Source organism: Calothrix sp. CBUCES-K 9914 (genome assembly GCF_059640475.1).
The window spans coordinates 1-50,017 of sequence record NZ_JBXXZH010000038.1 but is presented as its reverse complement, the minus strand read 5'-3'; the positions used below and the strand labels follow the sequence as shown (position 1 = coordinate 50,017).

General features: G+C 39.4%; 43 protein-coding genes, 1 tRNA gene and 2 pseudogenes. 23 read left to right on the top strand and 23 right to left on the bottom strand.

All coding sequences use genetic code 11. The annotated features are described in order from the left end of the window. Positions 1–367: 367 nt before the first annotated feature. A pseudogene (locus tag AC2JBO_RS11555) lies at positions 368–562 on the bottom strand (DUF4277 domain-containing protein); the annotation flags it as partial. 781 nt (positions 563–1,343) lie between these two features. Here AC2JBO_RS11555 and AC2JBO_RS11550 point away from each other — a divergent pair. Then, positions 1,344–2,279 (top strand): GGDEF domain-containing protein, encoded by a 936-nt coding sequence (locus AC2JBO_RS11550; protein WP_496953795.1) that lies wholly within the window; start codon positions 1,344–1,346, stop codon positions 2,277–2,279. 203 nt (positions 2,280–2,482) lie between these two features. On the opposite strand, the gene AC2JBO_RS11545 is transcribed toward AC2JBO_RS11550, so the two are convergent. Next, positions 2,483–3,550: an Mrp/NBP35 family ATP-binding protein gene (locus AC2JBO_RS11545; RefSeq protein ID WP_496953794.1), complete on the bottom strand. Its 1,068-nt coding sequence runs from the start codon at positions 3,548–3,550 to the stop codon at positions 2,483–2,485. Positions 3,551–3,615: 65 nt separating this feature from the next. On the opposite strand from AC2JBO_RS11545, the gene AC2JBO_RS11540 reads away from it, so the two are divergent. Continuing rightward, positions 3,616–4,038, top strand: a complete 423-nt coding sequence (locus AC2JBO_RS11540) for a GNAT family N-acetyltransferase (protein WP_496953793.1) — start codon at positions 3,616–3,618, stop codon at positions 4,036–4,038. Positions 4,039–4,047: 9 nt separating this feature from the next. Here AC2JBO_RS11540 and AC2JBO_RS11535 read toward each other — a convergent pair whose 3' ends face one another. From AC2JBO_RS11535 to AC2JBO_RS11500, 8 genes are all read right to left on the bottom strand, one after another. Next, a complete protein-coding gene (locus tag AC2JBO_RS11535) occupies positions 4,048–5,013 on the bottom strand; it encodes a HEAT repeat domain-containing protein (RefSeq protein ID WP_496953792.1) in 966 nt (321 codons plus the stop codon). 9 nt (positions 5,014–5,022) lie between these two features. Next, complete coding sequence (locus tag AC2JBO_RS11530) at positions 5,023–5,532, bottom strand: GNAT family N-acetyltransferase (protein ID WP_496953791.1); 510 nt, start codon at positions 5,530–5,532, stop codon at positions 5,023–5,025. Between the two features lie 40 nt (positions 5,533–5,572). Next, on the bottom strand, positions 5,573–5,800 hold the full coding sequence (locus AC2JBO_RS11525) for a 4Fe-4S dicluster domain-containing protein (RefSeq protein ID WP_496953790.1): 228 nt from the start codon (positions 5,798–5,800) through the stop codon (positions 5,573–5,575). Positions 5,801–6,169: 369 nt separating this feature from the next. Continuing rightward, complete coding sequence (locus AC2JBO_RS11520; protein ID WP_496953789.1) at positions 6,170–6,511, bottom strand: GNAT family N-acetyltransferase; 342 nt, start codon at positions 6,509–6,511, stop codon at positions 6,170–6,172. Between the two features lie 135 nt (positions 6,512–6,646). Continuing rightward, positions 6,647–8,350, bottom strand: a complete 1,704-nt coding sequence (locus tag AC2JBO_RS11515) for a fumarate reductase/succinate dehydrogenase flavoprotein subunit (protein ID WP_496953788.1) — start codon at positions 8,348–8,350, stop codon at positions 6,647–6,649. A gap of 54 nt (positions 8,351–8,404) precedes the next feature. After that, the gene (locus tag AC2JBO_RS11510) at positions 8,405–9,838 is read right to left on the bottom strand and encodes an MFS transporter (protein ID WP_496953787.1); all 1,434 of its coding nucleotides are present in this window, start codon (positions 9,836–9,838) and stop codon (positions 8,405–8,407) included. Positions 9,839–10,025: 187 nt separating this feature from the next. Continuing rightward, positions 10,026–10,928, bottom strand: a complete 903-nt coding sequence (locus tag AC2JBO_RS11505) for a DUF4437 domain-containing protein (protein ID WP_496953786.1) — start codon at positions 10,926–10,928, stop codon at positions 10,026–10,028. A 95-nt stretch (positions 10,929–11,023) separates the two neighbouring features. Continuing rightward, a complete protein-coding gene (locus tag AC2JBO_RS11500) occupies positions 11,024–11,470 on the bottom strand; it encodes an RpiB/LacA/LacB family sugar-phosphate isomerase (RefSeq protein WP_496953785.1) in 447 nt (148 codons plus the stop codon). A gap of 802 nt (positions 11,471–12,272) precedes the next feature. On the opposite strand from AC2JBO_RS11500, the gene AC2JBO_RS11495 reads away from it, so the two are divergent. Then, the gene (locus AC2JBO_RS11495; protein WP_496953784.1) at positions 12,273–14,378 is read left to right on the top strand and encodes an alpha-amylase family glycosyl hydrolase; all 2,106 of its coding nucleotides are present in this window, start codon (positions 12,273–12,275) and stop codon (positions 14,376–14,378) included. Positions 14,379–14,470: 92 nt separating this feature from the next. Here AC2JBO_RS11495 and AC2JBO_RS11490 read toward each other — a convergent pair whose 3' ends face one another. After that, entirely contained in the window at positions 14,471–14,710 is a 240-nt protein-coding gene (locus AC2JBO_RS11490) for a hypothetical protein (protein WP_496953783.1), read from the bottom strand. Between the two features lie 91 nt (positions 14,711–14,801). On the opposite strand from AC2JBO_RS11490, the gene AC2JBO_RS11485 reads away from it, so the two are divergent. Continuing rightward, complete coding sequence (locus tag AC2JBO_RS11485) at positions 14,802–15,731, top strand: RNA polymerase sigma factor, RpoD/SigA family (RefSeq protein ID WP_496953782.1); 930 nt, start codon at positions 14,802–14,804, stop codon at positions 15,729–15,731. A gap of 4 nt (positions 15,732–15,735) precedes the next feature. Here the strand turns inward: AC2JBO_RS11485 and AC2JBO_RS11480 are convergent, their stop codons facing one another. Beyond that, entirely contained in the window at positions 15,736–17,967 is a 2,232-nt protein-coding gene (locus AC2JBO_RS11480; RefSeq protein ID WP_496953781.1) for an nSTAND1 domain-containing NTPase, read from the bottom strand. A 13-nt stretch (positions 17,968–17,980) separates the two neighbouring features. Between AC2JBO_RS11480 and AC2JBO_RS11475 the strand changes: the two genes are divergently transcribed. The 11 genes from AC2JBO_RS11475 to AC2JBO_RS11425 all read left to right on the top strand — a co-directional run bounded on the left by AC2JBO_RS11475 (position 17,981) and on the right by AC2JBO_RS11425 (position 29,866). After that, positions 17,981–19,174, top strand: a complete 1,194-nt coding sequence (locus AC2JBO_RS11475; RefSeq protein WP_496953797.1) for a protein kinase domain-containing protein — start codon at positions 17,981–17,983, stop codon at positions 19,172–19,174. 398 nt (positions 19,175–19,572) lie between these two features. Continuing rightward, entirely contained in the window at positions 19,573–20,145 is a 573-nt protein-coding gene (locus AC2JBO_RS11470) for a hypothetical protein (RefSeq protein ID WP_496953780.1), read from the top strand. A gap of 981 nt (positions 20,146–21,126) precedes the next feature. Then, positions 21,127–21,360, top strand: a complete 234-nt coding sequence (locus AC2JBO_RS11465) for a hypothetical protein (protein WP_496953779.1) — start codon at positions 21,127–21,129, stop codon at positions 21,358–21,360. Positions 21,361–22,568: 1,208 nt separating this feature from the next. Next, positions 22,569–22,841: a hypothetical protein gene (locus AC2JBO_RS11460; RefSeq protein ID WP_496953778.1), complete on the top strand. Its 273-nt coding sequence runs from the start codon at positions 22,569–22,571 to the stop codon at positions 22,839–22,841. 144 nt (positions 22,842–22,985) lie between these two features. Further along, positions 22,986–23,204: a hypothetical protein gene (locus AC2JBO_RS11455; protein ID WP_496953777.1), complete on the top strand. Its 219-nt coding sequence runs from the start codon at positions 22,986–22,988 to the stop codon at positions 23,202–23,204. Between the two features lie 67 nt (positions 23,205–23,271). Next, on the top strand, positions 23,272–23,832 hold the full coding sequence (locus tag AC2JBO_RS11450) for a hypothetical protein (protein WP_496953776.1): 561 nt from the start codon (positions 23,272–23,274) through the stop codon (positions 23,830–23,832). Positions 23,833–24,017: 185 nt separating this feature from the next. Further along, positions 24,018–25,469, top strand: a complete 1,452-nt coding sequence (locus tag AC2JBO_RS11445) for an APC family permease (protein ID WP_496953775.1) — start codon at positions 24,018–24,020, stop codon at positions 25,467–25,469. A 476-nt stretch (positions 25,470–25,945) separates the two neighbouring features. After that, positions 25,946–27,676 carry a fatty acyl-AMP ligase gene (locus tag AC2JBO_RS11440; protein WP_496953796.1) on the top strand — a complete coding sequence of 577 codons (1,731 nt, stop codon included), beginning with the start codon at positions 25,946–25,948 and terminating at the stop codon, positions 27,674–27,676. Then, positions 27,661–28,650: an acyl-CoA desaturase gene (locus AC2JBO_RS11435; protein ID WP_496953774.1), complete on the top strand. Its 990-nt coding sequence runs from the start codon at positions 27,661–27,663 to the stop codon at positions 28,648–28,650. The genes AC2JBO_RS11440 and AC2JBO_RS11435 overlap by 16 nt, the downstream gene beginning before the upstream one ends. A 90-nt stretch (positions 28,651–28,740) precedes the next feature. Then, a complete protein-coding gene (locus AC2JBO_RS11430) occupies positions 28,741–29,097 on the top strand; it encodes an acyl carrier protein (protein WP_496953773.1) in 357 nt (118 codons plus the stop codon). Continuing rightward, entirely contained in the window at positions 29,069–29,866 is a 798-nt protein-coding gene (locus tag AC2JBO_RS11425) for an alpha/beta fold hydrolase (protein ID WP_496953772.1), read from the top strand. Before AC2JBO_RS11430 ends, AC2JBO_RS11425 begins: the two co-directional genes overlap by 29 nt. A gap of 161 nt (positions 29,867–30,027) precedes the next feature. Here the strand turns inward: AC2JBO_RS11425 and AC2JBO_RS11420 are convergent, their stop codons facing one another. Then, positions 30,028–33,657 (bottom strand): NB-ARC domain-containing protein, encoded by a 3,630-nt coding sequence (locus tag AC2JBO_RS11420; protein WP_496953771.1) that lies wholly within the window; start codon positions 33,655–33,657, stop codon positions 30,028–30,030. A 378-nt stretch (positions 33,658–34,035) separates the two neighbouring features. Further along, complete coding sequence (locus AC2JBO_RS11415) at positions 34,036–34,419, bottom strand: hypothetical protein (protein ID WP_496953770.1); 384 nt, start codon at positions 34,417–34,419, stop codon at positions 34,036–34,038. Positions 34,420–34,760: 341 nt separating this feature from the next. On the opposite strand from AC2JBO_RS11415, the gene AC2JBO_RS11410 reads away from it, so the two are divergent. Continuing rightward, positions 34,761–36,194: a right-handed parallel beta-helix repeat-containing protein gene (locus tag AC2JBO_RS11410; RefSeq protein WP_496953769.1), complete on the top strand. Its 1,434-nt coding sequence runs from the start codon at positions 34,761–34,763 to the stop codon at positions 36,192–36,194. Positions 36,195–36,690: 496 nt separating this feature from the next. On the opposite strand, the gene AC2JBO_RS11405 is transcribed toward AC2JBO_RS11410, so the two are convergent. Further along, a complete protein-coding gene (locus AC2JBO_RS11405) occupies positions 36,691–37,137 on the bottom strand; it encodes an AbrB family transcriptional regulator (protein ID WP_496953768.1) in 447 nt (148 codons plus the stop codon). Between the two features lie 314 nt (positions 37,138–37,451). Beyond that, positions 37,452–38,036, bottom strand: a complete 585-nt coding sequence (locus AC2JBO_RS11400) for a DUF411 domain-containing protein (RefSeq protein ID WP_496953767.1) — start codon at positions 38,034–38,036, stop codon at positions 37,452–37,454. A 931-nt stretch (positions 38,037–38,967) separates the two neighbouring features. Between AC2JBO_RS11400 and AC2JBO_RS11395 the strand changes: the two genes are divergently transcribed. The 4 genes from AC2JBO_RS11395 to cas6 all read left to right on the top strand — a co-directional run bounded on the left by AC2JBO_RS11395 (position 38,968) and on the right by cas6 (position 44,200). Continuing rightward, positions 38,968–40,221, top strand: coding sequence for a serine hydrolase (locus AC2JBO_RS11395; RefSeq protein ID WP_496953766.1), 1,254 nt, complete (start codon positions 38,968–38,970; stop codon positions 40,219–40,221). 1 nt (position 40,222) lies between these two features. Then, positions 40,223–41,548 carry an APC family permease gene (locus AC2JBO_RS11390; RefSeq protein WP_496953765.1) on the top strand — a complete coding sequence of 442 codons (1,326 nt, stop codon included), beginning with the start codon at positions 40,223–40,225 and terminating at the stop codon, positions 41,546–41,548. Continuing rightward, positions 41,545–42,759: a hypothetical protein gene (locus AC2JBO_RS11385; protein WP_496953764.1), complete on the top strand. Its 1,215-nt coding sequence runs from the start codon at positions 41,545–41,547 to the stop codon at positions 42,757–42,759. Before AC2JBO_RS11390 ends, AC2JBO_RS11385 begins: the two co-directional genes overlap by 4 nt. A 376-nt stretch (positions 42,760–43,135) precedes the next feature. Beyond that, positions 43,136–44,200, top strand: coding sequence for a CRISPR-associated endoribonuclease Cas6 (gene cas6, locus AC2JBO_RS11380; protein ID WP_496953763.1), 1,065 nt, complete (start codon positions 43,136–43,138; stop codon positions 44,198–44,200). Positions 44,201–44,266: 66 nt separating this feature from the next. Here cas6 and lepB read toward each other — a convergent pair whose 3' ends face one another. The 3 genes from lepB to AC2JBO_RS11365 form a co-directional block, all read right to left on the bottom strand. Next, positions 44,267–45,349 carry a signal peptidase I gene (gene lepB, locus AC2JBO_RS11375; protein ID WP_496953762.1) on the bottom strand — a complete coding sequence of 361 codons (1,083 nt, stop codon included), beginning with the start codon at positions 45,347–45,349 and terminating at the stop codon, positions 44,267–44,269. 246 nt (positions 45,350–45,595) lie between these two features. Further along, entirely contained in the window at positions 45,596–45,901 is a 306-nt protein-coding gene (locus tag AC2JBO_RS11370) for a hypothetical protein (RefSeq protein ID WP_496953761.1), read from the bottom strand. After that, on the bottom strand, positions 45,898–46,071 hold the full coding sequence (locus tag AC2JBO_RS11365) for a hypothetical protein (RefSeq protein ID WP_496953760.1): 174 nt from the start codon (positions 46,069–46,071) through the stop codon (positions 45,898–45,900). Before AC2JBO_RS11365 ends, AC2JBO_RS11370 begins: the two co-directional genes overlap by 4 nt. Positions 46,072–46,780: 709 nt before the next feature. On the opposite strand from AC2JBO_RS11365, the pseudogene AC2JBO_RS11360 reads away from it, so the two are divergent. Beyond that, a pseudogene (locus tag AC2JBO_RS11360) lies at positions 46,781–47,221 on the top strand (peptidoglycan-binding domain-containing protein); the annotation flags it as partial. 77 nt (positions 47,222–47,298) lie between these two features. Here the strand turns inward: AC2JBO_RS11360 and argH are convergent. Further along, positions 47,299–48,258 (bottom strand): argininosuccinate lyase, encoded by a 960-nt coding sequence (argH, locus tag AC2JBO_RS11355; protein ID WP_496953759.1) that lies wholly within the window; start codon positions 48,256–48,258, stop codon positions 47,299–47,301. 31 nt (positions 48,259–48,289) lie between these two features. On the opposite strand from argH, the gene AC2JBO_RS11350 reads away from it, so the two are divergent. Then, the gene (locus AC2JBO_RS11350; protein ID WP_496953758.1) at positions 48,290–48,841 is read left to right on the top strand and encodes a TlpA family protein disulfide reductase; all 552 of its coding nucleotides are present in this window, start codon (positions 48,290–48,292) and stop codon (positions 48,839–48,841) included. Here the strand turns inward: AC2JBO_RS11350 and AC2JBO_RS11345 are convergent. Next, positions 48,838–49,140, bottom strand: coding sequence for a hypothetical protein (locus tag AC2JBO_RS11345; RefSeq protein WP_496953757.1), 303 nt, complete (start codon positions 49,138–49,140; stop codon positions 48,838–48,840). The genes AC2JBO_RS11350 and AC2JBO_RS11345 overlap by 4 nt on opposite strands. Positions 49,141–49,199: 59 nt before the next feature. Further along, positions 49,200–49,373, bottom strand: a complete 174-nt coding sequence (locus tag AC2JBO_RS11340) for a DUF1328 domain-containing protein (protein ID WP_496953756.1) — start codon at positions 49,371–49,373, stop codon at positions 49,200–49,202. A gap of 129 nt (positions 49,374–49,502) precedes the next feature. On the opposite strand from AC2JBO_RS11340, the gene AC2JBO_RS11335 reads away from it, so the two are divergent. Continuing rightward, complete coding sequence (locus tag AC2JBO_RS11335; RefSeq protein ID WP_496953755.1) at positions 49,503–49,886, top strand: hypothetical protein; 384 nt, start codon at positions 49,503–49,505, stop codon at positions 49,884–49,886. A 35-nt stretch (positions 49,887–49,921) separates the two neighbouring features. On the opposite strand, the gene AC2JBO_RS11330 is transcribed toward AC2JBO_RS11335, so the two are convergent. Further along, positions 49,922–49,998: transfer RNA gene (locus tag AC2JBO_RS11330), tRNA-Met, on the bottom strand. Positions 49,999–50,017 lie beyond the last annotated feature (19 nt).

Here is a 50,017-nt window from a genome sequence, read left to right as displayed (position 1 = left end):
AATTTTTGCTTTTTCCTTGATTGTAATCTTTTGTGCTTCAAATTGAAGTGCGGAATGTGGGTTATTAAGTAAAAAGTGCATAGGATAAAAGAGTGATTACTTGTTATTAAATATACTATTTATCAGGGCGACTTTTTAGAGGCACCCGTGGCTGGGGCATGGCAGCGCCATACCCTTCGCCTTTTATTTGTTTGTTATTTTTTTCTAGTATTTAAGTATTGATAAAAGTTATTGTTTAATGATGATTTAATTTGATTTTGATATAGTTAAATAGTTAATAACGAATAATAGTTGTATTTGAATAGAATCGGCGCCAATGTTTGACCGCTATTCCTTGCCCACAGCCCATTTAAGATGCGTTTGCCCTGTATAAGGGTTTGGATACAAATCCTAACCCATTTAAAATCATTGCTTTAACAACATGCCCTGCACTAACTTTTTCTCCTTGCTCTTGAGGTACAAATTTATTAATTATTTCTATTAATCCGATAGAATCTACTATTCCTGCAACAATTCCTAAGTGGTCTATATTTTGTATTGTCGCATCTTCGATATTAAACATAGTTCGAGAACCCTCATTCACGATTTATGTTTCAATTTTCGCATTTTGAGAGCCAAAATTATTTTTTATCCAAATCTACTGTCGGCTGAACATAATAGAAATAATTTTCATTAAACTTGAAAATATCGTTCCTCATTATAGTTTTTAAGTACTATTATGTTGGAATTTATTCAGCACATATGAACTAGTGACAAATGTGGGGTATATAGTGGAATTTGTTTTAGAAATTCATTTACCAATCCTTAACAGATGGCGGGTGTATCGCTATGTAGTTCAGTGATTACCGCATAAAAAAAGTTAATTCACTTGCAAGAACAAAGTTACTATAAACATTTATATGTGAAACGTGGTAATTTACTACTATTGTATAAATTAAGTTAATCTTAAATTTAGCTAAATTTGGTTCAAATCACGCTTGCCAAAACTTGCTTTTTATGTCTTGACGGCTTCTGGTTTTGACTGCAACCTTTGTTTAAGTGGGCTAGAAAGCTTGCAAGGCAAGGATATTTGGGATTTTAACTTGATAATAGGCAAAAAACGGGTAATATCAGTAATTTCTACATTTTCATTGTACTTAAGTAATATTTAATATTTATGAGTATATACACTATGCGATGTAACTAAAATGAAATATTTGAAGTGAAAGAAGATAAAAGCGTATCTTGTATCTTGGTGATCAAGACATAAATTGAGCTAAAAGCTACTTTAGCTAGTACCGCCCTCTAGCTTCCTTAATCATAAATAATCTTTCAAAACTGAATATTGACATTCAGACATAAAAATGAAGCCAACTATTCCACCTCTCAAAAGTAGTGTTGCTACTACCAAAACTGCTCCCTCAATTTCAGAATTGGAAATATTCGACCTGCAATCGGGACAACTAGGCTCCTTTCAATCCGAGATGTCCTTGAGTGCAGAGAATAGAGAGGCTGTCAGTCCTGGTTTTAACCATATATATGAAGTAGAAGTAGAGAGACTGCTTCAAAGTCACGAAAATTTATGCCAAGCCCTTGCCTTAGATACTCAGAAAGCTGTGCCTGAATTAGTTCAGTTTAGAGAACAGTTCACAGACTGCCATCGCAAGTTAAGACAACAAATGACTCAAAAAATTTTAGGTTTAGAGCAAGAAATTGAAAATTATAAACAGCAACTTGCCTTAACTGTCAAAAAAAATATAGAATTAAGCCGCATTGCTCGCTTAGATGAACTAACTCAAATTGCCAATCGCCGTCAATTCCACCAAGCCTTAGATTGGGAGTGGCAACAAATGCTGCAATTAAACCAACCTCTGTCACTGATTTTAGGTGATGTAGATTACTTCAAAGGCTATAACGACACCTATGGACACCAAATGGGGGATTTTTGTTTGAAACAAGTCGCCAAAGCTATGAGTGATACCCTCCAGCAGACTGGGGATTTAGTGGCTCGCTATGGAGGGGAAGAATTTGTGATTTTACTGCCTAATACTAGTGCAGATGCAGCGATGATTTTGGCCGAAAAGGTGCGGATCGAAATTGAGCAAATGTACCTGCCTCACCCTGCTTCAGATGTTTGTGCCTTTGTAACTATAAGTATGGGAGTATCGAGCCTGGTTCCTGACAGACAAACCTCTGCCCACAATCTATTGGCTCAAGCAGACACAGCCTTGTACAAAGCTAAAAACTCAGGACGCAACCGCGTATGTCTCTCTCCTTGGTTACAAACTATTCACTTGTGATCTTTCGGCTATTATCTTATAAGGAATATGCTGAAAACCTCCGACTTAAGGCAGCATTCCGTTCATCTAATTATTTCGGGCGCCTGCATGTTTCGTTTTATTTCAATATATGGCACCTCCTTGATAACATAGCGCCGATATAATAAATTTATGAGTGGTAATGTTGATGAACAATACCACTCATAAATTTTAGTTATTATAACTCATACAAAGCAAGAAAATGTAGCATTCAAAGCTGTTGCAATCTGCGTAAACACTTTACCAACAGTAGATAATGGTTCAATAAGTGTTAGGGGTTCTCCGGCATCACCACCAGCACATACGCGCGGGTCTATTGGCACTTGTCCCAGAAGCGGCGCCTGAAGTTCAAGAGCTAACTTTTGACCGCCACCGCTACCAAAAATTGGGGTTTGCTCGCCATTATTACCGATAAAATAACTCATATTCTCAATAATACCAAGAACTGGGACTCCAACTTGGCGAAACATATAAATACTACGGCGAACATCGGAGACAGCAACTTGTTGAGGAGTTGTAACTAATATTACTCCACAAATTGGGCTTTCCTGAATGATAGTAATTTGAGCATCACCAGTACCAGGAGGAAGGTCAATTAATAAATAATCTAATTCTCCCCAGTTTACATCATTAATAAATTGGGTAATTATTTTATGTAAAACAGGACCACGCCATGCTAAGGGATGTTCTGGGGAAGCTAATAAGCCTACGGACATAATTTTGATACCGTGGGCTAATAAAGGTAAAAATCTTTGACCGTTGGGTGTGTCAATAACTTCCACTTCAGATTTACTTAGTCCAAGCATCTGGGGAATGTTGGGACCATAAACATCAGCATCTAGTAAACCAACTTTGGCGCCACTTGCTTGTAATGCAACTGCTAAGTTAACAGAAGTTGTGGATTTACCTACGCCGCCTTTACCGCTGGAAACTGCTATAGTTGTTCTTACACCTGGAATAGTGCAGAGTTGAATGTAAGCTTTTTTGCACCAAAAGACTGGTGATAGTACGGTTTGAATTTCTGTTTCTAATTGGTGTTGATGGGCGCCGATATAAAGGCGCAAATAAACATAGTCATCAACTATACGTAGATTTCGCACCATTCCTAAATTAACGATGTCGTTTTTTAGGAATGGTTCGATGACTTGTTTGAGAAGTTGGATAACTTCTTGTTCACGTAGTGTGATAAGAGGGTCGGGAACAGAAGCTTGTACTTCTTCTGGACGGTGGAAAGGAGATTGATGGTTTGACATTCAGGTTCCAAAATAAATATAAGATTGTATGTGTTGCAGTTTAATTAGTAATTAGAGGTAAAAATATGGTTTTAATTCGGTTGGCAAGTAAGACAGATGCAGATGCTGTACTTAACCTTGCTGCCGAGCTTACTACTTCTTTTGTAGTTGAGCCAAACGCTTTTTATAATTCTTTCACAAACATAATTTATGATACAAATGCTTATTTGGCTGTTGCGGAAATAGAAAGTCTTTTAGTAGGGTATGTGCTGGGGTTTATTCATTCAGCTTTTTATGGTAATGGGTTAGTTGGGTGGGTAGAGGAAATTTTCGTAGTTCCTGCATATCGGCGCCAGGGAATCGGTAGAATGTTAATGTTGTATTTTGAGCAGTGGGCAAAAGAACATCATTGCCAACTAGTATCTTTAGCAACGCGACGAGCTTCGGATTTCTACAAAGCATTGGAATACTCAGAATCTGCTGTTTACTTCCGCAAGTTGCTGTCTTAACTATATTTATTAACCTTGATTAATTTTATCCTGAATTTTCTTAATTGCTCTTTGTGCATAAATAGAAACTTCCCTGTCGGGGTCGTCTAATGCTTGTTGTAAAGCATTAAGAGCGTCAGGACATTCTAAATTACCAAGTGCAATTGCCGCTTCTTTTCTGACATCAGAATATTTATCCGTCAAAGCTTCAATTACCGTGCGTAAGTACGTTTTATCAGGTAGTTTATGCAGCACTTGTAAGGCAAATTTTCGCACTTGCCAATGTTCATCTTTAAGCGCAGTAGCTACGCATGGAAGTGCTTTCGCGTTAGCGTGAATTGCTAGAGACTTCGCGGCATTTCGACGGACTTGCCAATCAGTATCATTAATTATAGCTTTACTCAGTAAATCTACAATATTATCATCAGCTAAATGCCCTAAAGTTAAAGCCGCAGCACGACGTACACTATGATCAGCATCAGTGATAAGAGTCAAAGCAGGAGGACATATTTTAACTTGATTTAAATAACTGAGAGTTGTAATAGCTGCTTCTCGAAGTTGTGAAGATTCAGAGTCAAAAAAGCTCATTACTCCAGGCAAGGATTGAGCATCATGGATTTTGCGTAAAAGAATCAAAACGTTAAGCTGTAAATTTAGATTATCTTGGTGCAAAGCATCTAATAATAACAGTAGATGTTCGTTAGATATTAATTCACCTAAAGCTGACAATGCTTCGCTACGAATTTCCGCATCTTCTGAAGCAAGAGATTTTAGCAAAGCAGGAACAGCAACAGGATTAGCTATTTCCCATAGTGCGCTCACTGCAATTTTTTGTACGGCTATACTTTCATCATCTAAAGCAATTATTAAACCATCAATTGCTTCTTCTTCGCCCAAATGTTGCAAAGTTTTGACGGCAACTAAGCGCTCATTTATATCAGAGGAGCGCAGCATTTCTAGCCATTGATTTAATTCAGAATCTGTATTTATAGACATAGATATAAATTATTTTGTAATACGATAAAGTACATGTGGTAGGTTGGCGTAGATAATATCTCGCTCATATTTAAATCCAACTTTCTCCATTACTCTTTGTGACGCACGGTTAGTTGTTAGGGTAAAGCAAGCCACATTTGTTAAGCCAAGTTGATTGAAACCTAATTCCAGAATTGCTTGTGCCATCTCCGTCGCTAAACCTTGACCCCAAAATTCTTCCATTAATGCATAGGCTAATTCTACCTCACAATTCTCACCTACATAAACGTTTCGTAAACCACCACGACCAACAAATTTACCTTCCGTTTTATCTCTAAATATCCAAATTCCATAACGATAACGGTTCCAATGCTCCAGGTTTATCTGGAGAAACTGTTGTGTCACATCGTTGGAACGGGCGCCACCAAGTGTAGCCATGACTTTGGAATTTTTGTGCATATAGCAAAGTTCGGTAAAATGTTTGATTTGAAGACGTTCGGCAATTAGGCGGTTAGTAGAAAAAGTTTCAATTAATTCCATGTGGTATTGGTATCTTACATTGACGTGAATTTTCATCTCCTTACCGTAATAAAAAAGGAATTTGTACAGTAATGGCATTTGTCGGACATTCCTTTTCACAAGGTAAGCAAAACCAACACTCGTCATACTTCATATAAGCCTTACCCGTTTCTGGATTTTTTGCTAACACATCTAGTGGACAAACTTCAATACAAGCTACACATTTTTCTAAACATTTTGATTCATCTACAATTACAGGAACGTCTATTCTTTGTGTTGTTAAAGCCATAATTTTGTCCTTAATTTAACTTCTAATTTAAAATAGTATACACTTATATAGCAATTTTAAAATTTTTATCAAAACTTTATTCTTCTCTTTGCGTCCTTTGCGGTTCGTTATACAAAGACTATTTTTTACGAATCATTTAAAACTTATATAACATAATATTGCATAAATGTACGAATTGGCGGAGTGATATATTGAGTATGAGTAAACTTCGATTGGGTTTGCTTTATTAATCATCGTATATCTAAGGAGTGGCTAATTTAACGCTTTGTGAAAAGCTTTTTGTTCTTTGTTGTTGGTGTAACCAATTTTTTCATAAAACAAGTGTGCTTCTTTACGTTTAACGTTTGAACGTACTTGAACACCTTCGCATCAAACTTTATAAGCCCACTCTTCTATTCGCTGCATTAAAAGCTTTCCAATTCCATTATTTCGGTAGTTTTCGTCTACAACTAAACCATGCAGTAGTGCTTGGGTTGGCATAAGTATTAATTCATAAATATGTGCTTGTGCCCAACCTATCACATATTCATTTGCTAAAGTTGCAACATAGAAGATGTAAGAATCATCGTTTATAATTTTGCTTAAGCGTTGCTTGAGTTGTTCTCGTGTGACAGAGTATCCAAGTTGTTCGCAAAGAATTGCTATTCTTTCTGCATCTTGAATCGTAGCTTGTCTGATTTGAACTTGGTTGCTAATAGCTTGATTAATCATCGGATTTATGATATTGCTATAATCAGGAATTGGTGCGTGACTATAATCAGGAATTGGTGCGTGACGCTACAAGTCTTATAATTATGTTGAGGTTTTTTATAGCGTCACGCACCCTACGTGATGACCCATAATGTTTTATCTTGTTGCCACGTTATAAATTTCTTTGACTAAATCTACTTCGATAACATATGGTTCTACTGGACGTTTAAATAGCTTCATTTGCCCTGTTTCATTTTTCTTTAAGTTTACATGACAAAACCACTCTTCATTATTCTTCTGGGGATAATCTAGATGATAATGGTATAAACCCCAACGACTTTCTCGACGATACAAGGAAGCGCGCGCTGCCATTTCTGCACAGTCGCGAATAAAATGCACTTCCATACAGCGCATTAATTCATGAGCATCACGGGCGCCCATTTGCTTTAATGTTTCATGGTAGCGAACAAAATGATTTAGCCCTATTCCCATTTTGTAACCTGATTTTGGCGGTTGCAAATAATCGTTAACTACTCGTCGTAATTTATACTCTACCTGAGTATGAGGAATACCGTTAGGTTGATTCAATGGTTCGTAAATTCTTGCTTTTTCTGCTTCTAAAAATTCTACATCAGGTTGCAAATGTTCTAAGTGTTGGATGTAGTCTACTGCATTGATCCCCGCTAAACGACCAAATACAAAGGCGCCAATCATATAGTTATGAGGGACGCTTGCCATGTCTCCCGCTGCGTACAATCCTGGTACTGTTGTTTCTGCTTTCTCGTTCACCCATACTCCAGAAGCACTATGTCCACTGCATAACCCTATTTCTGAGATGTTCATTTCTATACCGTGAGTACGGTAGTCTTCACCTCTACCCTCGTGAAAGCGTCCTCGGCTTGGTCGCTCATTTGACCATAATATAGATTCAATTTCGGAAATTGTATCTTCATCTAAGTGGGTCATTTTTAATTGAATTGGTCCCTTGCCAGAGTTTAATTCTTTCCAAATCTCTAACATCATTTGACCGCTCCAATAATCACAATTTATAAAGCGGTATCCTTCAGAGTTGGCAGTATAGGCGCCAAAGGGGCCTGCAACATATGCACAGGCAGGACCGTTGTAATCTTTTATTAGTGGGTTGATTTGGAATGATTCAATATTAGTAAGTTCGGCGCCTGCATGATACGCCATTGAGTAACCATCTCCCGCATTTGTCGGATTTTCGTATGTTCCGTAAAGATACCCAGATGCAGGTAATCCTAATCTACCGCAGGCGCCTGTACAGAGAATTACTGCTTTGGCTTGAATGACTACAAAATCTCCACCTCGCACGTCAAAACCAACTGCACCAATAGCTCTACCGTCTTTTACCATGACTCGTGTTGCCATAACACGGTTTGTCACTTGTACTTTGTGGCGTTTTACTTGTCGGGTCAGAATGGTTTTTAGGTCTTTACCTTCTGGCATGGGCAGTACGTATTTACCTACGCGATGCACTTGCTTGACATCATAATTTCCTTGAGGGTCTTTTTGGAATTTAACGCCCCAACTTTCTAGTTCTTGAATCGTTTCGTAACCTAAGAGAGCAGTTTGATAAACGGCTTTTTGATGTAAAATTCCATCGTTCGCAATGGTAACTTCACGGACGTATTGTTCTGGGGTGGAATAACCGGGAATGACGGCTGTATTTACTCCATCCATTCCCATTGCAATGGCGCCACTGCGGCGAATATTTGCTTTTTCTAAAATTAAGACTTCGGCATTGGGATTTGCCTGTTTGGCTTTAATACCTGCCATTGTACCTGCTGTTCCACCACCAATGACTAGCACATCTGTTTTGATATATTGAGTATTCATGTTTATTACCCTATTTGTTGATTTTGGTTTTTATCGCGATATGAAAATATATTTTTATTTTGTTGGTGGAGGTTTACAAATTTCAACAGTTGTCGAAATTATGGCTGTACTAATTATCAAAGTCGCCAAGCGAAACACCCCTTGAAATCCTGCTAAAATCGCGGATGGCGGCGCCACAACAATATCCTTTCCTGGTGAAACTTTAGTACTAATTGCAGTAAATAATGCACCCATCAGAGACATTCCAATTGTCACACTGGAGGCGCGCGTTAGCCCTAATAAGCCAGATGTAATACCTAAGCGCTCCTGTGGTACTGACCCCATAATGTTACTTTCATTTGACGCTCGAAAAATTCCAACCCCCGAACCTAGCAAGAAAAAGTAAAGCCCGTAGTTTAGGTCAGTTTGATTACCGTTGAAGGCACTAATTAAAAGACAAGCAGCAAATATCAGGCAAAGTCCCATCAAGCAGACTAACTTCGAGCCAAAACGGTCGGAGAGTCCCCCTGCTATCGGGGAAGTCAGCGCACTTGCCACTGGCAACACTGCTATTAATAATCCAACTTTCGCGCTAGGATAGTGCATCACGCCTTCTAAAAAAAACGGGATAATTAGCGAGATTCCAGACAGAACTATGAATACCAGCCATCCACTTAGTAACCCCAAGCTCAATGGCAAACTGCGAAACAGCGATAGCTCTACTAAGGGATGCTTGAGTTTTGATTCCAGCAACAAAAAACTCATAAAGGCAACCGCTGCAAAAGACAGTAATGTGATTGCACTAGTGCTGCTAAATCCTTGACGTTGCCCTTGAGTCATCCCCAAGGCAAAACTGCTCATCGTGAATAGCGCCAACAATGCCCCAATTGTATCAAAGCTCTCCCGACGCTTTGAGCGGATAGAGGGTGGTATCACTCGAAAAACTAGCAAACTTGCAATAATCCCCAACGGTACATTTACCCAAAATATACTGCGCCAGCCCAGCCAGCCTAATAAAAAGCCTCCAACAGAGGGTCCAAGCATAATCCCCAGCGCTAACACGCTACCAATCGTCCCAATAGCTCGACCGCGCTCCTCAGTGGGGAGAATTTCTGTAATAATTGCTAACCCCAGCCCAGTGATGAACACTCCTCCCATACCCTGAAGTGCCCGCAAGCTTATCAATACCTCCATACTAGACGCAAGCCCACACAGTAAAGAACTGATGGTAAACAGTAACAATCCGCCCAAATAGAGGGGTTTCTTGCTGTAAATGTCGCCTAGCCGTGTTGCCGCTAAAATGAACCCAGAACGCACCAAATGGTATGCCAAGATTGCCCACTGAGCTTTAGGAAAGTCGCTGTGAAGTTCCTTTACCAGAGTCGGCAACGCTACGTTAATGATTCCTCCATCCAGAGACGCTATCAGAATACCCAGTCCGACGGCTAGCAAAACCCAGCGTTTTTGTGAGTCAGTTAATGTGGACGGTTGGGTGGGAGAATGTATCAATTTCCAGCCTCCTGATTTTTTGTCTGATAAGGTAACGCTTGCACCTCAATGACGCGATGCCGAAAAATCTAAGGTTATGTAGCTTTTGAGAGCGCACGCAGTAAAACTACTTCAATTATATTACGGTATGTTTATCAATATACCGTTGATTATAAATTCGGGGATGCGAGATATAGATGTTTGCAAACTATATATAGTTACGATATGACAAAACAGTTCCCATCCGCGATAAATCTCTATCTACTCGAATAAAAAATAAACTACCATCATCTGTTACATGTCTGGGACTAGTGGCAAAGCTGGGACAATAGGCAAAGTGGTCTTTTTCAAAACGGTGATCTCCAATATCGCAGTATCCAGAAATGCAATATCCCTCTTCGTTGTAAGATTGAATCATTGAATTGATACCATCGTAATGTGGTAAAATAGCAAGCAGCCATGTTCCACCCCCGTTAGGGTGTTTTCTCAGATATTTCTTTTTTGCTACCTCAAATTGAACTGTGTCTGTTTTATCCCACGGTAACAATTTGCTGTCTAATGCTGGAATAAATTCGTTTAACCTTGCACTTGGATGATTATTTTGTGAGTTTTGATATCTTAATGGAACTGACCCGTTTTCCATCCAAAGAATTTCTAATTCTTCCCTACCAATAACTTTAATTGAACCAACTCTCACTCCTGCAGGAATAAAAGAGTAGCCATGCTTGTTTAATTGCCAATCCCCTATTTGAATAGTACCTTTAAGTATAAAAATTTCTAAATCAGCAGTAAATATACCAGCAGGTGCTTCAAACTGAGACGGTAAATATACTACAGAAGTAGACGCACCAGAATTATGCCATGTTAATAATCGACGTTTTGCTGATGTTACGCTTTTTGGCATACCATCAATTTGCCACTCCTGTTCTTCGGCAACATTTATGTGAAAAAATTGATATTCACCAGGTAGATATTCTTGAGTAATAGCGGTGCTTCTTCCTGATAGGTTCAAACGTCCTGTGCCATCTCCACCCCAATCTTCTTTGATGAACTTTACATCTAAAAAGTCATCAGTCTCTTGTACAATTGTTTTATTGTATTCTTTTTGCATGTTAATCAAGCTCACCTTAAATGCTTTTTTGCGTAAAAATCTAATGATAGATGATTATCTCATGCGAGAGCTACCTAAACCGAAGAGTTGAAAATTTAACTTTTTTCTAACTGCCTTATACGTTCTATTTGCTGAAGGTTCCACTCATCGTTTGAATATGTCGTAGCAAACCAAGCATCTAAAATTTCTTTTGCAACTGCTTCTGTGGTGGCACGAAGACTCAATACTAGTACATTGGCGTGATTCCAAATACGGGCGCCACGAGCAGTTTCTGCATCATGACATAAAGCCGCGCGTATTCCTGAGACTTTATTGGCAGCAATGGATGCTCCTGTACCAGTCCAGCAAAAAACAATACCTTCATCCGCTTTATCGTTTGCTACGGCAAAAGCAACTTTACTACAACTAAGAGGCCAATCTACTTCAGATTCATTTTCCAGTAAGGAACCAAAAGCAAGAACTTCATGCCCACGCTGTTTCAGTTCTTCTATCACCTTGTCTGTTAAGTACGTGCGTTCATCACTGCCAATAGCAATTTTCATATATATCTATGCTGTAATGTTTTTATTTTGGGCGCCTGCATAAGAAATAATCTATAACCTGTGATTACAAGCTATAGATGGCAACATAATACTACTATATGTATATCAAGATAATGTATTTTCAACCAAAATTCATAGTATTAAGCATTTAAAAGTAAAATTCCAACGTGTACTAAGTATAAATTGTGTTAATATTTTTATACGCTTAATGGCTATTATAGTTGCAAATACAGTATTATTGAAAATTTATTTACGTGATTTTACGCAACAAAAATATTTAATATTACCTGCTACTTACTTAGTATATGCTTACAAACTTTCCCTTGATTCTTAAATACTACGTACAAATATATTACATTTTTTCAACAAAAGAATGAAGGTTACCCTTAACCCTAACACTCCTGAGTCCGTTAGTCGAGAAGCAATTGCAAGACAAGCTAATAACGCTATTCAATTAGAATTTAGTGAGGCGCCTGGTAAACAATTCTAGGTTAAAATCAGCTATCAGGATGCTGTAATTACTGAGGAATTTATCTTTTAAATTCAACAACTTTATGAAATTATTTAGAATTTCGATTCCTGACGCACGGAAGATGTCAGGGTTCAATTTGCTTCATTCATCTGGGGGTTACATTATATAAATAAGGTTGAATATAAAAGCTTATACAGTTGTGAAAAATATCTACTCTCATTGAACTTTTGAATGACTAGACTTAAGTATAGTTTTATATTTCACGGATATGCTAGAATAAGCAAGATATTTTCGTAGTCCCAACGTTTTTTTATATTTCAATAAATAATTATGTTAACAAGTGAAAGGCCAACAAAATCAACCTCAGATAGAACTTATGAATCGAACGTTGACATCTTGAAGCGTAAGCAAACCCATTTTGTTTTGTGGCGCCCTCTAATTATAAACCCTGCTCCAAAGCTTTTTATTGGAAAATTCTATCAACCATTGTCTGAATTTAAAGAATTTCCCCTTATTAATAATCAAGCTGATTTTCCGGAATTATGGGAAATTGCTGCTGCTGAGTGTGAGTTAGAAGAAGGGGAAGTTTACTGTTATTGGTTCAAAGTTGTAAACACAGATGCTTACAGTTCAGACAGCCATAACGAAATTCTTTACTGTACAGACCCAATGGCGTTTACTATAGACCGAGACCATCGTTGGGATAACCTTGTACCTAAAGATGTTCCTTCCAAAATGCTCCCTATTTCCAAGTCTTACCCTGCCAGTGTTATCCTTTATCAAGGAGGTAAGTTAGTTGCTTGCGACCCAAATAAGCAAACAGCAGATTGGAGCAATGACCCTGAAAAAGCAACTTTACCTGTTAATAACAAAATAGTTATCTACGAATTACCTACTCGTTGGAGTCACATTTCCTCTAAATCTGTTGATGGAATTTATATAGGTAATGGAACTTTTCAAGATGCTTTGGCTCTCATAGTACCAGAAAAGACATCGCCAACTTTCCCAACAATCGCTGCCCTAAATAACCGCGCGCATCTATTAGAGTTAGGGATCAACGCTCTCGAACTACTACCTCCAGCAGACAGTACCCAACCGGATGCATGGGGTTACGGTACTGCAAATTACTTTGCTCCTTATTACTTCCTCGGTTTGGCGCCTGGTAACTCACAATCAACAGCATCTTATGATCTTACACATCTAATAAAAACTTGCCACCAAAACGGGATTCGCTTTTTTAAAGATGCGGTTATGGCGTTCTGCTATAGTATGCCGTACCGTAATATCAATTACCTCGATTTCCTAATCAAGTACAGTAATCCAAACGACCCAAATTACGACCCCGAACAAGCTGGACGTGATGGTTTTGGTGGAGATTTGATCAAGTACCGTTATTCGGTGCAGGGATATAATCCGATTACAGGCGAAAAATCTAACATCTATCCATCGCGCGAGTTTTTAAAAGCGTATATATATCATTGGATGGATTATTTCCGTATCGACGGATTGCGTTTAGATAGTGTGAATAATATTAACGATTACGATTTTTTGCAAGAACTTAAAGACTTCTCCCGAAATTTCTGGCGCCAACAGGGAGGACGGGACGATAATTTTTTAGTCGTTGGTGAAGAATTGAGCGAACCAATGGCAATTATTAACCAAAATCGTTTGGATGGAATGTGGCACGAAAGGTTTAAGCAAATTGTTAGACAAGTAATACTAGGTAAAAGCTGGGGTGGATACAGTTTTGAGGAAAGTGTTCGCAAGATGATTGACTGTAAACTTTTGGGGTTTAGGGATGGTACTCAAGCTATCAACTATATTACTTCTCATGATGTAGGTGGTATGGGCAATGAGCGTCTTTACAACTGGTTAGATTTTGCGCGCGTTTCTCAAAAAGAACAACGTGCTAAATTAGCTTTTGTTTGCTTATTAACTGCCGTTGGTATTCCAATGATTCTTGCTGGAGAAGAATTCGTTGATGAAATGGAGCCAATTAATTTTGACACTAATATTCCTGAAGGCAAGCGCAATGATATAAAACAAGTAGACCCAGTGAACTTTGACCGTTTAAATGATGATTGGAGACAGCGAGTATTTCATTACGTAGCTCGACTGGTCAAATTCCGAACTACCTCAAATGCCCTAGCTGTCAACGACACTAATTTTATCCATGTTGACTTTAACGAAGGTAAACGTGTTATTGTTTGGCAAAGAGGTATAGGGGATGAGCTTGTAATTGTTATTGCCAATTTTTCTGATTGGGGTACTGTAGACCCAACAAATCCCAATTCTCAGTATGTAGTTCGCAACTGGCCAAACCTTCCTCAAGGTAAAAAATGGCGTGAAATAACTCAAGAGCGGGATGTAAGTGTAGAATGGGCAGGTAAGGAGCCTTTAATGCCTTGGGAAGCAAAGGTTTATGCTACTGTTTAATGTTAAAAAATTGTAGAGACATCATATTTTGATTGCCTCCACATATATATATTGAATCAAAACGCACTCGCACGCGCGATAATTCAGTTTTATTATTCCTCAGTCGGCTCAGATGGCGGAATTTCGTTTAGTATAAGCTGAAATTCCTGTACAGAAGCTGTTGTAATTGCTTGCCTCAAAAGGTTCTCCAGTACATCTATATCCTCTATTGTCTTGAGACGGTCACTAACTTGTGGTGATACAGTTCCAAACCGCACTTCTAAAGCTGTGACAACTGATTTACGGCCAGTTTTCACCATACCATCTATTTCAAAATCTGTATAAAAAGGCACTGTTCCGTTCCTCCACCCAACCTACAAAAGTGAATAAGTTAATATTGCTGAGACTAATTATCTATTAGGACACTAAATCAGTCAAAAAAATATGCAATCCCAAACTGACCTACTTCAAACCTATATTAAAGAAATTGGCAAGATACCTTTGCTAACACATGAGCAGGAAATTTTCTTTGCACGGCAAGTTCAGCAGATGATGTCTATACTTGCTGCTAAAGAACAACTTGCTGTTAAATTAAAGCGTACACCAACACTCAAAGAATGGGCAAATCAAATAAAACTAGATGAACACGTATTACATCAACAGCTACAGTCAGGTCAAAAAGCCAAGCATAAGCTCATTTTATCTAATCTACGTTTAGTAATAATGATTGCCAAACAATATCAAAAACGGAACCTAGAATTTTTAGACTTGATACAAGAAGGAACTTTAGGTTTAGAAAGAGGAGTTGAAAAATTTGACCCAAGTCTTGGATATAAGTTTTCAACCTATGCTTATTGGTGGATTCGTCAAGGAATTTCGCGCGCTGTTGTCCAAAAAGGACGTACAATTCGCTTACCAGTTCACGTACATGAAACACTAAACAAGGTTAAACGCGCGCAACGTGAATTATCTCAACAACTCGGTCGTATCCCTACCACCAACGAAATTGCTCATGCGCTTTCTTTACAACCTACTCAAATTAGAGAATGTTTGGTGTTAAATTGTCAATCTGTCTCTCTAGACATTCGAGTTGGATTAGAACAAGATACATTATTACAGGATTTAATCGAAGATAGTAGACCTTCTCCCGAAAGTGAGCTTGTTGAAGAATCTAACTATCAAGATGTTAAAAACTTATTATCACGTTTGTCTCCTCAACAGCAGGAAGTACTAACCTTACGTTTCGGTTTGGTAGATGGACGTACACTAACTCTTGCACAAGTTGGTAAGCATTTGGGTCTTAGTAGAGAACGAGTTCGACAAATTCAGAAACAAGCACTTACCTTTTTACGACAGTATATCCAGGAATTATAAATTATTATAAATTATTATATCTAAATATTATATCTGGTTCAGTACACCAGTTTTGACTATCGCGATAAAAATTTAGAATAGACTTAAGTAACCCACATCGTTTATAGGTACTACGAATTTCACTAATTCCTGCAAACAATGAAACAATAATAGTCAAACCAGCAACAAACCCAAAAATAGTCAAGTTGCGTTGTAATTTTCGCCTTTTGTCTTCTTTGACTCGGCGCCTAATACTTTCAGTAATATAATCTCGCTCAATAAAGGTTAATTCTTCTTTGCGTCGAAAATACCAATCTCCAGCAATCGAAAGCTGTGTACCGTGCAATAATGAATCTGGATTTTTCTGATTTTTTTTCCAAAAACGCGCGTCTTGCTTGAGTCTCTCTTGCCAAGTCCGAAACGAGCGGTTATTTTCGATCCATTTATGCAAAGTTCCCCATTCTTTAATTAAAGCTTCATGGACAATTTCTACTGTTTCAATACCGTTAGTTTCGTCCCTTCCTGTCATTACTAAACGCTCTGAAACTAATTGTTGTAGCAAGTCCCAATTTTGACAACCTATTTCCTCATAGGTTGCTACCCTTCGTATATCTTCTGTCCCTGCTCCTGGGCTGACTAATTGAATAAATATTCGTTCTGCTTTATATATATTTTTGTTATCCTGCAATTGCAATTCCTTTAAAACGTTATCCGCATGTTTTGTTAAAGCTTTTTCTAAACCACCAATTTCTTCATAAGCTTGGTGAGTCAAATACCAATTTTCTTGTTTATCCCACAACTGCTTCAATGCAAATTGTAACAAAGGTAAGCGTCCGGGATGATTGCCCAAATCATTAAGTAATTTTTGAGTTAATCCGGGATGCAATTCTACTTTCATTTTTAACGCTGGTTTTTCAATTGTATCTTTTAACTCCTGGTAATTCATTGGCGCCAGTAACAAAGGAGCATATTCTTGCAAAGCTGTACCTAATAAAGATTTTTGTAAAATATCCAAAAAATCAGCCCGCAGTGTTACTAAAAATGTAAAATTGGGTGTATACTTAATAGCAAAAGATAAAGCTTTTAAAAAACTCTGACGTTCAATGTTAGGAGCCAATGTAAAAAGTTCTTCAAACTGGTCGGCAATTATTACCAAACGCCAATATCCCGAAGCTGAAATTATAGCTTGAATGTAATCACATAACTGTGTCTCATCATTAATGTCTAGGGGGGGAGAATTTAAAGCAACTGCCAAGTTCTCAAACGGTTTATTACCCGGACAAAAACTAACTACCCCCACATCGCGCGCGGTTCGTAACTTTGGTATTAACCCCGCAGACACAACGCTGGACTTACCGCTTCCAGAGGCGCCAATTAAACTCACTAAAGGTTGATTACAAACAGCTTCTAGCAAGTCAAAAATAAACTTCTCCCGACCAAAATAAAATGGTGCATCTTCTTCTCTAAATGCAGCAAAACCCTGATAAGGATTATCAGGGAGTTTGCCAGTTAGTCCACCTAAATCTGACCAAGATAGCGGATATTCAATCGTATTTTTACAAATAATTGGTAGCCAAGTTATACCAGGTAGCTCCTTTTCCAAATTCGCAAGCTCACACAGCTTATCTCTCGCTTCCTCCATAGCAGAAAATAAACATCTACCACTTACAAAAGAACTTAAAAAGTATTCAATAAACTTTTGAGCGATTACATCTGGTACAACCTCTCGCCATACAATAATGTAAGGCAAATTTAATTTTGTTAATTGCGTTGCTAAACCTAAACCATCGCAAGAATTAAATATTGCTAACTTTAAACCCTTCTTAACTGCGGCGCCTAAAGTTTTTTTTATATCTATCAAACTTAAGCTCTCGTGGTGATTAATATTAATTACCCCTGCTTGACCCAAGCTGTTGGTATTGCTATGACCTGCAAAAAACAAGATATCACAAGGTTCGTCCCAAAGCTTATTAAAATCAGCACGACTTGGTTCGGTAAGACAAGTTAATTCTGTCCCTTTTTTCTTTAACTTTAAGAGCAATTCTTTATCTGCGTGAGTATTAATACCTTCACTATCACCAAATATACTGACAACCCTTACCCTTCTAATTTTGTTACAGTTGGATTCAACAATAGTATTAATTTTATTAGAACTAAAACAAAGCGCCGCTTCAAGCGTATAATTTTTTCTAAACTTAGTCTCAGTTGAGTAATTTTGAAACCCCTTAAACTCAGATGGAACAGATTTTTGCACCACTTGTGGCACTAAACTGTTACTCGAAAACCGCTATCGTGCTACTAAATTTCTTGGCGCCGGTGGTATGGGGAGAAATTTTCTAGCTGTTGATGAACGCACACCTACAAAGAAACACTGTGTAATTAAACAGTTTTTCCCGGCGCCTCAAGTTCTAAACTATCCGACTGCGTATCAAAAATCGGTAGAATTGTTTAATACTGAAGCTAAAATGTTAGACGCTCTTGGGGATAAGTCTACACAAATTCCCCGTTTGCTAGCACACATTGAGCAGGACACGCGCCTGTATTTTGTGCAGGAATTTATTGATGGACATAATTTATTACAGCAATTGCAACAAAATGGAAATTACACTGAACCTCAAATTTTTGAGCTATTAGCTAATTTACTTCCTGTAATGCAATTCATTCATAAGCAGGGTGTAGTTCACAGGGACATAAAGCCAGAAAATATCATGTATCGCCAAAATCATCAATTGGTGTTAATTGATTTTGGTATTTCTAAAGAACTAAGCAGTACAGTAATGACAATGGGGACAACTGTCGGAACTATAGGATATGCGCCTCCAGAACAAATGACTTATGGCGAATCCTATCCGGCAAGTGATATTTATGCTTTGGGCGCCACATGTATTTATTTGCTAACTGGCACTTCCCCCAGCCTTCTTTATGACTCTCGGGAAAAACGTTGGATATGGCAAGATGTACTCGTATCACAAGGAGTAACTATTAGTACTCAGCTTACAAAAATTTTGGATAAGATGCTAAAAGAAGATATCCGACAACGCTATCAATCAGTAGAAGATGTTTTACAAGACTTGCAAAATCAAGTAGTTGTAGTATCTTATCCAGCATCAGCACCGTCATATCCTCAAAATAATAATAAACTAAAAATTCCCTTACTAGCAAGTATAGCTATTTTAATCCTCGGTATAGGAGGATATGGGTTGTTTCGGCAGATACTAACAAGTTCACAAAGTTCTCAAGCAGTTCTTCCTTCTGGAAGTTACCGGGACTCTTGTAGTAATATTAGATTTTCAGGTACTTATGTTTCTACTAACAATGCTTCTCCTGTTCCCAGAGACTTAGAAGCAGAGTGCAAAAGTATACGTGGTGAATGGGTAGTTACAAAATTGTCAGAATATTATAACTGCAAACCCAATACTATTGTGAATGCAGACGGGCGATTGGTTTGCCAGCGCTCTCGGTAAAAATATACATATACCTATAAAATCATATATACAATACGTTTAGTTTCTAAAACGAAAAATTATTCGGCGCCGCTTTCTTATATAGCAATCCTATCTGAGTTGTGAAAATCGTGTATACCAGATTCCCGACTTCTTTGAGAAGTCGGGAATCTTATTTTTCACTTCGGATTTAGGATTGCTATATATGTGAGTGCTTTCAAGTTTTGATGCAGCATGGCGCCTAAAAACTCGAAGTATATTTGCGGAAAGTAGTGCTTATGAGATGTATTATTTTATAGTCCTGTAAATGGGTGGAAGACAAGTTAGATTACGACAATCTATAAGTACGTTGCGCTTGTCCTGTTGCGGCGCCTACTAAAGTGTGTCAAATAAATAGTTTCAGTAAGTCAAGTAGAATTATGGCTCAAAGTAAAATTTCAAAAGAAAAATTGGCACGTTGGCTCGTAGTGAAGTTTCTATCTTTACTAGGAATAATATATTTACTATATATATTAGCATTATCTATTAAACCTGATAACCGATTATCATTAACAGAAGTAGCAATATTTGTAATTATACTTATTTTTAACTCGGAGATTGCCGAGAAAATAGAAGAGATATCATTTGGCGACTTAAAAGCTAAATTTACCAAAGTTCAAAAAGAACAAGAAAAACAAAGAGTAGATATTGAGACTCTTCAGTTTTTAGTTAATAGGTTTGTAACCAAAGAAGAATTATCTCATCTAAAAAATTTAGCTAATGAAAAATCAGAAGATAAATACTGGATTAATGATGAAGTCAGAAGAGAATTAAGGCATTTAAGAGGATTAGGGTTAATCAAATCTCTTCCAGAAAAATATATAGCTCAAATGCAACAACAGGTTAACCTTAAAGAGTACGTTTGCATCACCCCTGAAGGACGAGCATATTTAGATATGAGAAAATCAGAATTAAAGGACACTTCTTCAAAAAACGAAGTTTCTGAAACCTGAAACTCTATTTCAGGCGCCTACCCAGTTAGATACGAATCATCATCTTTTTGCTCCCAAATAACTTCAAATAAGATTTTTACGAATAAACAAAAACTATGCCTAAAAGTAAACCTCCAATCATCCAGCCTTCTTTGCCACGACGGTCGCGGTGGTCTTACTGGGTGTTTGTCCCGCTCTGCGCGCTTATATACACTGTGTTCTGCTTTACTTTTATTATGGCTGCTTGGGGTCTGCGCGGTGAATCGAAGCCGTGGTGGTATGTTGTGACCCAGCTGCTGACAATACCGGGCGTGTGGTTGCCTCCTTACATCGGCGCACCATTATGGGGTGGAATTATGGGTTTCGCCCTCATCCGACTGAACCGACGGATTCAAAGCCAGCCGCCGTCGCTGAACTTGGATAGATAAACTAACTCATCTAAAAAATAGCGGTTTGAGTGTTTGTGGTAACAATTTCCGACGTTTCGACCATCCACATCTGGTAAAAGTGGTGCCACTCGCGAATGGTAAAATTAAGTATAAGCGAGTAATTATCGGCACCTGTTATGATATGAACTACTATCTATATTTATAAGTTTAAGTGCGAAGTTAGTAGAACATATGGATATGTGCTACCAAGTGTAATGATTAGTACTACTTTCATTGCTTACTAAGTATTTAGCGCAAAAAAAGCGCTATTTTACCGAGTAGATTTGTATGATTAGTTTATTTTTGATACAGCCTTATACTGCTTTCCTATTTGGAAGTATATGGAGAACAGCAGTTTTAGAATTCTTAAATCCCCATATTTGGTACTACTGGCTAACTTCATTAATAATACTTTTATTTTATTTTTTATATGGCGTGTCCTATAATTTTATAATTTTAAACGCCAACGTTACAAAATTAACGACATAGACCACTAACTATAGTTTATATTAATACTTTTTGAATGAAAGAGTAACGAGTATAGATACCCCAACATCAACAGAAAATTGTTTTAGTGAGTACTAAATCTGCACTTTTGAAAGCACGCTTCGGTGTAGAAGGCGCCTGCTTGGGTAGAAGCTATCCAAAAACTACCACAATCCCAGTTAAAACAAGCATAAACTCTATACCCTCCTATTATTTGGGAGGGTCTCTTGCCAATCATGCTGTGGGTATGATGAGCGAGTTTCTAATTGCTCTAATACGGAAGTTGGCTGCCTATAATCGTTTGCAGATAACTCTAAATTAAAGGCAGTAAACATAGATTGCAACGAACTTTTATCTACAGGTTCGGTGCGTCCCAATATCTTGGAGATAGTGTGCAGGGCTAAGTTAGTACGCGCGCTCAGTTCTTCCAAAGTAAAATTGTTTCCAGCATTCTCTTCAAACTCGGCAGTAGCTTTGGCGGATTGGAGCTTGTTGATAGGGGCGATCGCACTTTTGGTGATGGGGTTGATGTGGGCGATCGCACTTCTGGTAATGGGGTTAATTTAGGCGATCGCACTTTTGGTGATGGGGTGGATGTGGGCGATCGCTTTTGGTGATGGGGTGATGTGGGCGATCGCACTTGTGATGATGAGGTTGATGTGGGCGTTTGATCGCCCTTGTTTATTTACGAAAGCCTTAAGTTGAAATTAACTTGCGAAAGTTGCCTTGTGTCAATAAGGGAAAGTACGCAAACTGGAATATGTAACAACTATTAAGCAAGAAAAAATGCTCATGAAGAAAGTAATTCTAGTTTGTTCTCTATTTGCTGCTCAGATAGTGTTTGCTCCAGCTTTTGCTGTTCCAGCAGGAAGCTACACTCAGACTTGCAACAATATTAAAACTCAATTTTTTCCTGACAGGAGTTCCATTTTGACAGCAGATTGTCTAAATCTAGGTCATAAACGAGTAAGTACAAAATTAGTAAATTATCATAATTGCAAACCAGGTACAATTGATAATAAGGACGGGAGATTAGTTTGTCAGAGCCTCTTCTTTTAGCTAAGTAGGTAATGGCAAACTAAACGTGAGTGATCGCACCCCTAATATTCATATTCTCATAAATGTGATCGCTCTCTCTCCAACTGTCTCAAAGAAGCGATCACACCTTTGGTGTTCATAGTTGAATATTTAGTTAATTCTCCTGTTTTGTTTAAGCTGAACTTCCCCCCAAGTAAAAAAAGCTAACTTTTATCCAGAGCGACTTTCAACGTTTTTTGAATCGCCCTTACTGGGTACAATTGTCAAAGGGTCTTGCGAAGCGAGCTTGAGGCGTTGACCCCCAATTTTTAGCTTACCCTAGTTGTACCAATAGTTCCAGGGCTTACATCGGTACGCTAATATGTGCATCGAACCCTATATTGATTACATAGTAAGGGTTTAAGAGCAATTTAGTACATTCGCACAGGGCAGTTCAGTTTAAGTCCCGTTAATTATTCTTCGTTCTTGCAAACTTAGACTAGGAAAAATCAGATGTTAAATCAACGTCTTTTAGCTGCTATTTTGGCTGTAACAACTGTGACAACTAATGTTGTTGTTAATGTTTCTGCTTCTTACGCTAAAAATAGTACAAATTTTAAATTTCTTGCTCAAAGAAATCAACTAAAATGGGTAGAAGTTCTTGACTATGTTAATAAAGCGATAGACGATCTAAAAAAAGTTCACGACTTTGACATACCAGGAAAATTGCAAAGTTTGCAACAGCTTGCAGAAAATACGATTCGTCAAGAGAAAGGTAATGAATAAGCTCCTACAAATATTACTAATGAACTGAAACAAGTTCTTAATAGTATTGATGTTAGTAAATTCAATTCGGATGTGAAGTCTGATGTTATAAAGCTTAGAAAAAAGTTGAATAGAATGTAGTCTTCACAATAGTAAGAGAAATAGTTGAAAAAAAAAAACACCAGTGTTAAAATCTGGTGGTTTTTTACTTCTGGTAAATCAGCTTCACTCAAACAAGGCTATCGGGCAAATCTTCAAGGTTTGAAGCCATCGCTCTCTTACCAAGCGTCTCAAACAAGCGATCGCATTTTTGGTGATGGGGTTGATGTGGGTGATCGTGCTCGTTTTTTTGACGAAAGTCTTAAGTTGAAATTAACTTGCTAAAGTTGCCTAGTGTCAATAGGAAAATTTTTGCATATAGAATTTATTAATTCAAAGGAAGTTTTTTGATATGTCCCATTCTAATTTTTTGGTCTCCAAGGCTGTCATTGGTTCTGCCATATGTTTACTGGGGCTAGCAGGAGCAATGTCCATAAATTATTCAGATGAAGCGTTTGCAGGTGACGTGCCTAATAAATCTCTCTTACTTGGTCAGAAAACATCTAATTTTGTTTTAATTTCCACTCCACTAATAGCTCAATTTAATGACCCTAGTCTGGGTTCAAATTCCAGTCAAAACTCATGGTATTGCTCGGGTACTAATAGAAATTATATGTATTTTCGTCGTCATCAGTTTAGTCCTGATGTTCATGTAAGCTATAATCCTGCGAACCCAGCAGAAACACACGTTACAATGGGACAATATAATAGACGGCAAGGAAGGGAAATAAGATTTTATTATTACCCTTTAGGAAATGGTGGAAATGGTAGTTTTAACGAAAGTGCAAGGAGAAGTTCTGACGTACAAAGAGCGTTAATGACAGTATGGATAAATTTTAGAAATAGTGTTCTTTCACCGAATAGTGTTCCACCACCAAGTATTTGTCGAAACGGAAGACACCGTGAGTTGTAATTAGCCTTTTTTCGACTTTTGGGAATATTAGTGCGATCACGTTAAAGAGGCGAGTGCCTCTCTGAGTAAATGCTTTCATTATTGCGTATCCCCCATCTCCCTTGAAAAAAATCACGCATTGATTTACATAAGCAGAACTTGGTGGGAAAGTATTAAGAATAAATACTTCGTTGCCTAAAAAACCGATGAATCACGATTCGGATCTAACACTGCCTAACAATGCTTCCTGCACCCCAACACTAGAACGCAATACGTTGAAATTGCAACACGCGATCGCCATGTCTATCGCCGCAATGTCTCCAGTCGGTTCCATCTTTATTAACACCATCCCTCAAGCCGGACTTGTCGGAGCAGCGATACCCTTGTGCTATGTCATCGGGTTTATAATTGCTTTGCTGATTGCTCACCAAATCAGCTTGATGGCAGCCGAGTTTCCCACAAGCGGCTCGCTGTATACTTTTGTCACTCAGGGATTGGGCGTGCGTTGGGGCTTTCTTGTGGGTTGGTTTAGTTTGATTGCCTTTGGCGTGACAATTCCTACTGTCGTGGTGTTAATGAGTGCAACTCTTCAAGATTTATTTTTGCGTTGGTTTAGCGTACACCTAGACTGGACAATTTGGTATGGCATTTTTAGCGCGATTGTATTTGTGGTTTGTTACCGAGGCATTCGCTTCTCGCTACAGTTAGATTTTACACTCTTGATATTTGAAATCGGTGTTTGTTTATTGCTCGCACTCATCGTGCTGGTGCAAGCGGGTAAAACTGGACAAATGACGATTGCACCGTTCACGCTACAAAAACTACCTCCAAACAGCAATTTGGTTCCCGGTATAGTTTTATCAATCCTGAGTTTTGTCGGGTTTGAATCAGTAACGACGCTGGGAGAAGAAGTGCAAAAGCCTCGGCAGACCATTCCCAAAGCCATGACAATCTCGCTTGTTTTCGTCGGCGTTTTTTATGTACTGATGGCATATGTAGTGACAATTGGCTATGGCATTAATCAGATGGCGAGCTTTGCCCAAGATACGATACCATTTGATACGATCGCGCGTCGGGTTTGGGGCAATGGCTTGGCGTTACTGATTGATTTTGCGGGTATTATGGCGGGCTGTGCTTGTGCTGTTGCTTTTCTCAATGGATCTGCTCGAATTGTGTATGCAATGAGCCGAGAGGCGCTGTTTCCTGCTTGGTTCGCTCGGATTCACCCCACATACCGCACACCTGCCAATGCAATTTGGGGATTAAGCGGCATGTCGTTAGTCATAGGGCTGGGGCTGGGAATGCTGTGGACACCGATCGCTATATATGGGTTTCTTGGAACCCTGTTGACGCTGGCTGTCCTGATCATTTACGGATTAGTCAGTCTTGCGTGTTGGCGATATTTTTCCATCCAACGTGGCACACGCCACTCCTTGCATTATCATGTGCTACCTTGGCTCTCGATAATCGTTATTCTGAGTATTTTATTGGGCACAGTTTATCCCTCTCCACCAGCACCGCTTAACTTAGCGCCTTACATCATCCTCGTTTGGCTGTTGCTTGGAATGATCGTGTTTTGGTTTCTCCTCATTCGGAAACCCGAAGCCCTGCGTCAAGCAGGCAAAGTATTTCTGGCTCCTGAAACCGAAGTCGATTAGTTACTTCAACTTTCTTCAGTCTGTAAAGTTGAAATTTTCTCATTTTAATATCAACAAGCGATCGCCTACAAACCTACCCAATACCTTCCACAGCCCCCAAAGCTAATAGAGCCGATCGCTGCGCTGGAGTTACCCCTCTGATGTTCATCCCTTCGTAAAGGCGATGTCTACGACGGGCTACGCCTACGCATTTGTAATGATGGGGATGACGTGGGCGATGTCTACGACGGGCTACGCCTACGCTCTTGTTTATTTACGAAAGTCTTAAGTTGAAATTAACTTGCTAAAGTTGCCTGGTGTAAGTAAGAGAAAATCTGCAAACTGGAATCATGTAACGGGAGCATCCAGTTTTGGCAGATCGACTTTTTTAGACCAAGCGTATAGTAAGGTTTCCGGCGCCAAGTACTTATGTTTCTTCCAAAAGTGGATGCTCCCCATGTAACTAAGTAGAAATTACATAATCAAAGGAGAAATTTATTAAACCTGACTTTTTAACTTTAGTTGACATATTACGCTATAGGGCAATCCACCAGCCTGATCAAACAGCATACATTTTCCTTCAAGACGGAGAAAAAAATTTAGTCAGCACAACTTATCAAAAATTGAATGAACGCACACAAGTGATAGCACAAAATTTGCAATCAATATGCCCTGCTGGTTCAAATGCCTTACTGCTCTATCCGCCAGGATTAGATTTTATAGAAGCATTTTTTGCTTGTTTATATGCTGGAGTTGTTGCTATTCCTGCTTATCCGCCTCGTCTTAATCAATCTCTATCCAGACTGCAAGCAATTATTGCAGATGCACAGCCGACTCTAGTGCTTACCACCCAACTTTTAATGTCTAAACTACAACAAAAATTTAAGGAGTTTGAACATTTGCAAACTCTAGACTTGTTGGCAACTAATAACATTAACAATGACTCAGTACAAGAATGGCAACAACCAGTGATAAATAATGACACCCTAAGTTTTCTCCAATATACTTCGGGTTCCACAGGTAAACCAAAAGGAGTGATGGTAAGTCATGGCAATTTGTTGCACAATTTGGAGTGCATTAAGCAAGCTTTTGAACTGACTTCAGAAAGTGTATCTGTGACTTGGCTACCAAGTTTCCATGATATGGGTTTAATTGACGGTATTCTTGAACCTTTGTATACAGGGTATCTTGGGATATTGATGCCACCTACATCTTTTCTTCAACAACCAATACGATGGCTACAAGCAATTTCAAACTACAAAGCAACTCATAGTGGAAGCCCTAACTTTGGATATGATCTTTGTGTTCGTAAAATTACTCTAGAACAGCAAAAAACTCTTGATTTAAGTACATGGCATAGTGCTTATAACGGTTCTGAACCGATTAAGCAAGAAACTTTAGAGAATTTTACAGCTAAATTTCAATCAAATGGTTTTTGTGCGAAATACTTTTATCCTTGCTATGGTCTGGCTGAATCCACTTTAATAGTTTCTGGTGGACTGATTAACAATGAGGCAATTTATTGCCAAATAAACGCAGATTCTTTGGAAAATAATCAAGCTGTAGTTACATCTAAAGAAGTAGAAAAAACTCGGCCATTAGTTGGATGTGGAAGAGGATGGTTAGATACAAAAATTATTATTGTTGATCCAGTCTCACTAAAAAATTGCGCTCCAGATCAAGTAGGCGAAATTTTAGTATCAGGTTCTAGTGTTGCTCAAGGTTACTGGAACCGTCCGCAGGAAACTAAAGAAACCTTTCAAGCTTATTTGGTAGATACAGGAGAAGGACCGTTTTTACGAACAGGAGACTTGGGATTTATTAAAGACGGGGAGTTGTATATTACAGGTCGTTTGAAGGATGTGATTATTATTCGAGGTCGTAATTATTATCCCCAAGATATAGAATTTACCGTAGAGCAAGCCCATCCTGCATTGAGTTTTGGTTGTGGTGCAGCATTTATAGCAGATTTTAAGGGTCAAGAGCGCTTGATTATAGCGAATGAAGTAGAACGCAGTTATCTCAAGAAGCTCAACATAACTGAAATTGAGGGTAATATCCGGGAAGCAGTAGCATGTGAACATGAACTACAAGTTTATGCTATTCTGTTACTAAAACCTGCAAGTATCCCAAAAACTTCTAGTGGAAAGATACAGCGTCATGCTTGTCGGAATAAATTTTTAAATGGAACTTTAAATTTGGTGAATACTCAATGTCAAAACAATTAGATTGTGAACAACAATTTGAAAATGTTCAAAATTCAAACACCTTGCTCAATAATAAATTTCAACCCATTGTATCTAATGATCGCATTAAAGCTACTAAACGGCGTTTTACTTTGACTATCAGCCTAGCATCCTTGACAGGGTGTCTAATTGCCATCTACCAGTTATTTACTTCAAGTGTTGGTTTATTAGAAATAAGTTTGCTATTATTCATGTACGTTGTATGTGTACTAGGAATTACAGTAGGTTTTCATAGGCATTTTACGCACCAAGCCTTTAAAACTCGAACTCCGATTAGGATTATACTTGCTATACTTGGTTCTATGGCTGGTCAAGGATCTGTTATTGCTTGGGTATCAATTCACAGATGTCATCATCAATATAGTGATAAGCAAGGAGATCCCCATTCGCCTAATCTTCATGGTAAGGGTATTTTAGAAAAGCTTAATGGGCTGTGGTATTCTCATCTTGGCTGGTTATTTAACAGTGAATTACCAAATTCCTTAGTATTCGCCAAAGATTTATTGAAAGACCCTGTTATTTGTCAGATCAATAGGCTGTATGTTGCTTGGATACTACTTGGTCTTCTTATTCCAGCAATTGTTGGTGGAATTTTAACTTGGAATTGGGTAGGGATATTCCAAGGGTTTGTTTGGGGTGGACTAGCAAGGCTTTTCTTAACATTCAATAGTGGTTATATTATTAATTCAATTGCTCATACTTATGGCAAACGGCTTTTTAACACTTCTGAACAAAGTCAAAATAATATTTGGCTAGCTATTCCTACATTAGGAGAAGGATGGCACAATAACCACCACGCTTTTCCCATGAGCGCGAATTTTGGTTTGAAAATCTGGCAAATTGACTTGGGTTACTGGGTTATTAGACTACTTCAATTAGTGGGTTTAGCGACAGAGATTAAACTTCCTCAGCCAGAAATGATTGAATCCCAAAAAATTGTTTCGCATCCAGGGTAATTATAATATATGAAGAAGCTTGCTAGAAAATAATTACATTTATTGAACTATTGAGTGTTAGAAATTTAGAACTATCAGAGAAGTAAAAAGATGGAAACACAAAAAAAATATCAATTTAGCTCTACAGATTCAATGATTAACGATACCAAAAATTATGTAAATACAGGATTAAGTAAGCTAACAGAAGCTGATATAAAAGCCTGGTTAGTCTCTTATCTAGCAGAAATTTTAGAAATTAGTCAGGAAGAAATTGATACTAAAATTCCATTTAATCGCTATGGTCTGGATTCTTCAGCAACAGTAGGCTTGGTTGGAGACCTAGAAAATTGGCTAGAACAAGAACTTGATGCTGCTTTAGTATACAATTACCCAACTATTGAAGCTTTAACTCAGCATTTAGCTTCTTTAAGTAAAAGTTATGCCAAAAATTTACGTCAACGGGATTGATTTGTTCTACAAAATCCAAGGAACGGGTACACCTTTAATATTAATCGCTGGGTTTGATTGTGATAACTCTTACTGGTCAGCAGTTTTACCAGCACTGGTAAATAATTATCAAGTGATTCGCTTAGATAACCGAGGGGTAGGAAGAAGTTCGGTGCCCGATAGTCCATATAGTATTAAACAGATGGCTGATGATACTGCTGCACTATTAAATTATTTGGGAATTACTAAAGTACATGTAGTAGGTCATTCAATGGGTGGACAAATTGCTCAAGAATTAACCTTAGTACACCCTGAAAAAGTCAAAAGTTTAATACTACTTTCATCTTGGGCAAAAGGGAATGCTAAGTTTAATTCAATAATTGAAATTTTTGGTAACTTATCTATTCATTTAGAAGCAAAAATTTATCAAAAAACATTACTCCCTTGGATATATACTGAAAAATTTTACTCAAATGGAAGCATCGAAAATATTATTAATATCATTGAATATTCTTCATTACCAACACCCCACGGAATTTATCATCAAAGCAAAGCAATTCTTTATAGTGATACGAGTAACAGTCTCAGCAATATTCTTTGCCCAACATTAGTTGTTGTCGGTAAAGAAGACATTCTTACTCCTGTTACATTCTCTAAGCAACTTGTTAATGGTATTCCTAATGCCGAACTTGTCGTTATTGAATCCTCTGGTCATGGTTTGTTGATTGAGTCAGCAGATGCGGTGGTAAAAGTCATGCTTCAATTTTTAGCAAAACAAGCTTGTTTTTGAGCATTTTAAAAATCGGCAGAGATGGGCTAAATTATCCCAACAGTGATATTTATTTTAGACTTTGCTCTTACGACTCGTATAAATAAATTCATGTTTTACCTATTAATAAAAGTAGGTAAAATTTAGCTTGTAGTTATAAAATCAGGAGAAAACAATAAAACCTACCCAATACCTTCCACAGCCCCCAAAGCTAAAAGCGCTGCTCGCTGCGCTGGAGTTAACCCAGTCACCCCCCGGATGTTCATCCCTTCATAAAGGCGATCTACTTTCAAGGTTTTAATGCACTCAAGAGTTTCCACATCCCACAGCTTAATCCCCTCATCTTCACTGGTATGAACCAAAATATTACCAACAGAATTAAAGCAAACAGAACATTTTCCACTACTATGATTATGCAACACTCTGACACAGGTAAAGTTATTGATATCCCAAAAGCGAATCGTTTGGTCAAAACTGGCGGATACCAAGGTATAACCATCTGGACTAAAACTGACTGACCATACACCAGCAGTATGTACTTCCAACACTTTTATGCAAATAAAGTTACTGGTATCCCAAAGTCGAATTAAGCCATCAAAGCTAGCACTTGCGAGCATTTTACCATCTGGACTAAAACTCACTGACCAGATTGAATCAGCGTGACCAGGCAAAGTTGTTATGGATTTACCTTCACCCACATCCCATAACTTAACCAAGTATTCCTCACCACCTGTAGCTAAAGTATTGCCATCAGGACTAAAGCTAAATGACCAGATTATATCCGTGTGACCAACTAAAGTTTTTAGACATTTATGCTTGTGAATATCCCACAACTTCACGCTCGCGTCCTGACTAGCACTAACCAAGGTTTGACCATCAGGACTAAAGCTAACTGATGTTACTGCACTGCTATGACCGTTAATGGTTGTAATACAATCACCAGAAATTACATCCCACAACTTAATGCTTTTGTCATCACTGCCACTGGCTAATATAGAACCATTTGGACTAAAGCTAATTGACCATACCCAACCTGTGTGACCTTGTAAAATTTTAGTAGAGTACCCAGACGCAACATCCCATAGCCGAACTAAACCATCTAAACTGCCTGCTGCCAAGATACAATCATTAGTGTTAAAGCTCACCGAAAGCGCCCCACTGGAATGACCCTGTAAAGTTCTCACGCACACACCTTTATTTACATCCCATAAACGCACACTGGAATCCCTACTAGCACTAACTACAGTTTTACCATCTAAATTAAAAATGACTGAGTACACTTGACTTATATGCCCGTGTAAAATTTTAACGCACGTACTTTGCTGCACATTCCACAACCTCACACTTGAGTCCCAACTACCTGTAGCTATAGTTTGACCATCTGAACTAAAGCAAACTGACCACACCCAATCTTTATGACCGTGGAATATTTTAATGCAAGTACCTTTATTCACATCCCATAATCGAGCCGAGTGGTCATTACTTCCACTAGCAAGAGTTTTACCATCTGGACTGAAACAAACCGAGCATATCCTGCCAAGATGACCTTGTAAAGTTTTAATACAGATACCTTTAGTGACATCCCACAAGCGAATTTCGCAATCTAGACTACCACTTGCTAGGGTAGAACCATCAGAATTTAAGGAGACTGAATATACCTCCCTAGTATGACCGTGCAGCACTTTGAGACACTTACCTGAGCGGATATCCCACAATCTAATTGAAGTATCACTACTGCCGCTTGCTAAAACTTGACCATCCGGACTGAAGCTGACAGACCAAACAATACCCGTGTGTTTATCTAAAGTTTTTAAGCAATCTCCCGTTTGTACATCCCACAATTTGACCAATGCATCTAGACCACAACTTGCCAGGGTTTGCCCATCTGGACTAAAGGTGACTGTCCAAGCTACACCTTCATGTCCCTTAAAGGTCAACAAGTTTTTTCCATCCGCCATTTGCCACAAATGAATTTGCCCATCCCCATCACCCGTAGCCAACAGTCTTCCATCAGGACTCAAGGCAAGTGAATAAACACTCTTCAAGCTTTTAGCAAATATACACTGATCAAAAGCAGTATTTTGGAAATTAACTCCAGCTAAATTCACGCGCTGTAAGCCAGCTTGCCTAATGCTCAAATTTGAGAAGTCATACCCCTGTAAATTTGCTTGCAAATGCGCTAACAAGTTGAGAACATTACCCCCCACATACCCTGCTAGTACTGGCGCCTGATGTCTTTTCTGTTCTAGTACTTCCTGCAACAAAATTACTAGTTTTTGTTGACTACCCAACTCGATTAACAATTTCTCCAGCAAGGGTTGTATAATTAATTGCTTTTGTGTCTCCCTGATATAGTCTTTGGCTGTTGCCTTTATCAAAGCATGGGTTTGGAATAAGTTTAAACAAACAGGCTTTTCTCCTACTAATTCTTGAAAAACTTGTTCAATCAATCGCTGCGTGGTATACTCCATTACTACAGGTTGCAAAAAGAAATACTCGCCAGTTTTTTCAATTAATGACCGTTGAAATAAAGATTTAATCGCTTTTGGTACGAGACGCTTGGAAGCTTCGGTTACTATATCTTCAACTAACTCGGTAAGGGTTACTGGCTCTCGATTAATTGCCAGCCAGTACATTACTTCCTCTTCTACTGTAAGGTGCGTAGCGCCATTTAGAATTGCATCAGGCATCAAACACCCAACCGATAAACGTAGGAACTGCTGTTCTAACAAGTCGCGGATATCGTCAAAAATTAGTACTCCCTGTTCCACATACTCCAAAAAAGAAGCTATTTTACCATTAAAAAGCTCTTGGGTTCCGGCTGCCACCATTTTTAGTGCCAGAGGATTACCTGCATAATGCTCAATGAGTACTTGCCATTCTCGCTCTGTACCCGTGAATAAACCTTTTTGCTCGAATAACTGTTGTCCCTCTGTTGGATTTAATCCCTTTAATGACAAAGATTTCACTCCTGTTCTGTCTCCTTCTAAAACAACCATTTCTCTTGGTTTTTCTCTGGAAGTTATTAGGACGCAACTAATATGGGGTACTTCTCCTACGCGCTTGAGTATTTGACCGTACCCATCGTGGACTGGAAGACATTGCCCTACTTTATTTCCACTAATTAAAATTGTCTCAATATTGTCTAAAATCAGCAAACAACGGTGATTAATCAAACATTCCATCAGCTTCGATAATTTTCCATCAAAACTCTCAGGTACTACCATCTCCTTCCGCAAAGACCACAGCAAAGATTGCAGTATGCTTGTTAATTGTTCCTCTACAGGTGGTGCATTTTGCAGGCTTCGCCACACTACTACCTCAAATTCACTTTGAATTTGCAACCCCAGCTTCACTGCTAATGAACTTTTGCCAATTCCCCCAATTCCCAACAGTCCAACTAAACGACATCGTTCTTCTAACACCCACTGTCTTAGCTGCAATAATTCTTGAGTGCGACCATAAAATACAGATACATCCGGCGCCTCTCCCCAATCATGCTGTGGGTATGATGAACGAGTTTCTAATTGCTCTAATACGGAAGTTGGCTGCGTATAATCGTTTTTAGACAACTCCAAATTAAAGGCAGTAAAAATAGATTGCAACGAACTTTTATCTACAGGTTCGGTGCGTCCCAATATTCTTGAGATAGTGTGCAGGGCTAAAAAAGTACGCGCGCTCAGTTCCTCCAAAGTAAAATTGTTTCCACCGTTCTCTTCAAACGAGGCTCTAACTAAAGCAGATTGGAGCTTATCCCAGCCTTTGAGGGTGAGTATAACGCCCCGATTGCGTCGAGTTTTTTGCTGTTTCATTGGCTTTACCTAAAACGCTTTGTAGATGCTTCCTTAGAAGGGAGTGCTTTGAGACAAACACAAACAGACAGCCAAAAAATTAATCTCACTCCTTCCAGATAATAATATATTTCGCGTAAATATTGATACTGTTAGCTTCACGAGGCTTAAATTCAATTTACAACAGCACGTTTTACAGTACTTATGTTCTTAGATATTTGGCACCGTTCGATAATTATATGTTTGAGAAAATATCTCACTTTACAGTCATAAAGTTGGACGAGGTATGTTAAACAGGGTTACTTAAACATCCCTCCAATGTCAACAAGTAAGTTTTATTAGGAATAGTTTCAATACTTGTAGTATCACTAACTAACATCCAATCATTTCAAAATATTACTAGCGCCTGTTTGCCTGTTTCTGCTGAGAATGAAAGCGAGAGAATAACCCAGATATTACAGGCTCGATATATGGGCGCCCAATAAATAAACCAGATACTAAAATAGCAGGAATTAATAACTTAACTCCCCCAGAAATACCTTTTTGAATTTGTTGTCCAATATACTGCTGCAACTGTTGTCTTTTTTCCCGCTTGAGAGAATATCGCTCTTCAACATTTCTAACTGCTTGTTGTATTAGTTCTGGAGGAATTTTTGCTTCTAAACCTGCTTGTTGTAAATCTTCAAGTGAGTAACCAGAGGTCATTTGAGCATGTAAGCGGGTTGCTTCCGCCAAAACCTCACCTGCCATATGGTCGGGAATACGGGAATTTTGATGAGTCATAAGCGTATATAGACAAAAATCTATTCTTGTTGCTTACTCTTATATATTTTTGGCGGAGCGTAAGTTATGCATTTTTTAATTTATTTGTAAAAATAAAATCCTGATCATCTGAAGCATGTGTATTATCAATCGCAATAATACATGTATTTTTAAGGCGCCGAGTGAGCGTTACAATTTGCAAACTGTCATAAGCGGGGTTGAAAATAAAAGCGGAAGAGATTTCTATTAGGTAATAATTTGTACCAAGGGATTGCATTCTACTCACGCCAGTTCGCCGACTGTTCCCATCCCTGCGTGCGACTGGCTTCTAAATACAAAATACGTGAGTGTGATTATACCCTATGACACAAGTGACAACAGTTCCAGTAACATCGTCTGACCCAATGAATGCGTTAGCTACTGCTGCTTCTTCTGGAACTACTTACTACGTTGCGACAAACGGCTTAGACACTAATTTAGGTACTTCTACAAGTCCTTGGAGAAGTATCAATCATGCAACTTCAAAAGACTCTCCCGTCACAGCAGGTGACACAATTAAAGTACAGCCAGGTGTTTACACAGAGTTAATTACTCTTGACAAATCAGGTAATTCTAATCTTGGCAACATTACGCTCAAAGCTGATGGCGCCGTTACCTTACGTGACCCTTCACCAAGTCAAGGTGGTTTCAGAGAAGGTGTAATTCAATCAGCAGGTAAAGGATATTGGACTATTGATGGTTTTCGGATTGAAAATACTTCTTGGGCTGGTATTTCACTGCGCGATGCGAACAATATGATTGTGCAAAACAATTACACTTACCAGACTGGGGCATCAGGAATTATTGTTCTTCCTGATACTTACTATGATGGTGGAGAGGCTGAAGTTACCAGTTCTAATATCAAGATTCTCAACAACACCATTGAGCGAGCTAGCTGGAATTTCAAAACAAACACGGACTACTTGGGCACTCAGGAAGCTTTAAGTATTTGGGGTGTGAATGGATTTGAAGTCGCCAATAATACTCTTAAAGAAGGAAAGACAGAAGGTATCGATGCTAAAGTTGGTTCTCGCAATGGCTCGATTCACGATAACGTGATTACCGCTCAAGCTCTAGTATCTGGAACACCCCAAGCTTACAATGGTGGCCCAGCGATTTACCTTGATGGAAACCGTGCCACGATGTTCAATATTAGCGTCTACAACAATAGTGTTTATGCAAACACCGCAGACGCAATTGCAATTGCAGATGAAGTTCCACAACAAGGAGATGTATATGACATCCGCGTCTACAATAACGTAGTCTATGGTAATGGAAGACAAGGTATCAACGGAGGCGCCGGAATTTACATTAACTCAAACGTTCGCGATGTTGAAATAGAACACAATACGTTCTTCAATAACGTTCAAGCCTTTGAACTTAATGGTCTAAACGGCGGTGGTAAGAAATCGAGTAATATCAAAATCGAAAACAACATTTTTGCCAACAGCACATACCGTAATGGATTTATTGGCGACACAGACAACGTTACTCTAAGCAATAATTTATTCACCAATGGCTTTGGAGAACTCTACCAAACTCAGGGAGCAGTAGCAAACTTACAGAGCAATGGCAATATTACAGGAGATGCTCAATTCATGAATCAGAATGGAAATGACTTTCATTTATTGTCCTCTTCACCAGCTATTGATGCTGGTTTTCCTTTAATCGGCGACTATGCAAAAAAAGATAAGGATGGCATTACTCGTCCAATTGGTCAAGGTAATGACATCGGTACTTACGAGTACCGCAACTAGATTATTTAACACTTTCTGAATTGGCGCCTTCAAAAAAGGCAGTTCAGATTCCCGACTTCTTCAAGAAGTCGGGAATCTGACTATTCATGCTTATATAGTCAATTTAGATATATAAGAATCCCCTAGCCTAAAGATAACTAAAGGCAGGGGAATGTTAAACCTATTACAACTTTTAAGACAAACTCTTATAAGAAAACACCCTGTGGAGTAATTTCCGAGATATGCTGACGTAAGCCGCAATGTGTAGAGCATATAGGTACAAGTAGGAGAAAATATGCGCGCGGACGGACTTGATTAAAGATACCGTTTCATGCTCTGTTTCGGAGGAGAGGGGAATGGTGGTAACACCTTCCTCGACTCTAATCCTAGTAGTAATCAATCTTTGCGGGTTGAGACTGGGAACCATGCCTTTGGGGTGAGTAGAACGCAGTTGAGTCTTTTTGACACAACTGAATACCACTCGCTCGACAATCGGATAACTTTAGCCAGGGGAGCGTCAAGCAGCTAATTCGTCAGAGTTTTCTTGTGCTGAAACTGGTACTAATTTAATGTGCTTTCGTCCTATATTGATGGTAAACTCATCTCCTGGTTTTAAGCCTAATTGTTTTGTATAAGCTGAACCTACCAGCAGGTTACCATTGGATTGGACTGTAATTCGGTAGCTAGCGCTGCGTCCAACATGACCATTCTCGCCCGAGCGGGTATCAAATGATATCTCTTCTGCGTCAAGTAGAGCATTGAGAAATTTCATCATGCTAACTCGCTCTATCCCGTTTTTGGTAACGCTATAGTAGCCGCAGGCTTTAGCTTTTTCTTCTTTGCTACTTGCAGGCATTTCTTTAACTTTATTAATTAATGCCTCACCTTCTAAGGGCTTTATTTCTTTAACTTTCTTAGATGGTGCCTTGGTTTCCAAGGGCTTTACTTCTTTCTTTCTTGCCATACTAGTACGGGTGCGCGTTATGAAATTAAATCTCAATTACTAAGGATATTATTTTTATTATATAAAAGCAATTGAAAAACTTATCAATTCAGACCCAACCTTTTTGTACGGTTATCCGAATTAAAGGCTGTTTCAAATACATCCAAGCTTAAATATTTTTTTTATTGCTTCAATTATAGGTTAAAATGCCTCGGAAGTAACAGGCGCCATGCTCCTACGGTCGCCACTTGAGCTAGGGCATTACGTTTGATAAGACTTAAGTCTATATCACTTTGTTAGGTTTTGGCAAATCTTTCTGACGGAGTGATATAGAGTTAAAGATAATGATTAAATACTTCAACTGTCTTTTTGTGAGCAAAAGAAAAAACGTTAAATGGGTCTTTTCGATTACCCATTTCCATCCCAGGAGTACCTACAGGCATATTAGGAACAGATAAGCCAGCAACATTTGATTTGTCTTTAAGCAAACGTTTAATGTCGTTTGCTGGAACATGCCCTTCAATAACATACCCATCAATAATTGCCGTGTGGCAAGATGTTAAGTTGTCAGGAACTTTGTACTTTTGTTTTATTGCCTCAATGTTAGATGTCGGATAGTCTTGGACAGAAAAACCCTGTGTTTTTAAATGATTAATCCATCCACCGCAACAGCTACACTCAGGACTACGATACACGTTAATATTTGGCACTTTTGCTTCTAATAATGGCTGTTTATCATGAATGTATTTAGTAGTATTTAACACAACAGATGTTTGAGAAATTGTGCTTGCATAACTCATAGGAGCAGTGCTTCCTAATATGCCTAACATTACTATTGTAGTCATTGCTATAAGTGCAAAACTTGCAATGATAGAACATAACCAGTTTTGCCACCAATAAATAAATTTTTTTTGCCTCATTGTTAAGATACCTTAAGATATTGTGTTGAAACTAATGAAAAGTACTCTTAGTTTACTACTAAAAGCATACTTTCGGGGAAAAATAAGAGTACTCCAATTAAAAAAATACTGTTTGTGCGTTGGGTATAGTAATTCATCCGTTACATCCGTTGTATCCGTTACAAACAGCTTACTAAATTTATGACAAATAGTTAAGCAATTGTATAAAAGTGCTAAATATATGCATATTCCAGACTTTGCATAAAAGTGCAATTTAATTAGCACAAAGCAATTTGGCTTTTTAACAAAATAAAGTTGAGAGTTGAAAAGTGTTCAATTATTTATTTCTAAAGAGGTATTGACAGATTTTTTTAATCATGAACATTTTTTTGTAATGGAGAAGCATCTATCTAAAGACATATTTTGTGTATATTCACACTTTGATAGTAGATTTTACTTATCAAGTTGTGTAATATCTTCTTATAGCTGAAGGTGCATAGTTGCATGTGTCATAGGATTTTAAAAATTTAGGTATGGCTCTTTTAGAAGATGATGTTCTTTTTCGGAGATGCCTAAAGTTCAGCATCCTCAATATCCTCATACTTACTTTAAATTAACCTTGTTTTATTATTTTGGTAAAATCAGCTTGCTGAAACCCTTTCAGAACTTTATTTCCAACTTCATGGCTGTAATCTGTAGTTCCCGTTAGAAAATAAAATGTAAAATTGATTTAAGCCAAAGCGTTAAAACTTAGCTTGATTATTGTTTATGAAAGTAAAAAAACAGGTTTAATTCCAATAAAATAATTAGTTACTTATACAAAATTTCATTTTAATACTCATTTTTGATTAGTCTGAAAGAGTAAGTTTTAAGAACCATTATTATTTTTAAAGTGGAGATGCAACAAAATCGTCAAAATAACAGTACTGCCCGTACTGGCAAATTTAAGAATATGCTGAACTCAATTTATCGGGTTAAGGTCAACGCTAAACTAACAATTTTAGGTATTTTAATATTCACTTTGATACCCAAAAATCTATTAGAACAACCTCGAAAAGTTGTAGTTTCGCAGTTCTTAAATCCATCTATAAATTCTTCTGCATCTCGGAGTGCGTTTTATGGTAAAGCTTCTACTTCAAAATCATTAAAATTGAAGAATATTTCTCAAGCACTCCCTTCCTGGGGGAAGTCACTACCAATTCCCTCTCGTAAATCAGAACAAGAAGATTCGGAAGTTGTCTACAACCTTAAAACAACTCCGAACTTCAACCACAGCCAAAAATTGCAAGTTATTGTCAATGATATTATTAATTTAACCACGGTAAATAACCTGCCTAAAGCACCTTTATCAATTACCTTGATTGATGCAAAAACTGGTGAAATTGCTGGATATCAGCAAGATAAGCTTAGATATCCAGCCAGCGTAGTTAAATTATTTTGGATGGTGGCTTTATATGGTCAAATAGAGAGCGGTATTTGGGAAAACGAAGATAGTTTTATTCCTTATATCACCAAAATGATTAAGGAATCGGATAATGAAGCTGCTAGTTTTATACTTGACCAATTTACAAATACACAATCGAGTTCTGAACTAAGTAGTGATAAATTTAAGATTTTAAAAAAGAAACGCCAAGCAATCAATCGTTTTTTTGAAAAAGCAAATTATCAAAATATAAATATTAGTCAAAAAGCATTTCCCATCGATTACCTTAATCTATCAGAGCCTGAAGGTAGTGAACTACAAATGCTAGGCAATCCTATTTGGGATTGGAATAAGATAACAACTAAACAAGCAGCTAGATTAATATATGAAGTTTGCTATTCGGGACAAGCCATTTCTCGACAAAGTAGTAAAAAAATGTGTAACTTCTTAAAAAGAGACTTAAATTCTAATATTTGGGAAAAATACTCATTCGCATTCAACCCAGTACAAAGCTTTTTTGGAGAGTCTTTATCTCACACAAATGTTAGCTTCTACTCAAAAGCAGGATTGGTTTCTCTTGCTAGAGGAGAAGTGGCAATGATTGCAACAGAAAATAAGGAGAAAATATATATTTTAGCTATTTTTGCTGAAGATTCTGCATACGCTAGTAATTCACAAATTTTCCCAGCTATATCTCGTCTTGTTTACGAACGAATGATAGCTAGTTCGCCAAATCGTCAATTTAATTCAATCCATAAACCAACCTCGAAAATAAAAGAGTAAAATGTCTTCAACGCAACCAAAAAACTCTCGAAGTATTAGCTTATTCACTGCTATCTGCATTGTTGTAGCCAACATGATTGGTACTGGTGTTTTTACCAGTTTAGGCTTCCAAGTAGTAGATATTAAATCTGGCTTTGCGCTTTTATTTTTGTGGCTATTAGGAGGAGTTGTAGCTTTGTGCGGGGCATTAGCTTATGGAGAATTAGGAGCATCAATGCCATACAACGGTGGTGAATACTATTATTTATCTCGTATTTATCATCCTGCAATCGGCTTTTTATCAGGATGGGTATCGGTAACGGTAGGTTTTGCTGCACCAATTGCAGCAGCTGCAATGGCATTAGCAAAATATTTGATGCAAGTATTTCCTTATCTTCATCCTACTGGAATTGCTTTATCTGTTGTTGTAGGCGTTTCCTTAGTTCATACTAATAATCTGAAATTTGGTAGCTCCTTTCAACAGATTTTTACTGTACTGAAAGTATTATTAATCGTTGTGTTGATAATTTGTGGGTTTTGTTTTGCCGAGCCTCAAAAACTGAGTTTTTTACCATCTGTAGGAGATGGTACGACAATTCTAAGTTCGACTTTTGCAGTTTCCCTAGTTTATGTTATTTATTCTTATTCAGGCTGGAATGCAGCAGTTTATTTAGCGAGTGAAGTTGAAAATCCAGAAAAGAATTTACCCCGCGCGCTGATTATAGGAACACTAACTGTTGCCGGATTATACTTGCTACTAAATTTTATCTTTTTGTACTCCACACCTATAGAAAAATTAGCAGGGCAACTTGAAGTCGGGTATATTGCTGCTAACGAAATTTTTGGTAGCAACGGTTCTAAAATAATGGGGTTACTAATTTCTATGGGACTAATTTCTTCAATTAGTTCAATGGTGTTAGCGGGGCCAAGAGTTACCCAAGTGATTGGTAATGATATCCCCCTATTTAAATTACTTGCTCGAAAAAATGCTCAGGGTATTCCTACTTATGCAATTTTTTTGCAATTAATTTTGGTAACTATATTATTAATTACTGCTACTTTTGAAGCGATTATTACATATTTAGGATTTACCCTAACCTTATCCTCATTTCTTACAGTATTAGGAGTATTTGTTGCGAGACGTAGATATCCCAATTTAGCTAGACCATATAAAACTTTAGGACATCCCATTACAACTATTATCTTTTTAGCAATTAGCTTGTGGATGTTAGTATTTATTTTCCGCGATAAACCCGTTGAGTCTTTAGCTGGACTAGCAACTTTATTTTTTGGTTTATTGGTCTACCTTGTTCAATTCAAAACTCAATCTCATAAGGAAATAAAATGAAAACCAACGTATTCTTTCCCATTAGTCTTATTGCACTATTGTGCCTTACCTCTTGTGAAGCAGCTACTACTGCAAACAAATCTAGCGATGACCAACAAACATTGTCAAAAGTATCTCCATCGCCATCAACGCAAGCACCGTTAAAATCAACTCCAAAACCAACAACATTTGACAAAAAAAAATCAGACAATTTCACAGACACAGCTAAATTTTTAGCAGGAATGCAGCTAGATAATGATAGTTCTTTAGCTCGATTAGAAAAGGGTAATAATTGGCAAAACCACAAACAATATTTTGACAATACTTGGTCAAAATTAGAAACACAACAGTTAACGAAAGTTCGGCAATGGTCACAACAAGAAATAAAGCAAGTCAGCGATACATCTCCATCTGTTTTCTATCCCTTTAGCGGTCCAGATTTTCTATATGCTTATTCATTGTTTCCCAAAGGTAAAGAGTATTTTTTGATAGGTTTAGAACCAGTAGGTCAAATATTAGATTTGACCGATGCTTCCGAGAGCAACTACAATCAGAAGCTACAGGAAGTTAGAAGTTCGCTTTATGCAATCCTACAATTTAGCTTTTTCCGCACCAACGATATGAAAGTAGACTTGCAAAAACAAGGAGTTCTACCAATTCTGTATGTGTTTCTCGCGCGTACTCAAAATCGTATCTTAGACGTGCAAAATATTAGTATAGGCAAAGATGGAAAAATCCAGAAATTCGAGAAAGGAATGATTTCCGGAGTTAAGATTGCCTTTGTACCCGAAGGAGAATCTCAACCTCGTACTTTATATTATTTCTCTGGTGACTTATCCGATGATGGTCTGAAAAAACGACCGGAGTTTAACCAATTTATTCGCGGAATCGATAAGAATATCACGTATTTAAAAGCTGCATCATATTTGATGCATAATGATAGCTTTTCAGAGATTCGGAAAAATATTTTGAATCAAAGTAAACATGTATTACAAGATGACTCTGGTATACATCTTAAAGCCTTTGATAATTCTAAATGGAATTTGAAATTTTATGGAGCTTATACTAGTCCTATTAGTTTATTCTCAGGTAGTTACCAAAAAGACCTAAAAAGAGTATATTCCACGAACACAAATATTAAGCCTTTGAATTTTGGAATTGGCTATAAATTTACAGGTAATGATTCAAATTTGATGTTAGCATCTAAAAATATTTCTGCAAGTAAACCTTAATTTAAACAAAAAACATCCAAAATTTTGTTGTAGAGTGGGCATCCTTGTCCACTCTCTAACATTTTGACTTATATTATTTGCTGAAATTTATGTTATTCCCAACCTATGAGTTCTTAGAGACAGAACTTACCGTCGGTGTAGGATTTGACGTGCGTCGTAGTCAAACTTAGTTATTAAACGATATACCATTTTCTTTCTCAATTTGTCACTGCGGTATCAAATTTAATTAAGAATTTTTCTAAATGTCGCCGCAAATCATAAGTAAAAATACTTAAGTGTGTTACTATCCCAACAAGATGTAAAATAAAGTGGATGAACAAAATTCCATAGCACCGTGCCAAGAGTAACAGCAAAACCCAAACGAACAACTCCTATTTTGTCAAAGAAAACCGAAATAGTCAGCTTGGCATTTGACCTCATTGCTTCCAAAGATGCCATACTTTACCCCCAGTACACAACAGGACTTCATGCTTGGTTTTTAGACCAAGTTCGCAGTCTTGACCCTGACTTATCAGCATATCTTCATGACGGACAATCAGAAAAAGCATTTACGATATCGCATCTTGAGGGAAATTTAATCGTTTCTGGGCAACATATACACGCAATTGCAAAACAAAGCTATCGCTGGTACGTTACTGGACTCTCTAAAGAATTGGTACAATGTTTAAACACTTGGTTAAAACAATTACCTCCAACCATCGGACTCAGACATTGCCCTTTAATAATTCAAAATTGTGAATTAGCACTCCCAGCTACAACCTATCAAGAGTTATATAATGCTGAACCAATTAACCAAACTGTAAAATTAAGTTTTGTAACACCTACAAGTTTTAGGCGCCGAGGTCATCATTTTCCGCTACCAGTACCAAGTACAGTATTTCAAAGTTATCTGCGACGATGGAATGATTTTTCAGGCATGGAATTTGATTCGATACAATTTAGCGATTGGGTTGAGAGTAATATAACCATAAACCGCCATCACATTTCATCAGAAAAAGTAGCAGCGGGCAAACGGGGGATGGTAACAGGGTTTACAGGGATGGTGGAATTTGGATTATCCGGTAAAAGGGAACCAAACCCAGAATTTGAAAAATTATACTATGCTCTATCTCGACTGGCGCCTTACTGTGGAACAGGGCACAAAACAACATTTGGATTAGGACAAACGCGATTAGGATGGGTAGAGCAAGAAACAATAGAACCCCCATCGCTCCAAAGTATATTAGCACAAAGAATAGAAGAATTAACCGAAAAATTTAGAATCCAACGCAAGCGTACAGGTGGCGAACGTGCGGATTTAATAGCAGAAAAATGGGCAACAATATTAGCACGTAGAGAATTAGGAGAAGGTTTAATCGCAATAGCCGAAGATTTAGAAATACCCTACGAAACCGTGAAAAGCTACTTAAAATTGGCGCGACGCGCAATCAAAGAAAATTGAGTCATGGTCAAAGACAATTGTTTGTTGGGTTGCGCAAAGTCTCCACCCAACAAACTCTTGATAATTTTATTTGGATAATAGTGAACTAACACGATTAGGTGGAAAAAAACGTTTATATGCTTTGCCGATAATATTTTCACGAGGTACTACACCCCAGCATCGTCCGTCATAGCTTTGTGTACGATTGTCTCCTAATGTTAAATATGAATTTGCTGGAATTACTACTGAGGAATGTAAATAAGGTGGTTGATTTTCTGAAGCACAAACATCAAGACTTGTTGTTTGACCTAAGCTCAAATACTTCTCTTCACGTAATAATTTATTATTGATGTAAACTTGCCCATTTTTTAATTGAACTTTTTCTCCGGGTTGTGCTATAATTCGACTAATAAATGCTTCTGTATATTGCTGTCTTTTCAATTCTTCTGTTGGCATAAATAATACGATATCATCAAATTGAGGCGCCTGAGAGCGATAACTAAATTTATCAACGAAGATTTTGTCTGCTTCCCACTGATTTGGAGTTCCGTGAAGCGTCGGTTCCATAGAGCCAGAGGGTATCCAACGGGCTTCTACAAAATATCCTCTCAATAATAAAGCAGAGCCAGTAGTCAATAAAGCTGATACTACAATTAGTAAAGTAACTAGAAATGCTTTTGTCTTTGACTGTTCACGTTTTATAGGTGAAAAAGTATATGCTAGATATGCAATCCAACTTACTAAAAAAGGTAATAGAAGCTGTGAAATAGCAGCAAAAACAATTATTAAAATTAAAGCAAGGATGCCAAATAACCACTTGCCAATATAAAAATGTCCAATTCCGAATAAAAGTTGTGATAAGAACATTGCAAGCCAAGGGTCTTTACCTTGTTTGCGCGTTATCTCAAAATGTTCAGTATTTTTGTGAGTAGCACTACGATATGCGTCAAACATATTCCAAAGCCAAATAATATAAGTGCTAACAAAAACTCCGGCGCCGATAACAAAATTCCCATTAGGACTAAATACAAACCAAAAACTGATTATATGAAGAGCTATATAGATAACTATAGTACTAATTCCTTTGAATCTACTACCTGAATACAATTGTCCTAATCCTGGGAAAATTTTTGATAAGTTTACAGCAAGCCAAGGTTCTTTATTTGACATAATAATACATTCTCTTCCGCATAGTATATAATTTTTCTGAATTATATACTGCAAACGGGTAAAATGTGAACTTTAAAGCAATCAGCTTAATTGAATTTCGGGCAAAGGTTTCAACGATTGTTTAGTTTTGTAACTAAAACATCAAACCTTTGCTCTACATGAATTAAATAATTTAGATGTATAGGCTTTTTGGCGTATTTTTTATAACTGTTGACGTAGGGTATCTATAAAAGTAGTAATTTCTCTTTATCCATTTTTTTCATCTACTGTTCTAAGCATTTTTAAAACCTCTTCAGCGGTGCGTAATGCTTCGCGATTTTTACCACGTTTTTGTTGTGTAGTTGCCATGATATAAAGTGTATGAGCATCTTTTCTTATACCTGGTTTTGCTGGTTGCGTTTTACCTGGTGTTGGTTTCACATTGCTACCTAAATCACCTATACGTAAAGATCTAGATGTGTCTATTTTTCTTGTGACTTCTAAAACTTGAGAATAATTTCCTTGGTCAGCATAAACGGCAATATAAATTAATGTTCCAACTATTTTGGTCAATACCAATCGCGAACTAGAAGACAAATTTTATACCAGAACAACGACCAAAATTGCTCTGATTCTGGTGATGATGACTCTGAGAGGCAATTTTCGATACTTCGGCGCAGTTTACTATCTGTTACCCATCGGGCGCCACTATCGTTATGAAAGTAAGCGAAAGTGGAAAACATTTTAGTAATTCTTGAACGACTGGGTATATTAGAATGGTACATAGACTTAAAATTTAATCTTGATTGATTGCAATTGTAATGAGATAGCAATTTTCAAGCACAGGTGTATTTAGATTTTAGCTGAAATTTTCGAGGTGCTTGCATTATATCTTGACAATAGCATTTAACATGTCATCAAGTTAGATTATTTTTATTTAACTAAAAAGCAGGTGCCAGCATATAAATATAGTTTAAGAATTATTAAATAAGTGAATAAACCAATATTACTATACCAATAGAACAAGAGCCAATACTGCGTAGGTTTTGGTTTTTATACCATAATTGATCCCCCTAGTCCCCTTAATAAGCTACGATGTACACACAAGTCTCTAAAAATTTCTTTTCTTCTCTTTCTTTGTGTTCTTTGTGTTCTTTGTGACGAGCGTGGTTCATCAAAAGAGTAAACCACATAATCCGAAGAATTTCCTGCAGGGTAGACACAAAGGGCACAAAGGGGGGTTGGGGGGATTTAGTTCTATCCCTTGTAGTATTAGTTTAGGTGCGTGAGTTGATAAAAAGTAAAAATAATCCTAACTTTTCCGTAAAACCCATAAGTATGAGTGAAGCTATTTATTGTAGAGTGCATCAGGGTAGGAGGGCGTTTCTAAGTATTTATACTCGTTTTCGTCAGTAATTCGCCAAACTTATAACCCAAAAACCAGAGAAGAATATGAACCCAATAGCTGATGAGCGCACAGCCTTAACTTCCCAGTTCAAAAATACTATTGATGCGATTTCCGTTTTGAAAAGTTGGAAAAAGCTTTCCACTATAGCTTGCGTAGGTTTATTATCTTTTGGCGCCACTTTAACACTTTTTAATACAGTAGCAAATAAAACGTTCGCCTTAGAAACAGCAACAGAAATAAATATTACAAAACAATATACAGCAACTCAAGCAGAAACAAAGCAGCGTAAAAATGACCGTCAATATCCAATCCTGCGTCGTAATAATAAAGGTCAAGAAGTTGAATATTTACAGTATCGGTTGTGGGAATGGGGCTATTTTAAACAAAAAGTAACAGGTCTTTTTGGAATTGATACTGAAAATGCTGTCAAGCGATTCCAACATGACAAAGATATTTTTCCCAGTGGAATAGTAAACGCTCAAACTTGGAACGCTATCGAGAGAGTTTCGATTACAACTCCAAACCGTTGTATAAGACCCATACTACAACCAGGTTCTGAGGGTCAAGATGTGCGACGGCCCGTCTTGGCGCGCACCAGTTCGGCGGCGTCGGGGTTGCGCTTCTGCGGCATGATGGACGAGCCGGTGGTCAGGTCGTCGGGCAGGCTGGCGAAGCCGAACATGGGCGTCATCCACACCACGATCTCTTCGGCGAAACGCGACAGGTGGCCGGCGCAGATCGAGGCGGCGGCCAGGCTCTCGAGCGCGAAGTCGCGGTCCGACACGGCGTCCAGCGAATTGCCCATCGGCCTGTCGAAGCCCAGCTCGGCTGCCGTCATCTGGCGGTCGATCGGAAACGGCGAGCCGGCCAGCGCGGCGGCGCCCAGGGGGCTTTCGTTCATGCGCGTCCGGGCGTCGGCGAAACGGCCCGCATCGCGGCCGAACATCTCGACATAGGCCATCAGATGATGGCCCAGCGTCACCGGCTGGGCGGTCTGAAGATGGGTGAAGCCGGGCATCAGGTCGCCCGCGTGCTGTTCGGCCCGGTCCAGCAGGACGGACTGCAGGGCCTGCAGCTGAGCGACCGTGCGGTCGCAGGCGTCGCGCACCCACAGGCGGAAATCGGTGGCGACCTGGTCGTTCCTGCTGCGCGCGGTGTGCAGACGGCCCGACGGCTCGCCGATCAGCTCTGAAAGGCGCGCCTCCACATTCATGTGGATGTCTTCGAACTGGTCGCGGAAGGGGAAGGTCCCGGCTTCGATTTCGGCCTGGACCTGATCCAGTCCCTTCAGGATGGCCTCGCCGTCGGCGGCGGACACAATCCCCTGCTGGATCAGCATGCGGCAGTGGGCGCGCGAGCCGGCCAGATCCTGGGCCCACAGCCGGCGGTCCACGCCGATTGAGACGTTGATGGCCTGCATGATGTCGGCCGGCCGCGACGAAAAGCGTCCGCCCCACATGTCTTGACCCGCGCTGTTCGCGGGGGCGTTAGTCGCCGCATCGGCATCAGGACGCGAATTCATGACGGAACTCTCGAGGCGGCGGGCGTTGGCGATGACCGCTGGCGGCGGCCTGGCCCTTGCCCTAGCGGCGTGCGGCGGCGGCGACAACCGTCAAGGCGGCCTGAACCGTCGCGCCTTGGGCGGGCTGGAGATCCCGGACCCCGCGCCGGCGCCTGACATCCCCTTCCTGGACGCAGACGGTCGGGAGGTCCGCATCGCCGATTTCGCCGGCAAGGTGGTGGTGCTGAACCTGTGGGCCACATGGTGCGCGCCATGCCGGCTGGAGATGCCGACGCTGGCCGCCCTGGCCCGCCACTTCGCAGACAATCCCGACGTCCAGGTCGCGCCGGTCAGCGTCGACGTCGGCGATACGGCCACGGCCCAGGCCCGCGCCTTCATCGGCGAAAACGCGCCTCTATCATATTACGCCGAGCCGAAGTTCCGCCTGCCCTTCGCCTTTGGCGCAGGCGGCAAGATGCCCCAGACGGTGCTGATCGACCGGCTGGGGCGGGTCAGGGCATTGAAGGTCGGCGAAGCCGACTGGTCGAGCGACGAAGCAAGGGGCCTCGTTCAGACTTTGCTGAACGAGGCGGCGTCGGCCTAGCGGACGCGCTGGTCCGTGGCCGGATCGATGGCGCCCTCGCGGCCCTCGGCGGCGGCCTCTGCCTGGTTCTGCTCCAAGCGGGCGGCCACGTCGCCGGCCCCGCGCTCGACGGCCTGAGCGGCCTTCATGGCGCCGGCCTCGACCACCTCGCCGGCCTTGGCGGCGGCATCCTGAGCCTGTTCGCCGGCGGCGCGCGTCTCGGCCTCTGCCTGGTTCTGCTCGGCCTCGGTGCACGCGGCGGAGGCGATCAGAAGCGCGCCCGACAGGGCGACGAGGGCGGGGCGGGCGAAACGCGTCATCGCGCAATCTCCGAAAGGAAAATGAACCTTGGCCGTAACGCCCGACCGCGCCCGGGGTTTCAGGTGACCTTCTTGGCGACGGTGAAGCCGAGGATCAGCAGGATCGCGCCGATGATCAGGCCGGCGATGAACAGGAACTGCGCGATGCTGGACGCCGCGCCGGCGATGCCGCTGAAGCCGAGCAGACCGGCGATGACGGCGATGACGGCGAAGATGATGGCCCATTTGATCATGAGGAGCGTCCTTCCAAAGGGCGGCGACGGCGCCGCGATGCAGCAGGAATGTCACCCGGCGAACCGAGGTTCCGGCCTTGCCGCGGCCGTGTTTGCGGACCACGCTTTCGTGAACTGAGGGAGACGACCATGTTTGGGACCGCCGCTTTCGCCCTGCTGACCCTGGCGCAGGTCGCGCCGCCGCCGCACGTGGCCAACAGCGCGCAAGCCCCGGCGGTGCGCCTGCATGTGGGCGACACCGGCATTCGATGCGTGCGCATGCCCTGCCCCAGTCGAGGGGTTTACGAGCCCGACGACGCGGGCGCCGCCGACCGCAATGCCCTGCTTTACGACGATGTTGACGGCCGCGCTGGTCCTCCGCCCATGAACGGCGATCCTGCGGCGTTGCGGACAATCGCCGAGGCCTGGGGCGAGTTCGGCTGCGTCGAGATCGACGGCCGCCTGATCCCCGGCGAAGACGATCGCCCCGTGCTTCGGGTGGACGAGGTCATCGGCCAATGCATGGGCCTGTAGGCCTGCCGGCGTTACCGCATTTCGATACGAGGAGGTGGTGGCTGGAGGCGGGATCGAACCGCCGACCTGTGGGTTATGAATCCACCGCTCTAACCATCTGAGCTACCCAGCCCCGGCGCTCGCGGTCGCAG

What these genes read in the sequence shown, in the direction of transcription:
- AC2JBO_RS11550 (WP_496953795.1), top strand. Translation starts at nt 1,344, where the DNA reads ATGAAGCCAACTATTCCACCTCTCAAAAGTAGTGTTGCTACTACCAAA.
- AC2JBO_RS11545 (WP_496953794.1), bottom strand. Translation starts at nt 3,550, where the DNA reads ATGTCAAACCATCAATCTCCTTTCCACCGTCCAGAAGAAGTACAAGCT.
- AC2JBO_RS11540 (WP_496953793.1), top strand. Translation starts at nt 3,616, where the DNA reads ATGGTTTTAATTCGGTTGGCAAGTAAGACAGATGCAGATGCTGTACTT.
- AC2JBO_RS11535 (WP_496953792.1), bottom strand. Translation starts at nt 5,013, where the DNA reads ATGTCTATAAATACAGATTCTGAATTAAATCAATGGCTAGAAATGCTG.
- AC2JBO_RS11530 (WP_496953791.1), bottom strand. Translation starts at nt 5,532, where the DNA reads ATGGAATTAATTGAAACTTTTTCTACTAACCGCCTAATTGCCGAACGT.
- AC2JBO_RS11525 (WP_496953790.1), bottom strand. Translation starts at nt 5,800, where the DNA reads ATGGCTTTAACAACACAAAGAATAGACGTTCCTGTAATTGTAGATGAA.
- AC2JBO_RS11520 (WP_496953789.1), bottom strand. Translation starts at nt 6,511, where the DNA reads ATGATTAATCAAGCTATTAGCAACCAAGTTCAAATCAGACAAGCTACG.
- AC2JBO_RS11515 (WP_496953788.1), bottom strand. Translation starts at nt 8,350, where the DNA reads ATGAATACTCAATATATCAAAACAGATGTGCTAGTCATTGGTGGTGGA.
- AC2JBO_RS11505 (WP_496953786.1), bottom strand. Translation starts at nt 10,928, where the DNA reads ATGCAAAAAGAATACAATAAAACAATTGTACAAGAGACTGATGACTTT.
- AC2JBO_RS11500 (WP_496953785.1), bottom strand. Translation starts at nt 11,470, where the DNA reads ATGAAAATTGCTATTGGCAGTGATGAACGCACGTACTTAACAGACAAG.
- AC2JBO_RS11495 (WP_496953784.1), top strand. Translation starts at nt 12,273, where the DNA reads ATGTTAACAAGTGAAAGGCCAACAAAATCAACCTCAGATAGAACTTAT.
- AC2JBO_RS11485 (WP_496953782.1), top strand. Translation starts at nt 14,802, where the DNA reads ATGCAATCCCAAACTGACCTACTTCAAACCTATATTAAAGAAATTGGC.
- AC2JBO_RS11470 (WP_496953780.1), top strand. Translation starts at nt 19,573, where the DNA reads ATGGCTCAAAGTAAAATTTCAAAAGAAAAATTGGCACGTTGGCTCGTA.
- AC2JBO_RS11460 (WP_496953778.1), top strand. Translation starts at nt 22,569, where the DNA reads ATGTTAAATCAACGTCTTTTAGCTGCTATTTTGGCTGTAACAACTGTG.
- AC2JBO_RS11450 (WP_496953776.1), top strand. Translation starts at nt 23,272, where the DNA reads ATGTCCCATTCTAATTTTTTGGTCTCCAAGGCTGTCATTGGTTCTGCC.
- AC2JBO_RS11445 (WP_496953775.1), top strand. Translation starts at nt 24,018, where the DNA reads ATGAATCACGATTCGGATCTAACACTGCCTAACAATGCTTCCTGCACC.
- AC2JBO_RS11435 (WP_496953774.1), top strand. Translation starts at nt 27,661, where the DNA reads ATGTCAAAACAATTAGATTGTGAACAACAATTTGAAAATGTTCAAAAT.
- AC2JBO_RS11430 (WP_496953773.1), top strand. Translation starts at nt 28,741, where the DNA reads ATGGAAACACAAAAAAAATATCAATTTAGCTCTACAGATTCAATGATT.
- AC2JBO_RS11425 (WP_496953772.1), top strand. Translation starts at nt 29,069, where the DNA reads ATGCCAAAAATTTACGTCAACGGGATTGATTTGTTCTACAAAATCCAA.
- AC2JBO_RS11420 (WP_496953771.1), bottom strand. Translation starts at nt 33,657, where the DNA reads ATGAAACAGCAAAAAACTCGACGCAATCGGGGCGTTATACTCACCCTC.
- AC2JBO_RS11415 (WP_496953770.1), bottom strand. Translation starts at nt 34,419, where the DNA reads ATGACTCATCAAAATTCCCGTATTCCCGACCATATGGCAGGTGAGGTT.
- AC2JBO_RS11410 (WP_496953769.1), top strand. Translation starts at nt 34,761, where the DNA reads ATGACACAAGTGACAACAGTTCCAGTAACATCGTCTGACCCAATGAAT.
- AC2JBO_RS11405 (WP_496953768.1), bottom strand. Translation starts at nt 37,137, where the DNA reads ATGGCAAGAAAGAAAGAAGTAAAGCCCTTGGAAACCAAGGCACCATCT.
- AC2JBO_RS11400 (WP_496953767.1), bottom strand. Translation starts at nt 38,036, where the DNA reads ATGAGGCAAAAAAAATTTATTTATTGGTGGCAAAACTGGTTATGTTCT.
- AC2JBO_RS11395 (WP_496953766.1), top strand. Translation starts at nt 38,968, where the DNA reads ATGCTGAACTCAATTTATCGGGTTAAGGTCAACGCTAAACTAACAATT.
- AC2JBO_RS11390 (WP_496953765.1), top strand. Translation starts at nt 40,223, where the DNA reads ATGTCTTCAACGCAACCAAAAAACTCTCGAAGTATTAGCTTATTCACT.
- AC2JBO_RS11385 (WP_496953764.1), top strand. Translation starts at nt 41,545, where the DNA reads ATGAAAACCAACGTATTCTTTCCCATTAGTCTTATTGCACTATTGTGC.
- lepB (WP_496953762.1), bottom strand. Translation starts at nt 45,349, where the DNA reads ATGTCAAATAAAGAACCTTGGCTTGCTGTAAACTTATCAAAAATTTTC.
- AC2JBO_RS11365 (WP_496953760.1), bottom strand. Translation starts at nt 46,071, where the DNA reads ATGTTTTCCACTTTCGCTTACTTTCATAACGATAGTGGCGCCCGATGG.
- argH (WP_496953759.1), bottom strand. Translation starts at nt 48,258, where the DNA reads ATGAATTCGCGTCCTGATGCCGATGCGGCGACTAACGCCCCCGCGAAC.
- AC2JBO_RS11350 (WP_496953758.1), top strand. Translation starts at nt 48,290, where the DNA reads ATGACCGCTGGCGGCGGCCTGGCCCTTGCCCTAGCGGCGTGCGGCGGC.
- AC2JBO_RS11345 (WP_496953757.1), bottom strand. Translation starts at nt 49,140, where the DNA reads ATGACGCGTTTCGCCCGCCCCGCCCTCGTCGCCCTGTCGGGCGCGCTT.
- AC2JBO_RS11340 (WP_496953756.1), bottom strand. Translation starts at nt 49,373, where the DNA reads ATGATCAAATGGGCCATCATCTTCGCCGTCATCGCCGTCATCGCCGGT.
- AC2JBO_RS11335 (WP_496953755.1), top strand. Translation starts at nt 49,503, where the DNA reads ATGTTTGGGACCGCCGCTTTCGCCCTGCTGACCCTGGCGCAGGTCGCG.